This window comes from Ruegeria sp. AD9 (assembly GCF_056542305.1).
This window is the reverse complement of sequence record NZ_JBQFZP010000005.1, coordinates 166,815-224,485: the sequence shown is the minus strand read 5'-3', so window position 1 is coordinate 224,485 and position 57,671 is coordinate 166,815. Positions and strand designations below refer to the sequence as shown.

The 57,671-nt window shown below is 58.2% G+C and carries 51 protein-coding genes (1 of these 51 only partly in view); 32 read left to right on the top strand and 19 right to left on the bottom strand.

What is annotated here, in order from left to right:
* The 7 genes from rpsA to ACR0AM_RS10025 form a co-directional block, all read left to right on the top strand.
* On the top strand, positions 1-715 hold the 3' end of the coding sequence (gene rpsA, locus ACR0AM_RS10055; RefSeq protein WP_480473784.1) for a 30S ribosomal protein S1. Its footprint begins 962 nt before the window's first position; the window shows 715 of its 1,677 coding nt (coding positions 963-1,677); the start codon falls outside the window, past its left edge; it ends in the stop codon at positions 713-715.
* A 270-nt stretch (positions 716-985) separates the two neighbouring features.
* Positions 986-1,270 (top strand): integration host factor subunit beta, encoded by a 285-nt coding sequence (gene ihfB, locus ACR0AM_RS10050; protein ID WP_480622801.1) that lies wholly within the window; start codon positions 986-988, stop codon positions 1,268-1,270.
* A 7-nt stretch (positions 1,271-1,277) separates the two neighbouring features.
* Positions 1,278-1,628, top strand: a complete 351-nt coding sequence (locus ACR0AM_RS10045; RefSeq protein WP_209505811.1) for a lipopolysaccharide assembly protein LapA domain-containing protein — start codon at positions 1,278-1,280, stop codon at positions 1,626-1,628.
* Between the two features lie 5 nt (positions 1,629-1,633).
* Complete coding sequence (locus ACR0AM_RS10040) at positions 1,634-2,278, top strand: phosphoribosylanthranilate isomerase (protein ID WP_480622800.1); 645 nt, start codon at positions 1,634-1,636, stop codon at positions 2,276-2,278.
* A 98-nt stretch (positions 2,279-2,376) separates the two neighbouring features.
* Positions 2,377-3,624, top strand: coding sequence for a tryptophan synthase subunit beta (trpB, locus tag ACR0AM_RS10035; RefSeq protein WP_480494847.1), 1,248 nt, complete (start codon positions 2,377-2,379; stop codon positions 3,622-3,624).
* Between the two features lie 697 nt (positions 3,625-4,321).
* Complete coding sequence (locus ACR0AM_RS10030; protein ID WP_480622799.1) at positions 4,322-4,717, top strand: hypothetical protein; 396 nt, start codon at positions 4,322-4,324, stop codon at positions 4,715-4,717.
* Between the two features lie 57 nt (positions 4,718-4,774).
* Positions 4,775-5,977 (top strand): autotransporter domain-containing protein, encoded by a 1,203-nt coding sequence (locus tag ACR0AM_RS10025; RefSeq protein ID WP_480622798.1) that lies wholly within the window; start codon positions 4,775-4,777, stop codon positions 5,975-5,977.
* A 28-nt stretch (positions 5,978-6,005) separates the two neighbouring features.
* On the opposite strand, the gene ACR0AM_RS10020 is transcribed toward ACR0AM_RS10025, so the two are convergent.
* From ACR0AM_RS10020 to ACR0AM_RS09990, 7 genes are all read right to left on the bottom strand, one after another.
* Positions 6,006-6,380 carry a DUF2237 family protein gene (locus tag ACR0AM_RS10020; RefSeq protein ID WP_480494843.1) on the bottom strand — a complete coding sequence of 125 codons (375 nt, stop codon included), beginning with the start codon at positions 6,378-6,380 and terminating at the stop codon, positions 6,006-6,008.
* 9 nt (positions 6,381-6,389) lie between these two features.
* Positions 6,390-7,553 carry a serine hydrolase domain-containing protein gene (locus ACR0AM_RS10015; protein ID WP_480605069.1) on the bottom strand — a complete coding sequence of 388 codons (1,164 nt, stop codon included), beginning with the start codon at positions 7,551-7,553 and terminating at the stop codon, positions 6,390-6,392.
* A gap of 83 nt (positions 7,554-7,636) precedes the next feature.
* A complete protein-coding gene (gene pth, locus ACR0AM_RS10010) occupies positions 7,637-8,317 on the bottom strand; it encodes an aminoacyl-tRNA hydrolase (RefSeq protein WP_480476815.1) in 681 nt (226 codons plus the stop codon).
* 143 nt (positions 8,318-8,460) lie between these two features.
* Positions 8,461-9,108, bottom strand: a complete 648-nt coding sequence (locus ACR0AM_RS10005) for a 50S ribosomal protein L25/general stress protein Ctc (RefSeq protein WP_480622797.1) — start codon at positions 9,106-9,108, stop codon at positions 8,461-8,463.
* 247 nt (positions 9,109-9,355) lie between these two features.
* The gene (locus ACR0AM_RS10000) at positions 9,356-10,522 is read right to left on the bottom strand and encodes an alpha-hydroxy acid oxidase (RefSeq protein WP_480546307.1); all 1,167 of its coding nucleotides are present in this window, start codon (positions 10,520-10,522) and stop codon (positions 9,356-9,358) included.
* A gap of 145 nt (positions 10,523-10,667) precedes the next feature.
* Positions 10,668-11,459, bottom strand: coding sequence for a tryptophan synthase subunit alpha (trpA, locus tag ACR0AM_RS09995; RefSeq protein ID WP_480622796.1), 792 nt, complete (start codon positions 11,457-11,459; stop codon positions 10,668-10,670).
* A 79-nt stretch (positions 11,460-11,538) separates the two neighbouring features.
* Positions 11,539-12,027: an acyloxyacyl hydrolase gene (locus tag ACR0AM_RS09990; RefSeq protein WP_480622795.1), complete on the bottom strand. Its 489-nt coding sequence runs from the start codon at positions 12,025-12,027 to the stop codon at positions 11,539-11,541.
* A 200-nt stretch (positions 12,028-12,227) separates the two neighbouring features.
* Between ACR0AM_RS09990 and ychF the strand changes: the two genes are divergently transcribed.
* The 6 genes from ychF (at position 12,228) to ACR0AM_RS09960 (ending at position 20,290) form a co-directional block, all read left to right on the top strand.
* Complete coding sequence (gene ychF, locus ACR0AM_RS09985; protein WP_480605063.1) at positions 12,228-13,325, top strand: redox-regulated ATPase YchF; 1,098 nt, start codon at positions 12,228-12,230, stop codon at positions 13,323-13,325.
* A 65-nt stretch (positions 13,326-13,390) separates the two neighbouring features.
* A complete protein-coding gene (locus ACR0AM_RS09980; RefSeq protein WP_480494834.1) occupies positions 13,391-14,272 on the top strand; it encodes a LysR family transcriptional regulator in 882 nt (293 codons plus the stop codon).
* Positions 14,273-14,357: 85 nt separating this feature from the next.
* Positions 14,358-16,061 carry an NAD(P)H-dependent oxidoreductase subunit E gene (locus ACR0AM_RS09975; RefSeq protein ID WP_480622794.1) on the top strand — a complete coding sequence of 568 codons (1,704 nt, stop codon included), beginning with the start codon at positions 14,358-14,360 and terminating at the stop codon, positions 16,059-16,061.
* A gap of 13 nt (positions 16,062-16,074) precedes the next feature.
* Complete coding sequence (gene fdhF / locus ACR0AM_RS09970; protein ID WP_480622793.1) at positions 16,075-18,858, top strand: formate dehydrogenase subunit alpha; 2,784 nt, start codon at positions 16,075-16,077, stop codon at positions 18,856-18,858.
* Positions 18,859-18,969: 111 nt separating this feature from the next.
* A complete protein-coding gene (locus tag ACR0AM_RS09965) occupies positions 18,970-19,758 on the top strand; it encodes a cyclase family protein (RefSeq protein WP_480622792.1) in 789 nt (262 codons plus the stop codon).
* 10 nt (positions 19,759-19,768) lie between these two features.
* Positions 19,769-20,290: a thioesterase family protein gene (locus ACR0AM_RS09960; RefSeq protein WP_480622791.1), complete on the top strand. Its 522-nt coding sequence runs from the start codon at positions 19,769-19,771 to the stop codon at positions 20,288-20,290.
* A gap of 21 nt (positions 20,291-20,311) precedes the next feature.
* Here ACR0AM_RS09960 and ACR0AM_RS09955 read toward each other — a convergent pair whose 3' ends face one another.
* Both ACR0AM_RS09955 and ACR0AM_RS09950 read right to left on the bottom strand, forming a co-directional pair.
* Positions 20,312-24,400 carry a translocation/assembly module TamB domain-containing protein gene (locus tag ACR0AM_RS09955; protein ID WP_480622790.1) on the bottom strand — a complete coding sequence of 1,363 codons (4,089 nt, stop codon included), beginning with the start codon at positions 24,398-24,400 and terminating at the stop codon, positions 20,312-20,314.
* The gene (locus ACR0AM_RS09950) at positions 24,397-26,202 is read right to left on the bottom strand and encodes an autotransporter assembly complex protein TamA (RefSeq protein ID WP_480622789.1); all 1,806 of its coding nucleotides are present in this window, start codon (positions 26,200-26,202) and stop codon (positions 24,397-24,399) included. The genes ACR0AM_RS09955 and ACR0AM_RS09950 overlap by 4 nt, the downstream gene beginning before the upstream one ends.
* A 329-nt stretch (positions 26,203-26,531) precedes the next feature.
* Between ACR0AM_RS09950 and ACR0AM_RS09945 the strand changes: the two genes are divergently transcribed.
* Complete coding sequence (locus ACR0AM_RS09945) at positions 26,532-27,467, top strand: LysR family transcriptional regulator (RefSeq protein ID WP_209598213.1); 936 nt, start codon at positions 26,532-26,534, stop codon at positions 27,465-27,467.
* A gap of 36 nt (positions 27,468-27,503) precedes the next feature.
* On the opposite strand, the gene ACR0AM_RS09940 is transcribed toward ACR0AM_RS09945, so the two are convergent.
* The 3 genes from ACR0AM_RS09940 to ACR0AM_RS09930 form a co-directional block, all read right to left on the bottom strand.
* Entirely contained in the window at positions 27,504-28,490 is a 987-nt protein-coding gene (locus ACR0AM_RS09940) for a type I glyceraldehyde-3-phosphate dehydrogenase (RefSeq protein ID WP_480622788.1), read from the bottom strand.
* Positions 28,491-28,543: 53 nt separating this feature from the next.
* Positions 28,544-28,867 (bottom strand): hypothetical protein, encoded by a 324-nt coding sequence (locus ACR0AM_RS09935; RefSeq protein ID WP_267366558.1) that lies wholly within the window; start codon positions 28,865-28,867, stop codon positions 28,544-28,546.
* A gap of 111 nt (positions 28,868-28,978) precedes the next feature.
* Positions 28,979-29,812 (bottom strand): bifunctional allantoicase/(S)-ureidoglycine aminohydrolase, encoded by an 834-nt coding sequence (locus ACR0AM_RS09930; protein ID WP_480622787.1) that lies wholly within the window; start codon positions 29,810-29,812, stop codon positions 28,979-28,981.
* Between the two features lie 176 nt (positions 29,813-29,988).
* On the opposite strand from ACR0AM_RS09930, the gene ACR0AM_RS09925 reads away from it, so the two are divergent.
* Complete coding sequence (locus tag ACR0AM_RS09925) at positions 29,989-30,345, top strand: hypothetical protein (protein ID WP_480518776.1); 357 nt, start codon at positions 29,989-29,991, stop codon at positions 30,343-30,345.
* 15 nt (positions 30,346-30,360) lie between these two features.
* Here ACR0AM_RS09925 and ACR0AM_RS09920 read toward each other — a convergent pair whose 3' ends face one another.
* Positions 30,361-31,296, bottom strand: a complete 936-nt coding sequence (locus ACR0AM_RS09920; RefSeq protein ID WP_480554513.1) for a 2-hydroxyacid dehydrogenase — start codon at positions 31,294-31,296, stop codon at positions 30,361-30,363.
* Positions 31,297-31,528: 232 nt separating this feature from the next.
* On the opposite strand from ACR0AM_RS09920, the gene ACR0AM_RS09915 reads away from it, so the two are divergent.
* From ACR0AM_RS09915 to ACR0AM_RS09905, 3 genes are read left to right on the top strand one after another with little or no spacing between them, the layout of a single operon-like run.
* Positions 31,529-32,332: a thioesterase family protein gene (locus ACR0AM_RS09915; protein ID WP_480622786.1), complete on the top strand. Its 804-nt coding sequence runs from the start codon at positions 31,529-31,531 to the stop codon at positions 32,330-32,332.
* Positions 32,333-32,376: 44 nt separating this feature from the next.
* Positions 32,377-33,051: a DUF1007 family protein gene (locus ACR0AM_RS09910; RefSeq protein WP_480622785.1), complete on the top strand. Its 675-nt coding sequence runs from the start codon at positions 32,377-32,379 to the stop codon at positions 33,049-33,051.
* A complete protein-coding gene (locus ACR0AM_RS09905) occupies positions 33,036-33,950 on the top strand; it encodes a nickel/cobalt transporter (RefSeq protein ID WP_480622784.1) in 915 nt (304 codons plus the stop codon). The genes ACR0AM_RS09910 and ACR0AM_RS09905 overlap by 16 nt, the downstream gene beginning before the upstream one ends.
* Before the next feature lies 1 nt (position 33,951).
* Here ACR0AM_RS09905 and truA read toward each other — a convergent pair whose 3' ends face one another.
* A complete protein-coding gene (gene truA, locus ACR0AM_RS09900; protein ID WP_480518784.1) occupies positions 33,952-34,719 on the bottom strand; it encodes a tRNA pseudouridine(38-40) synthase TruA in 768 nt (255 codons plus the stop codon).
* A gap of 107 nt (positions 34,720-34,826) precedes the next feature.
* On the opposite strand from truA, the gene ACR0AM_RS09895 reads away from it, so the two are divergent.
* The 8 genes from ACR0AM_RS09895 to ileS all read left to right on the top strand — a co-directional run bounded on the left by ACR0AM_RS09895 (position 34,827) and on the right by ileS (position 46,185).
* Positions 34,827-36,242 carry a YcjX family GTP-binding protein gene (locus ACR0AM_RS09895; RefSeq protein ID WP_480622783.1) on the top strand — a complete coding sequence of 472 codons (1,416 nt, stop codon included), beginning with the start codon at positions 34,827-34,829 and terminating at the stop codon, positions 36,240-36,242.
* A complete protein-coding gene (locus ACR0AM_RS09890) occupies positions 36,239-36,694 on the top strand; it encodes an N-acetyltransferase family protein (protein ID WP_480473754.1) in 456 nt (151 codons plus the stop codon). Before ACR0AM_RS09895 ends, ACR0AM_RS09890 begins: the two co-directional genes overlap by 4 nt.
* Positions 36,687-37,676 carry a YcjF family protein gene (locus ACR0AM_RS09885; RefSeq protein WP_480622782.1) on the top strand — a complete coding sequence of 330 codons (990 nt, stop codon included), beginning with the start codon at positions 36,687-36,689 and terminating at the stop codon, positions 37,674-37,676. Before ACR0AM_RS09890 ends, ACR0AM_RS09885 begins: the two co-directional genes overlap by 8 nt.
* Positions 37,677-37,736: 60 nt before the next feature.
* Positions 37,737-38,447, top strand: coding sequence for a VIT1/CCC1 transporter family protein (locus ACR0AM_RS09880; RefSeq protein WP_480494812.1), 711 nt, complete (start codon positions 37,737-37,739; stop codon positions 38,445-38,447).
* A 76-nt stretch (positions 38,448-38,523) separates the two neighbouring features.
* Positions 38,524-39,840, top strand: a complete 1,317-nt coding sequence (locus ACR0AM_RS09875; RefSeq protein WP_480622781.1) for an SDR family oxidoreductase — start codon at positions 38,524-38,526, stop codon at positions 39,838-39,840.
* On the top strand, positions 39,840-40,319 hold the full coding sequence (locus tag ACR0AM_RS09870) for a DUF2269 family protein (protein ID WP_480622846.1): 480 nt from the start codon (positions 39,840-39,842) through the stop codon (positions 40,317-40,319). Before ACR0AM_RS09875 ends, ACR0AM_RS09870 begins: the two co-directional genes overlap by 1 nt.
* An 80-nt stretch (positions 40,320-40,399) precedes the next feature.
* Positions 40,400-43,108 (top strand): DUF2339 domain-containing protein, encoded by a 2,709-nt coding sequence (locus ACR0AM_RS09865; RefSeq protein WP_480622780.1) that lies wholly within the window; start codon positions 40,400-40,402, stop codon positions 43,106-43,108.
* Positions 43,109-43,272: 164 nt separating this feature from the next.
* Positions 43,273-46,185, top strand: a complete 2,913-nt coding sequence (gene ileS / locus ACR0AM_RS09860) for an isoleucine--tRNA ligase (RefSeq protein ID WP_480622779.1) — start codon at positions 43,273-43,275, stop codon at positions 46,183-46,185.
* Between the two features lie 42 nt (positions 46,186-46,227).
* Here the strand turns inward: ileS and ACR0AM_RS09855 are convergent, their stop codons facing one another.
* Positions 46,228-48,198 carry a hypothetical protein gene (locus ACR0AM_RS09855; RefSeq protein ID WP_480622778.1) on the bottom strand — a complete coding sequence of 657 codons (1,971 nt, stop codon included), beginning with the start codon at positions 48,196-48,198 and terminating at the stop codon, positions 46,228-46,230.
* 133 nt (positions 48,199-48,331) lie between these two features.
* On the opposite strand from ACR0AM_RS09855, the gene ACR0AM_RS09850 reads away from it, so the two are divergent.
* Positions 48,332-48,787, top strand: a complete 456-nt coding sequence (locus tag ACR0AM_RS09850) for a methylated-DNA--[protein]-cysteine S-methyltransferase (RefSeq protein ID WP_480473747.1) — start codon at positions 48,332-48,334, stop codon at positions 48,785-48,787.
* 76 nt (positions 48,788-48,863) lie between these two features.
* Positions 48,864-49,331 carry a hypothetical protein gene (locus ACR0AM_RS09845; RefSeq protein ID WP_480494804.1) on the top strand — a complete coding sequence of 156 codons (468 nt, stop codon included), beginning with the start codon at positions 48,864-48,866 and terminating at the stop codon, positions 49,329-49,331.
* Positions 49,332-49,353: 22 nt separating this feature from the next.
* Here the strand turns inward: ACR0AM_RS09845 and ACR0AM_RS09840 are convergent, their stop codons facing one another.
* From ACR0AM_RS09840 to fsa, 4 genes are all read right to left on the bottom strand, one after another.
* Positions 49,354-50,049, bottom strand: coding sequence for a CDP-alcohol phosphatidyltransferase family protein (locus ACR0AM_RS09840; RefSeq protein ID WP_480494802.1), 696 nt, complete (start codon positions 50,047-50,049; stop codon positions 49,354-49,356).
* A gap of 69 nt (positions 50,050-50,118) precedes the next feature.
* Positions 50,119-51,039 carry a tyrosine recombinase XerC gene (locus tag ACR0AM_RS09835; protein ID WP_480622777.1) on the bottom strand — a complete coding sequence of 307 codons (921 nt, stop codon included), beginning with the start codon at positions 51,037-51,039 and terminating at the stop codon, positions 50,119-50,121.
* Positions 51,036-51,743 carry a DUF484 family protein gene (locus ACR0AM_RS09830; protein ID WP_480622776.1) on the bottom strand — a complete coding sequence of 236 codons (708 nt, stop codon included), beginning with the start codon at positions 51,741-51,743 and terminating at the stop codon, positions 51,036-51,038. The genes ACR0AM_RS09835 and ACR0AM_RS09830 overlap by 4 nt, the downstream gene beginning before the upstream one ends.
* A 197-nt stretch (positions 51,744-51,940) precedes the next feature.
* Positions 51,941-52,594, bottom strand: a complete 654-nt coding sequence (fsa, locus tag ACR0AM_RS09825) for a fructose-6-phosphate aldolase (protein WP_480622775.1) — start codon at positions 52,592-52,594, stop codon at positions 51,941-51,943.
* An 88-nt stretch (positions 52,595-52,682) separates the two neighbouring features.
* On the opposite strand from fsa, the gene ACR0AM_RS09820 reads away from it, so the two are divergent.
* From ACR0AM_RS09820 to ACR0AM_RS09805, 4 genes are all read left to right on the top strand, one after another.
* Positions 52,683-54,878 (top strand): primosomal protein N', encoded by a 2,196-nt coding sequence (locus tag ACR0AM_RS09820; protein ID WP_480622774.1) that lies wholly within the window; start codon positions 52,683-52,685, stop codon positions 54,876-54,878.
* A 79-nt stretch (positions 54,879-54,957) separates the two neighbouring features.
* On the top strand, positions 54,958-56,190 hold the full coding sequence (locus ACR0AM_RS09815; protein WP_480622773.1) for an MFS transporter: 1,233 nt from the start codon (positions 54,958-54,960) through the stop codon (positions 56,188-56,190).
* Positions 56,191-56,256: 66 nt separating this feature from the next.
* A complete protein-coding gene (locus ACR0AM_RS09810; protein ID WP_267364117.1) occupies positions 56,257-57,135 on the top strand; it encodes a 50S ribosomal protein L11 methyltransferase in 879 nt (292 codons plus the stop codon).
* Positions 57,136-57,236: 101 nt separating this feature from the next.
* Entirely contained in the window at positions 57,237-57,581 is a 345-nt protein-coding gene (locus ACR0AM_RS09805) for a hypothetical protein (RefSeq protein WP_480518806.1), read from the top strand.
* The last annotated feature ends 90 nt before the right edge of the window (positions 57,582-57,671 follow it).

The following is a 57,671-nucleotide window of genomic DNA, read 5'->3' as shown; positions in this document are numbered from 1 at the left end:
CCCCGGCAAGATCGTCTCGACCAGCCAGGAAGTCGACGTCATGGTTCTGGAAATCGACGGCGCCAAACGCCGCGTGTCTCTGGGCCTGAAACAGACTCAGCGCAACCCATGGGAAGTGTTTGCAGAAACACACCCCGAGGGCACCGAGGTCGAAGGCGAAGTCAAGAACATCACCGAATTTGGTTTGTTCATTGGCCTCGAGGGCGACATCGACGGCATGGTTCACCTGTCGGACCTGTCCTGGGACGAACGTGGCGAGGATGCAATCCAGAACTACCGCAAAGGCGACATGGTTTCGGCCGTTGTCTCGGAAGTGGATGTCGAAAAAGAACGTATCTCGCTGTCGATCAAAGCTCTGGGTGGTGACAAGTTCGCAGAAGCCGTTGGCGGCGTGAAGCGTGGCTCGGTCATCACTGTCGAAGTGACCGCAATCGAAGATGGCGGCATCGAGGTCGAGTACGAAGGCATGAAGTCGTTCATCCGCCGTTCCGATCTGTCGCGTGACCGTTCCGAACAGCGCCCCGAGCGTTTTTCGGTCGGTGACAAGGTTGATGTCCGCGTAACCAACGTTGACAGCAAGACCCGCCGTCTGGGCCTGTCGATCAAGGCACGCGAGATCGCAGAAGAGAAAGAAGCCGTGGAACAGTACGGTTCTTCCGACTCGGGCGCGTCGCTGGGCGACATTCTGGGTGCAGCGCTGAAGTCGGGCGACTAAGCCCGGGGCGCATCCCAAGTATGATTTACGGCCTCGCATGGAAGTGCGGGGCCGTTTTTGTTGCGAATCAACATGTTCCAAACACACTGCTAAAACTCGATAATGTTCGCGCTTGAAGTGTGTAAATCGGCCTGTCGGGCAAAATTTCGCGTGAGAATATGGCAAAATAAGGCCTCAACACGCAGAGTATCCGTTCCCCCGTTCTGGGTTTTTTCCTATACTGTCAAAACAGTAGACCTGTCACACCGGCTGCCTGGGAGGGTATCTCGAATGATCCGTTCAGAACTGATTCAGAAAATCGCTGACGAAAACCCGCATCTCTATCAGCGTGATGTCGAGCGGATTGTGAACACCGTGTTCGAAGGAGTCACCGATGCCATGGCGCGCGGCGACCGGGTCGAACTGCGTGGCTTTGGCGCGTTTTCGGTGAAAAAGCGGGATGCCCGCGTAGGGCGCAACCCCCGTACCGGTGAAACCGTTCAGGTCGAGGAAAAATGTGTACCATTTTTCAAAACTGGCAAGTTGCTCAGGGATCGTTTGAACGGTAAAGCCTGACCTCATGATGCGTTACCTTCGATATGCTTTTCTTGGGACTCTCGGGATCGTTCTGATTTCCGTGTCCTTGGCGAATGTTCAGTCTGTTGAACTGAAACTGATGCCCGATGCTCTGGCCGAGCTTCTGGGCTTTAACGTCAGTACCTCTTTACCGCTTTTTCTGGTCGTTCTCGGTGGCGTTGTCGCCGGTTTGATCATCGGTTTCATGTGGGAATGGCTGCGGGAACATAAACACCGCCGCGATGCGACCGTGAAAAAGGGCGAGGTCCGCAAGCTTGAACGCGAAGTCAAGAAGCTCAAGAAAAAGCAGAACGAGGGTAAGGATGATATTCTGGCCCTACTCGACGAGGCCAGCTGAGGCTTATGTCTACCGATGTATCCGTTAAAATCTGCGGTTTGACCGCATCAGAACATGTGCGTGCTGCGATTGAAGCCGGCGCGCGCTATGTCGGGTTCAACTTTTTTCCCAAATCGCCCCGTTACGCACCAATACCGCAAGCCGCGGCCTTGGCCGCCGAAGTACCAGTCGGCGTTGCCAAGGTCGCTCTGGCCGTGAATTTCTCGGACGCGCAGCTTGATGAGATTGTCGCTGGGGTTCCGCTGGATATGTTGCAGCTTCACGGCGGAGAGTGCCCCGAGCGTGTGGCAGAGGTCAAGCAGCGCTATGGCTTGCCCGTCATCAAGGCGATCGGTGTGGCGGAGGCCGAGGACTTGGCAGCGATTGATCTGTATTCCGAAGTTGCAGACCAGCTTCTGATCGATGCAAAGCCGCCGAAGAATTCGGAACTTCCCGGAGGCAACGGTCTTCCTTTTGACTGGCGGCTGCTGGCAGGTCGCAAATACTGGCGCAGGCCGTGGATGTTGTCCGGTGGTCTCAACCCGGACAATGTCGCTGAGGCGATCCGCATGACTGGTGCGCGGCAAGTCGATGTGGCGTCGGGTGTTGAAAGCGCGCCGGGCGTAAAGGACGCGGGACTGATACAGGCATTTATTGACGCGACACGCTGATTTTGTTTGCCTCCGCAAGGGGGCAATATGGTGCGTTTTGCCATGGCAAATCCCGCGACGACCACCTATGACAGTCAGGTACGACGAGGGAGACACCCATGGCCAACGATCTTTTCAATTCCTTCATGTCCGGCCCTGACGAGCAAGGGCGCTTTGGCATATTCGGCGGGCGTTTTGTCAGCGAAACGCTGATGCCGCTGATCCTGTCACTGGAAGAGGAATATGACAAAGCCAAGGATGATCCGACTTTCTGGGCCGAGATGGATGATCTGTGGGCCAACTATGTGGGCCGCCCCTCGCCTCTGTATTTTGCGGAACGCCTGACCGAGCATCTGGGCGGGGCGAAGATCTATCTGAAACGCGATGAGCTGAACCACACCGGCGCACACAAGATCAACAACGTGCTGGGCCAGATCATTCTGGCGCGACGCATGGGCAAGACCCGGATCATTGCCGAGACGGGGGCAGGGCAGCACGGTGTCGCGACAGCCACGGTCTGTGCGAAATTTGGTCTGAAATGCATCGTTTATATGGGTGCCCATGACGTGCAACGTCAGGCCCCGAACGTGTTTCGTATGCGCTTGCTGGGGGCCGAGGTGATCCCGGTCACTTCGGGTCGTGGTACGCTGAAGGACGCGATGAATGACGCGCTGCGCGACTGGGTGACCAATGTGCGCGATACGTTCTACTGCATCGGAACAGTGGCCGGTCCGCACCCATACCCGGCGATGGTGCGTGATTTCCAGTCGATCATTGGCAAGGAAGCGAAAGAGCAGATGATGAAGGCCGAAGGCCGCCTGCCGGATACGATCATTGCGGCTATCGGTGGCGGCTCGAACGCGATGGGCCTGTTCTATCCTTTCCTTGATGACAAGGCCGTCAACATCATCGGTGTTGAGGCTGGCGGTAAAGGTGTAAACGAAAAGATGGAGCATTGTGCCTCGCTGACAGGCGGTCGTCCGGGTGTGCTGCATGGCAACCGGACCTATCTGTTGCAGGATGATGACGGGCAGATTCTGGAAGGCTATTCGATCTCGGCCGGTCTGGACTATCCGGGTATCGGCCCCGAGCATTCCTGGTTGCATGAGGTCGGTCGCGCGACTTACGTCTCGATTACCGACAAGGAAGCGCTTGAGGCATTCCAGCTGTGCTGTGCCACCGAGGGTATCATTCCGGCGCTGGAACCCAGTCACGCCTTGGCGCATGTCATGAAGATCGCGCCCGAGTTGCCCAAGGACCATCTGATCTGCATGAACATGTGTGGACGCGGTGACAAAGATGTTCAGACCGTCGCAAAATATCTGAACTTCGATATGTCAGACACCGAAGGCCGCACTGCAGGGTGATTTCAACCGGGACCGCACCGGGGCTATATGCCCCGGTTGACAATCTTGATCGAACAAGCAGCGGGGAAAACCCTTCGGTCCACCCGTGATTGTAATGCCCCTTTGAAATGGCTTTCGAATCTGATTGCTGTTTTGCCGGGCGCAGCCGGATGTTGTTCCTGCCCTGGCATGGCCTCCGTTTTTTCACGCGTGCTCGCCCTCGCAAGCGATCCTTTTGGACCCGGTGGAGCCCGTGCATAGAATCGTCCACAAGCGATATCACCCTGTTCAACTTGTGCCTGAAGGTTTCCAAATGGTGGTCAGTGTAGCAACTGGAGCCATACTGTTGTAAAACTGCTGAACTGTCAGCGATTATGTCCCTTCTGTCTTTGCAGACGAATTTCCAGCGCAGCCTGTCTCACGGTTCTTTCTCCACGCGACGACACAGTAAAAATTGGGTGTTTCAAGCTGTCTGCGAGTTGGTTCAGGTCAAAACCCGGTTGTTCCAACAACACTGAGTAGTCCGCACGTCCCAGTTGAATCTCGCAGCGTTCTATACAGCGTCTTCCAATTGAATTAACTTCTCATTAACCGGCGATTTGCCGCCGGTTCTGGGGATGTCTCTGCGAAGACGGGGCAAGGATGACGCTGCTTGGGATGTGATTTTGACCCCGGGCACTCTGGTGTTTGGCACCCACGCGGTGCTGTAGGAGGTAATATGGTTTGGTCCGCAATCACGAGGCTGTCATGTCTCTGTCTTCTGGTTTCCGCGCTTTTGATGGGAAGCGTCAAAGAGGGTCTGGCATTTGGCAACCCGTCCTTTCCGTCCCAGACAGTCGCAACACCTAACGGCGGGCAGATTTTCTTTTCCAATCTCCAAGGCACTGCGACAGCGTTTATGTCTTTGGGCGTTTCGGGAGAAGGCCCCGGAGGATCGTTCTATTTCAACAATGGTGTTTTGACTCAACCTTCGATAACGCCGGCAGGATTGGCCAATCTGGGGTATATTGGCGCGACGATACTCAGCCAGAACGGAGCGGACTCCACTTACGCCACTGATGGCTATCTTGGGGTCATGTTCACCGCGCGCGAAACCGTCGGAGGGCCGCTTTAACTTTATGAAATCGCGCTGTCCGGCGTCACGAATACCCAGATTATCAACACGCGGACTTTGGCCGACACGACGCAGCCGACGGCCTCAATCGGTGCACTGACAACAATCGGCAACGGTACGTTCCAAGCGGTGATCACACTTAGTGAACCCAGTACAGATTTCACAGTGGGCGACTTGTCGGTTACCAATGCTTCAGCCACCCTGACAGGGTCCGGAACCAATTATGTCGCAACGTTGACTGCGCAAATTAACGGTACAATTGAGCTGTTTATTCCCGCTGGCGTTTTTTCTGATGCCGCCGGGAACCTGAATCTTGCATCCAACAGGGTCAGCACACAACAGGGCGTAACGGATACACAGCGACTGGTGCAGGCCTTTCAGAACGCCCGGGCCAACAGCCTTGTGACCAATCAGCCAGAGCTGACGCAGTTTCTTCAGCAATCGGGATCAGGTGTGTTGGACTCATCAGTGACGCAAGGATCGGGGTATCTGAAATTTGCAAGTGATCCAACTCAACCGGTCTGGTTCAATCTGTCCGGTAACTGGAGCTCGCAAAACGATTACGACAGTTCTTATGCCTTGGCCGTGGTGGGGGCGCATGGCTGGGTGAACTCGAACCTTCTGATCGGCGCCATGTTGCAGATCGACTATGCCGAAACCGAAAACGGCCCGGCCAGCGTGGATGGCACAGGGTGGCTGGTCGGGCCTTATGTCGTCGCAAAACTACCTAGCCAGCCGGTGTTTTTCGAGGGGCGCGTTCTGTACGGTCAGGCCGATAACGATATTTCCCCGCTGGGCACCTATACCGACAGTTTCGATAGCGAGCGCTGGCTGATCCAGTCGCGCGTAACCGGAGAGATGAAGCGCGGGAACCTGACGCTTATGCCGTTGCTGGACATCAGCTATGCCAGCGACAATCAGGAGACTTATACTGATAGTCTGGGCAACCTGATTCCGCAGCAGGATTTCAGCCTGACCACCGCACGGTTGGGCATGGATTTCAGCCATCCAATCCAAGTGTCGCGCGGTCAGATGATGCTGACCGGTGGTCTATCTGGTATTTGGAGCACAACATCCGGCACAGGCACTGTTCCTGGCGTGACACCGATAGGGGATACGGCACGTGCACGCGCTGATCTGGGTTTTGACTACCGACTGGAAAACGACAGCCTTCTGGCCGCAAATCTGTTCTATGATGGTATCGGTGAAAGCGGATTTGAAAACTACAGTGTCAGCCTGATCTGGCAAATGGCATTCTGAATCCGCCGTGTGCTATTTTGGGAGTCCGTCAGGTCTTCGCCTTGTTTTGGAGCAGAATGTCGAGCGGTACGATTTCAAGCGCGCGTTGATGTGTCGCCTCCAGATGAACCTGTGGCGCACATCCTTCGTCATGAGCTTGCAAAAACCGGCTTGCACATAAACACCAGCTGTCACCTGGGCGAAGGCCGGGAAAGCCGAATTCGGGCCGTGCCGTGCTCAGATCATTACCCACATATTTTGAGAACGCCAGAAATTCGGCTGTCATCACGGCGCAGACTGTGTGACTACCCTGATCCTCGGGGCAGGTATTGCACGCGCCATCCCGGAAAAACCCTGTCAAAGGGTCGCGTGAGCAAGGGGCCAAAAAGCCACCCAGTACATTTACACTGTCTTGTTTCTGCATAATGGCATCTTACAGACTTTCCGCAATCTTGCGGAACATTTCGATGTTAAGATCATTTACGCCGGGTTCACGGAACAGCCTGTCTGCACCAGTTGTCACAATCAGAACGCCCCTGGGCTGGTTGAAATAGATGTACTGACCATAGACACCGCGGGCCAGAAACTCTCCTTCATGTGCGCCGCGGGGAATCCACCATTGATACCCGTACCCGATCTCTCCTTGTGCGGTCGGTGCGCTGGGTTGGGTGGCTTCGAAAATCCATTCGGCAGGAACCAGTTGCTTTCCGTTCGCGATGCCGTCCTGAAGGATCATTTGTCCGAACCGGGCGAAATCACGCGTGGTGAAGTTGAGGCCACCCAAAACAAAAGCGACCCCTGCACCATCAGTGATGTAGTATCCGTCCCGCTCCAGCCCCAACGGTTGAAGTATCTTTTCTGTCAGAAGGTCTGCCACGTTCCGCCCGGTCGCACCGCGTATCACCATGCCCAGAACATGGGTGTCGATCGACACGTATTGCCAGGTTTCACCCGGCGTCGCAAAGCTGTCCCGCAGCGAGGCTGCGAAATCGTCCAACTCACCACCCAGCGCAACCACACGCCCCATCCGATTGATGTCGGAATTTGGGTCGAGATAATCTTCATCAAACGTCACGCCGCTTGCCATGTTCAGCACGTTGCGGATCGATGCAGCCTCATACGCGCTGCCCTTCAGTTTGGGCGCATATTTGACAACCGGGTCATCCAACGACCCGATTGCACCCTCTTGCAGCAGGATACCGAAAAGCGCCGAAAGATAGCTTTTGGCGACCGACCAGGAAATCCTCCGGTCATCAGACCCGGTTCCAAGATAATATTCCTCGAACCTGATTTTGCCGTCCTGCATAACCAGCAACGACGTGACCGCGCGTTCATCGATCCAACTGTCGGTTCCCTCCGGCAGCTCGAACCCTTCGCCATAAGGCAGGTCCCAGGTAGGTGCGTCGCCACGCGGCAGGTTCACGGTTAGAAAAGCTTCGTCCATGTGCGAGAAATTGTGAACGATCTTCTCTTCAGAAAATAAAGAGTTTACGGCTAAAAGGCGCTGCAACTCTTCGCGTTTCCACAGACCGACGGCAGTGGCGGCCAGAACCAGCGCCAGCACGATGCGCAGCACCCACTTCAAGATGGATTTCATCGCATTGCCTCCCTAGTTGAGCGGTATTGGAACGCGGGAGATCACATTCCGCAACCTCTACGTAACGGAAAGAGGCCGACGTGCTACCTGAATTTGTCCAAAAGCTTCTGCATCGCCGATCGGTCGTCGTCCGCGGCGTCGGGTGCGGCTATAGAAGGTGTGTCGGTTTTTGGGGCAGCGGTCTTTGATGATCGCGGCGGGGCAGTTCGCAATGCAACCGCATTCATGAACTTGCCGCCCTCGTCCTGTGCCAGGTAGGGTGCTCCGTCCGAAACACCCCGAAGAACGTCGTCCAGCCATTCGGCTTCGGATTTTGCAAAGTCGTTCAGGACATATCCCGACACCATTTCCTTGCGGCCCGGATGCCCGATCCCAAGGCGCACGCGATCATAAGCCGCCCCGATATGCTCATGGATCGAGCGCAGACCGTTGTGCCCGGCGTGCCCGCCCCCTGCCTTGACACGCAGCTTGCCCGGAGCAAGGTCCAGCTCGTCATGGAACACAACAACGTCGGTGGAGTCGAGCTTGTAAAACCGCATCGCCTCGCCGACGGATTGACCCGAACGGTTCATGTAGGTTTGCGGTTTCAACAGCAGGACTTTCTCGGTGCCAAGTCGACCTTCCGAAATCTCGCCCTGAAACTTCGATTTCCAGGGGCCAAACCCGTGATCCTCTGCGATCCGGTCCAGGGCCATGAACCCGATATTGTGCCGGTTCCGGGCATATTTCTGGCCCGGGTTTCCCAATCCAACAAACAGCTTCATGTTTCCGTTTTGCCTCTGTAGCTCCAAAGCCATTTCATGCCCGGAAATTGCCAGGAAATCCAGTCAGGCCTGATGACTGAACCCGCAAAAAAAAACGGGGCTCACCCGAGCCCCGCTTCAAAGTCGGAAACATTGTTCCAGACTTATTCTTCTTCTTTTCTGACAACTTCGACTTCATCGGCTGCAACTTCACCATCTTCATCGTCGTCGCTGGTGGACAGACCAGTCGGCGCCGAGATGTTGGCAATCACAAAGTCACGATCGATGGTCGGTTTGGTGCCCTCAGGCAGTTCAACCGACGAAATGGTCACGACGTCATTGATGTTCAGACCGGTCAGATCAACAGTGATCTTTTCAGGAATGTCACCGGCGGTGCAGATCAGTTCGACTTCCGGGCGGACAACGGTCAGAACGCCACCCTTTTTGATGCCTGGGGCCACCCCTTCATTGATGAACTCAACGGGGATGAACAACGCGATCTTGGTGGTCCGGCGCAGGCGCATCAGGTCCAGATGGGTCGGCAGGTCTTTGACGACATCACGCTGAACGTCGCGGCAGATGACGCGCACGTCATCGTGGCCTTCAATTTTCAGGTTCCACAAAGTCGACTTGAACCGGCCCGCTTTCAGGCGCTTGAACAGGACGTTGAACGGGATCTGGATTGGCAACGGATCTTTGTCACCACCAAATACGATGCCCGGAACCATGCCGTCGCGGCGTGCCTGACGAGCGGCGCCCTTGCCTGTCCCCGTCCGTTCCAGAGCTACGAGATCAGGAATCTCACCAGCCATGATATATTCTCCAATGTTAGGGCGGGCATCCTCCAAGGCTGTATACCCGCGTGAAGCCGCGTCCTTAGCTTGATTCACCCGATTTGGAAAGAGGTAATCTTGCCATGCGTTCAGCTGGGTTCCACCGCCTATCCCGGAGTGTCGATCTGGCGGACGGATGAAGGATCCCCAGCTTCATCTGGCCAAAAATATCCCGGGGGAGGCGCCCGGAACGGGCGTCGGGGGCAGAGCCCCCCTGTTTGACCGGTTACGCTTGCCAGCGGCCCCCGAAGTTTTCAGGTATCAGTAGATTGTGACGCCCCAACGCGGCCACGTTTTTCTCACCACAAAGCGCCATTGTAGTGTCAAGCTCCCTCTGGATCAGCTCAAGCGCCGTGGTGACACCTTTCTGACCCATGGCACCCAGACCATACACAAACGCGCGGCCAACATAGGTCCCTTTGGCCCCAAGCGCCAAGGCTTTGAGCACGTCTTGCCCGGACCGGATGCCGCTGTCCAGATGCACCTCGATATCGCCACCGACCGCATCCATGATCTCGGGCAGGACACGAATTGAGCTTAGCGCGCCGTCAAGCTGACGCCCACCATGGTTTGACACGACAATTGCATCGGCACCCAGCTTGGCGGCCATCCTTGCGTCCTCTGCATCAAGGATGCCCTTGAGGATCACTTTCCCGCCCCATTGCTCCATCAGTTTTTCAACCTTGGACCAGTCAAGGCTGGGGTCGAACTGTTCTGCGGTCCAGGCCCCCAATGACGATGCGTCCGAAATACCATGCACATGCCCCACGATGTTGCCGAACTCGCGCCGCTGGGCCCGCAGCATTTCAATGCCCCATACCCATTTGGTCATCAGGTTGGCGATGGTTTTTGCCGTCAGTTTGGGCGGGGCCGACAGACCGTTTTTCAGGTCCTTGTGCCGTTGGCCCAGAATTTGCAGGTCGAGCGTGATCACCAGTGCGGAACATCTGGCATCTTTTGCCCGCTGGATCAGGCGGTTGATGTAGTCCGTGTCTTTCATTGTATAAAGCTGGAACCAGAATGGCTTGTCGGTATACCCGGCCACATCTTCGATCGAGTTGATGGACATGGTGGACAGCGTAAAGGGTACACCAAATTCCTCGGCGGCTTTGGCGGCCTTCATCTCTCCGTCTGCATGTTGCATCCCCGTCAACCCGACCGGGGCAAGCGCCACGGGCATTGAAACGTCTTCGCCGATCATTTGCGAAGTTGTCGACCGACCGGACATGTCGACCGCAACCCTTTGGCGCAGGCGAATTTTTTCGAAGTCGGTGCTGTTGTCGCGAAAGGTCTGTTCTGTCCAGCTGCCGCTTTCGGCGTAGTCATAGAACATACGAGGCACGCGGCGTTCATATATGCGTTTGAGGTCTTCGATATTGGTGATCACAGGCATGAAAACAGGGCTCCGCTCACTTTGGTTAGTTTTCCTTACCAATTCATTCCCAAGGCTGCAATGTCTTGACGTCACAGTGAAGGGTCACAAAAAACCCGCCGCGGTATCCGCGACGGGTCATCATTCTCGCATGTTGGCTGCGAAATCAGGCGCTGTGCGCGCCATCCGAAAGAGATTTCACAAAGGTCAGCACGTCGGCCACAGGTTTACCTGCGCCGATCTGGCTGACGATCGCTGACCCGACCACCGCGCCATCCGACACCGAGGCAATATTGCGCGATTTTTCGGGCGTGTTGATCCCGAACCCCACGATCACCGGCAGATCGGTCGCGGCCTTGATGCGGGCAACCTCGGGGCCAACATCGGTTGCTTCTGCCTCGGCTGCGCCAGTGATCCCGGTGATCGAGACATAATAAACAAAGCCAGAAGTGTTTTGCAGAACACGTGGCAGGCGTTTGTCATCCGTAGTCGGGGTCGCCAGGCGAATAAAATTCAGACCTGCCGCTTGCGCGGGCAGGCAGAGTTCTGCGTCCTCCTCGGGGGGAAGGTCCACCACGATCAAACCGTCAATCCCTGCCGCTTTTGCATCGGCCAGAAACGCGTCAACACCCCGGCTGTAGATTGGGTTGTAATACCCCATCAGGACAATGGGGGTTGTATCGTCCGTTTCCCGAAACACTCGTGCCAGATCCAATGTGCGTTGCAAGGTCATGCCCCGCTCAAGCGCACGTTGGCCTGCGGCCTGAATAGTAGGGCCGTCGGCCATCGGGTCGGTAAAGGGCAGGCCCAGCTCGATAACATCCACGCCAGCACCAGGCAGGCCTTTGACCACTTCAAGCGAAGTGTCATAGTCGGGATCCCCGGCCATGACATAGGCGACAAAGGCCTTCTTGCCTTCAGCTTTCAGGGCGGCGAACTTGGCGTCGATACGGGTCATCGGATGTCCTTGCACTCGGGTTTCGACCTGATGTGCAGAAACTTTGACCGAAAATCAATCCCGCCCAAACAGGAATGGATCAGAAGCCCAGATGATAGCGTACCAGCAGGGCATTCACGCCCGGGTTCTCGTCATTTGTGCTGGCGTTGGATTTATGGGTAAGTGCGACAGACACGCTATTGCCATTGTTCAGGTTATAGCCAAGTCCCAAAAGGCTGCGAATCTGGAAATCGCCCCCCAAATCATTCAGGTCGTTGCTGGCGTTATAATACCCAGGCATCACGCTGCCTTCCACGAACCAGCGATCGCTTAGCGCATACTGCCCAACCAGGCCCGCGCCGATATGCGTGTCCCCATCCTCATCTACAGTTAGGGCCGCGCCCCAACCGGCGCGAAACCGCGTGGCCTGATGAAATGGTGCATGGTGGTATTCAATCGAGACCAGGCCCTGATCTTCGGATGTGTCTTCAGAATAGTCCGCGTATCCGGCACCAAAAACTACGGTCTGGGCCTGGGCTGACGCGCAGGCCGTTGCCGCCAGTACGGTTGCAAGAAAAAAGTGCTTCATCTGTGTCCGCCAACAAAAAGTGATCGTGCGCTATTAACTGGTATTCGTAGCCGTCGTTTTTCAATTTCGGCAAGAACACGTTTTCCAAACAATTTTGTGATGTGGCGAAATGGACTCTGCCAAAGAGCCGCCAGCAATCCCTTGCGCAATCAGGCGGACCTGCATAGAAGCTGCGATCGTATTCTATGCAGGAGGCCGTGATGGGCTTTAAAATGGGAATCGTGGGTCTGCCGAATGTCGGCAAGTCGACCCTGTTCAATGCGCTGACCAAAACCGCAGCTGCGCAGGCCGCGAACTTCCCGTTCTGCACCATCGAGCCAAATGTCGGGGATGTTGCGGTTCCCGACGCCCGCCTCGACAAGCTGGCGGCGATTGCATCCTCAAAACAGATCATCCCAACGCGGATGACTTTTGTGGATATCGCGGGTCTGGTGAAAGGCGCGTCAAAGGGCGAAGGGCTGGGCAACCAGTTTCTGGCGAACATTCGGGAAACGGATGCGATTGCCCATGTGCTGCGCTGTTTCGAAGACGGCGACGTGACACATGTAGACGGGCGCGTTGATCCGGTTGCGGACGCTGACACGATCGAAACCGAACTGATGCTGGCCGATTTGGAAAGCATCGAAAAGCGTCGGGCCAATCTGGTGCGCAAGCTGAAGGGCAACGACAAAGAAGCGCAACAGCAGGATCGCCTGCTGGCCCAGGCGCAGGCCATGCTGGAAAGCGGCAAGCCCGCACGTCTGGTCGAAGTCAGCGACGAAGACGCCAAGGCGTGGACGATGTTGCAACTTCTGACCACCAAACCGGTTCTGTACGTCTGCAACGTGTCCGAGGAAGACGCCGCAAAAGGCAACGAATTCTCTGCCCGCGTGGCCGATATGGCTGCTGCTCAGGGCAATGCCCATGTCATCATCAGCGCCAAGATCGAAGAAGAAATCAGCCTGCTGGATGAGGACGAAGCCCAGATGTTCCTTGAGGAAATGGGACTGGAAGAGCCCGGCCTCGACCGTCTGATCCGCGCCGGTTACGATCTGCTGAAGCTGGAAACCTATTTCACCGTCGGCCCGAAAGAGGCCCGCGCCTGGACCATCCGCACCGGCACCGCTGCACCGCAAGCAGCAGGTGTGATCCATGGCGATTTCGAAAAGGGCTTCATCCGTGCCGAGACCATCGCCTATGACGACTATGTCGCTGCCAATGGTGAACAGGGCGCGAAAGAGGCGGGTAAGATGCGGGCGGAGGGTAAGGGCTATATCGTCAAGGACGGCGATGTGATGCACTTTTTGTTTAATACCTGATCAATTGGGCTGTTCCTGTCGGGTGAGCGGGGTATCCTGCCCTAACCGCAGCATTGGAGCTTTCCTTGATCGAAATCCGCGACCTGCAACTGCTCAGCGCTTTGGCGCGGCATCGGCATTTTGCCAAGGCGGCCGAGGAGTGCGGGATTTCACAGCCTGCGTTTTCTATGCGCATCCGCAATCTTGAGGATCGGTTGGGTGTCTCCATCGTCCGCCGCGCCAACCGCTTTCAAGGGCTGACCGAAGAGGGCGAGATGATCGTCCAGCGGGCGCGGCGCATTCTGGACGACACCAAGGCGCTGGAACAGCAGGTGCTTGCTGCCAAGGGCGAGATTACGGGCACACTGATCCTCGGCGTGATCCCGACCGCAATCGCCTTCACGGGGCGGTTGGTCAAAAGGCTGCGTGACGCGCATCCTCGTATCGTCACACGCATTGAAACCATGTCCGCCACCGCAATTCAACATCGGCTGGACGAAGGCAGCCTAGATGCCGGGGTAACCTATGGTGACAGTATCGGCACCGATTTCCGGCAGGTTCACCCTCTTTACGAGGAAACCTATGTGTTGTTGGTGCCCACGCATTTGACGGACCAGACCGGCCCGATTCCGTGGGCGCAGGTCGCAGAATTTCCGCTCAGCCTATTGGAGCCGCAGATGCAGAACCGGCGAATTCTGGACCGGGTGTTTGCCGAACAGGGGCTGCACCCTGACATCGTGGCCGAAACCAGCGGTTTCACGGCTTCGATGGTCATGGTGCGTGAAGGGCTGGCAGCGACGGTTGTCCCTCGGGTTTTGGTGCGCGCGCTGGGCGATTTGAAGGGAACGAAAGTGTTGCCGCTGATTGAACCTGTTGTCAGCAAACCGATTTGTCTGGCAACCCTCAGCCGGGATCCCGAGCTGCCAACCGTCAAGGCTTTGCGGGATGTGGTGACCTCTTTGCGGTGATAAGGCGTCGTTATCGTGCGATTGCGAAAAGCGATTTGACGATATGTTTGCCTGATGAGAGACGGAACCTCAATCGGAGGGCATCATGGCACCATTAGATACCAAGCCATCAGGCACACCCAAGGGCGTCTGGAAGTCAGGTAAAGGCAAGGGGCGGCACACACCCAAGGGCCGTCAGTTCACGGATGAGGCGCAGGCTGAAATCACACGCCTGCTGGGTGATCGCCCGCGTCGCCGCGACCTGCTTATCGAGTTTTTGCATTTGATTCAGGACGAACACGGTCATATCAGCGCCGACCATATTGCGGCGCTTGCCGTGGAAATGCGGATCGGTCAGGCCGAGGTCTATGAAACCGCGACTTTCTATGCCCATTTCGATGTGGTGAAAGAAGGTGAGACGCCTCCTCCGGCATTGACCATCCGGGTTTGTGATTCCCTCTCCTGCGAAATGGCCGGTGCCCAGCAGTTGCAGAAGGCGCTGGAAGACGGTTTGGACCCTGCCGAAGTTCGCGTTGTTCGCGCGCCCTGCATGGGGCGTTGCGATACCGCTCCGGTATTGGAGATCGGCCACAACCACATCGACCATGCGACCCCCGAAAAGGTGCAGTCGGCGATTGCGGCAGGGGACACCCATGCGCATCTGCCCGACTATGAGACCTTCGAGGCCTATGAGGCCAACGGCGGCTACGCCAAGCTGAAAGATCTGCGCAACGGCGGGAACTGGGAAGAAGTCCAGGAAACTGTTCTGGCCTCGGGCCTGCGTGGTCTGGGCGGCGCTGGCTTCCCGTCGGGCAAGAAATGGGGCTTTGTTCGCATGAACGACGGCCCGCGCTATCTGGCCGTGAACGGCGATGAGGGTGAACCCGGCACATTCAAAGACCGCTATTACCTGGAGCGCACGCCGCATGTCTTCTTGGAAGGTATGTTGATCGCGGCATGGGCGGTTGAGGCCGAGACCTGCTTCATCTACATGCGCGACGAATACCCGGCAGTACTGGAAATTCTGCGTCGTGAGATTGCGGCATTGGAAGATGCCGGTATCGTCGCAAAGGGTTACATCGACCTGCGACGGGGTGCCGGTGCCTATATCTGCGGCGAAGAATCCGCGATGATCGAATCGATTGAGGGCAAGAAGGGCCTGCCGCGCCATCGTCCTCCGTTCGTGGCGCAGGTTGGGGTCTTTAACCGTCCAACCTTGGTGCACAATGTCGAGACGCTTTATTGGGTCTCAAAAATTTGCCGCGAAGGGCCGCAGATTCTGAACTCTGTTGAAAAGAACGGCCGCAAGGGCCTGCGCAGTTATTCGGTCTCGGGGCGTGTGGCGAAGCCGGGCGTTCACCTACTGCCCGCAGGTTCGACCATTCTTGATGTGATTGATGCCGCCGGCGGCATGGCTGATGGCCATGTGTTCAAGGCGTATCAACCGGGCGGGCCGTCGTCAGGTCTTCTCCCCTCGGGCATTGACGACGTCCCGCTCGATTTCGACACGCTTCAGCCGCTTGGCACTTTCATCGGGTCTGCCGCCGTTGTGGTTCTGTCCGATCAGGACACCGCCCGCGATGCTGCGCTGAACATGCTGCGGTTCTTCGAGGATGAAAGCTGTGGCCAGTGCACCCCCTGCCGGGCAGGCTGCGAAAAGGCGGTCAAGCTGATGCAAGCCGACAAGTGGGATACCGATCTGTTGGAAGATTTGTGCCAGGTGATGGCCGATGCCTCGATCTGCGGTCTGGGGCAGGCGGCCCCGAACCCCATCCGTCTGGTCATGAAACATTTCGCTGACGAAATCTGAGGGAGACAGAGCCATGCTTGACGCAAGCCCAACCAAGACCGTCACCTTCAACCTGAACGGCGATGACGTCACCGTGCCCGAGGGCACCACGATCTGGGAAGCGGCCAATGGCCGGGGCCTGGTGATCCCGCATCTGTGCCACAAGCCTGCACCGGGATACCGCCCCGATGGCAACTGCCGCGCCTGCATGGTCGAGGTGGAGGGCGAGCGTACTTTGGTCGCCTCGTGCATCCGCCCGGCGGCCGATGGGATGGTGGTCAAGACCGACACCGACCGCGCCGAAAAATCGCGTGCCATGGTGATGGAATTGCTCGTGGCTGACCAGCCCGAGCAGCCGCATGACGTATCCAGCCATTTCTGGGATATGGCCAAGTTGAACGATGTCAGCAACAGCCGCTTTCCTGCGAAAGAGGCCGAGAAAATCCCGCTGCTGGATGACAGCCATGTGGCGATGCGTGTCAATCTGGATGCGTGTATCAACTGCAATCTTTGTGTTCGGGCCTGCCGCGAAGTGCAGGTGAACGACGTGATTGGCATGGCCGGTCGTGGTCATACGGCGCAGGTGGTGTTTGACCAGAATGACCCGATGGGTACCTCCTCCTGTGTTGCTTGCGGTGAATGTGTTCAGGCCTGCCCCACCGGTGCGCTGATGCCTGCGACCGTGCTGGACGACCAGCAGCAGGGAGACAGCAAGGATTACGATAGCGAGACCGAAAGCGTCTGCCCGTTCTGCGGTGTGGGCTGCAAGGTGTCGCTGAAGGTCAAGGACGGCAAGGTGAAGTATGTCGAGGGCATCAACGGCCCCGCAAACGAAGGTCGTTTGTGCGTCAAAGGTCGCTTTGGCTTTGACTACATCCACCACCCACACCGCCTGACCAAACCGCTGATCCGGCGCGAGGATGCGCCCGCCAAGGGGCTGAACGTCGATCCGGGCGATCTGTCGACCCATTTCCGTGAAGCGACCTGGGAAGAGGCGATGGATCTGGCCGCGACCAAGCTGATGGCCCTGCGTGCCAAAGACCCACGCTCGGTTGCAGGCTTCGGTTCGGCCAAGTGTACCAACGAAGAGGCGTATCTGTTCCAGAAGTTCATCCGTCAGGGCTTCAAGCACAACAATGTCGATCACTGCACCCGTTTGTGCCACGCCTCATCCGTTGCGGCGCTGATCGAGAATGTGGGTTCGGGCGCGGTGACGGCGACCTTCAACGAGATCGAGAACGCCGATGTGGCGATCATCATCGGTTCAAATCCGATCGAGAACCACCCTGTCGCGGCGACCTATTTCAAGCAGTTCGCCAAGCGTGGCGGCAAGCTGATCGTGATGGACCCCCGCGGCGTTGGTATGCGCAAGTTCGCCGACGAAATGCTGCAGTTCCGCCCCGGCGCGGATGTCTCGATGCTGAACGCGATCATGAACGTGATCGTCGAGGAAGAGCTGTATGACAGCCAGTACATCCATCGCTGGACCGAGAACTGGGAGGCCGAGAAAGAGCACCTGCGCGCCTTCACGCCCGAAGCGATGGCACCGATCTGTGGTATTGAACCGGATCAACTGCGCCGGGTCGCCCGCACCTTTGCGCAGGCCAAAGCGGGCCTGATCTTCTGGGGCATGGGCGTCAGCCAACATATTCACGGCACCGACAACTCGCGCTGTCTGATTTCGCTGGCTCTGATGACCGGCAATGTCGGTAAACCCGGCGCAGGCCTGCACCCTTTGCGAGGGCAAAACAACGTGCAGGGCGCATCGGATGCGGGCCTGATCCCGATGTTCCTGCCGGACTATCAGTCGGTGACTGACGACGGTGTTCGGGCCAAGTTCAATGATGTCTGGCATTCGGATGACTTTTCGAACGAGAAGGGTCTGACGGTGACCGAGATTATCGATCAGGCATATGCGGGCAACATCAAGGGCATGTATATTCAGGGTGAAAACCCGGCCATGTCCGATCCGGATGTGAACCACGCCCGCGCGGCACTGGCCAAACTGGATCTGATGATCGTGCAGGACATCTTCCTGACCGAGACGGCGAACTATGCCGATATCATCCTGCCTGCCTCCGCGCTCTATGAAAAGAACGGCACGGTGTCGAACACCAACCGTCAGGTACAGCGTGTACGGCCTGCCGTTACTCCTCCGGGTGAGGCGCGCGAAGATTGGAAGATCACGGTTGAGCTGGCACAGCGCATCGGGCTGAATTGGGACTACACCGATGTGTCGCAGGTCTTTGCCGAGATGAAACTGACCATGGCGTCGCTTGACAACATCACGTGGGAGCGTCTGGAGACCGAGACGATTACCTACCCGTCACTCAGCGAAACCGATCCGGGTCAGGCCATCGTGTTCGGGGATGGTTTCCCCCGTTCGGGCGGCAAGGCGAAGTTCACTCCCGCCAGCGTCATTCCGCCGGATGAGGCCCCGGACGAGGAATACCCGATGATCGCCACCACTGGCCGTCAGCTGGAACATTGGCACACCGGCTCGATGACCCGCCGGTCCAATGTTCTGGACGCGGTGGAGCCGGAGGCGAACTGTTCGATGAATCCACGTACGCTCAAGCTTATGGGAATCGAGCCGGGCGATATGATCCGCCTGACCACACGTCGTGGTTCGATTGAGATCATGGTTCGCGCGGACCGGGCGATTGCCGAGGATATGGTGTTCATCCCGTTTGCCTATGTTGAGGCGGCGGCGAACATCCTGACCAATTCGGCCATCGACCCCTATGGCAAGATCCCCGAGTTCAAGTTCTCGGCCATTCGCGTCGAAAAGATCGAAAGCGCAGTTGCGGCTGAGTAAAACCAACACATATCAAGCAAAGAAGGCGGCCTGATGGGTCGCCTTTTTCTTTTCTTGACAGGCGCTTGCGCTCGACCAACCCTGTCGTAGATGTTGGTGGAGGAATTTCTTATGGCACGCCGTTTCGTCGATCTGTCCGTTCCGTTGGAATCCGGGATCGTGTCTGACCCGCCAATCATGTTGCCGCAAATTGAATATCTGACCCATGATCAGACGGCAGAACAGGTCATGTCTTTCTTTCCGGGTCTGGAACGGCAAGACCTGCCGAACGGTGAAGGATGGGCAATCGAACGGTTGCAGATCGCGACCCACAACGGCACGCATCTGGATGCGCCGTATCACCATCATTCCACGATGAACAAAGGTGAACGGGCAATAACTATCGACGAAGTGCCGCTGGAATGGTGCATGAACCCCGGCGTCAAGCTGGACTTTCGACACTTCGAGGATGGGTATGTCGTTACCGCGGCAGATGTCGAAGCTGAATTGAAGCGCATCGGCCACGACCTTTGCCCGCTGGATATCGTCGTGGTCAACACTGCTGCAGGGACACGTTATGGCGCGCCGGATTATCTGGCCAAAGGATGTGGAATGGGGCGCGAGGCGACGCTTTTTCTGACTGAACGTGGCGTGCGTGTCACCGGCACCGACGCATGGAGCTGGGATGCCCCGTTTCCGCTCACCGCTCAGGAATACGCTGAGACCCGAGATCCATCTATAATCTGGGAAGGCCACCGCGCGTCGATGGACATCGGGTATTGCCACTTGGAAAAGCTGACCAATCTGGAAGATTTGCCGCCCTCAGGGTTCGAGATTTCCTGTTTCCCCTTCAAGATTAAAGGGGCCTCTGCCGGATTTGTCCGGGCAGTTGCAATATTTGACGAACAAGACGCGCAGTAAAGGGGGCCAGATGCAGCCGACTACGACACCTCCTGGCGGGCATGATGGCCCGTACGCTGCGCCGGTGGAAATTCGCGGCTTTGAAGTACGGCCCGAATGGATCGACTATAACGGCCATATGAATGTCGGGTATTACGGTGTCGCCTTTGACATGGCGTTGGAAAAGCTGATGGTTGACCATCTCGGGCTGGGCGAGGTGCAGGTCAAGGCGTTGGGGCAGGGGCCTTACATCCTGCAGTCTCATCTGCATTTCGTGCGGGAGGTCAAAGACGCTTCATCGTTTTATTTCAGGTTCCGTATGCTGGATGCTGACAGCAAGAGAGGACATTATTTCGCACAGATGCTTTTGGCAGAAACTGACGAGATTTGCGCGACGCAAGAGGCGCTTTTCATGAATGTCAGCCACAGCTCCGGGCGCTCCGAGCCCTATCCGGATTGGGCAGCGGCGCGTCTTGCGCAAATGGTGGATGACCATAAGTCTCTGGAACCGGCTTCGCAGATCGGCCAACCGATAGGAATTCGCCGGGAATAATTTTGGAGGTCGGAAGCGATCCTAATAGTCCTTTGAAAAGAACACTCCGATGCCCGTTTCGCCGCGACCGTCAACCGTGCCCTTGACCGAGAAATTGTCGGTGACATCAAGGTTCAGGTTCACCTCGGTATCGCCTTCGGTATTGACGGTAAAGTCGGTATAGAGGTTTTCACCCAGATAGGCCCCGGCACCCAATCGGCCCGCGCCACCGTCTGACGCACCAACATCAATCGTATCAACACCGGTAGAGTCGCGTAATCCCTTGGTCGCGTCCCCTCCAGCACCGCTGAGTTGCGCCAGCGACGCGGCCATCTGCGCAATCAGGAAGGGTGAGATTTCCGAGAACCTGTTCCCAAAGAGCAGCATCGCCAGTGCCTCTTCCGCCGGGCGTTCGGGATCGGAAAACACGCTGACCTCGGGTGAATCCAGCGGCCCTGCGATTTCGATGGTCGCGGTGCCGTCCGAGGTGCTGGCAGAGGATTCAAACTCGATATAAGGCGTCAAGTCACCCTGTAGGGTCACGATGCCTTTGGTCAGGGCCAGCCTGCGGCCCAGAATATCGAAATTACCGCGGATCAATTCAATCTGACCTGATGGGACCACCGAGGTCGTGGTGCCACCAATGGATATCCGGCCACCCAGTTCGGCATTTACACCGCGCCCCCTTACGAACACGGCTTTGGGTGCCAGCAAGTTGACGTCCAGTGCTATTCTGGACGTGCGTTGCCCCTTGTCTTTGGTGGTTACAAGACCTGCACGCTCGCGCGTGATGAAACTGGCACCGCTTTCGTTGACATGCTGTATTTCGGGGATCGGTGCGGCACCTACAGCCCCCGAAGCCGCAGCGAGGTTGATATTGGTCTCACCAAAGGTGATCTGCCCAGCCAGCGAACTGTTCCCGGCTAGAGCGCCGGTCATCGCAATCTGACCGTTCAAAGTCGTCTCGTATAAAAGCCGATCGGTCAGGACGAGGCTGTTGATTGTTGTCGTGATCTGCGCATTGAACGGGGGCGTCAGATCGACAGGTCCATTGACGGTAAAGCCACCACCGGCCCGCACCCCGCCGTTCAGCGTGATGGTTGCACGGCTTTGCGCCAGATCCACCTGTCCGTTGATCCCGGTGATGGTCTGGCCTGCGCCGGGAAGTGCAAGGGATGTTCCCGAAGTGGTAATCGATCCGCTTAGGGACGCCAGATCAGCCGGGCCTTTGAGGGCTAGATCAAAACGCGCGGACCCCTCAATCTTGTTAGGCGTGATGAAGACGTTTGCTATCCCCAGGTTTACGCCACCCTTCGCTGAAATATCTGCATTGCTGCTGGTTTCATCAAAGGTGCCTGCAACCGTGCTGACGATGTCTGCGGGACCTTGCGCCTTGGCGTCGATGGTCCAAACGCCACTGTCCCGCTTGGCATTGCCCGCAGCGGTAAGGGTGCCGGGAAACTCTGGCACAAACCTTTCGATGCGGTTGAACTTGGCATCGAAGTCCAGATCAGCGGATCCATTTGTGTCCACCGTACCGGACACTTTGGCATAGGAACTCTCTGGCCCAAGCAAGTGTGCGGTTCCTTCGAGCCCGGACCGTGTCGGAGCGACGTTGCCGTCCAGTTTCAGAGGCCCAGAGAGTGTTTTCGACAGCCGCCCCAGATCATCCAGCGCTGCGGAAAAGGTCAATCCGCCGGCATCGCGGTCCAGTTTGCCGGATGCATCCGCAGAAAGGGCGGTGCCGATCAGCTGGAATGTGCGAATATTCAGACCGGCCTCGTCATTCACCGCATCCACCGTCAGGTTCGTTCGCCCCTGGATCAGGTTGTCAACTGCATTGATGCCGGATTTGATGTCATCAGCAGCCAAGTTGCCTTTGACGTCAAATGCCTTGCTGCCAACCGTACCTTTGCCTGCAACGTCCGCGATGATCGAACCTGCAAGATCTCTCCGGGCAAGAGTTGAAAAGGGTGACAGGTCAGGGATGTTCAGACTGACCTGCCCGTCCACGGCCAAAGCATCCGTCGGATCGTCAATTGTTGCTGCGGCGCTTGCCACAAGGGCTGAACCTTTGATCACCGCGTCGCGGATTTCAATCTGCTTCTGGCTCAGCGCGCCGTCGAACGTGATCTCGGTCCGGCCGACCAGCAGCGGGTCAATTTCGGGTAGGCCCGTTTTGACATCCCGGCTCATCACGCTGGCTGTGCCATCAAATTCGAGCGTCTGAACGGTGCCTTTGCCGTCCAGTTTTGCCTGTACCGCACCGCCAAGCTCACGTTTGGCGAGGCCCGAGAACACGGAAAGGTCCTGTGCGTTGACTGTTGCTTGCCCATCAATCGTCACGTTGCCGTCAGGGGTGGTAACCGTGCCATCCGCCTGCGCGCGCAGAGTGTCGCCGATCAGCGTAAAATCCCGGATCGCTACGCCATCCGCTCCGCGTTTGGCGTCCAGCGTGATTGTTGTGTTGCCCCGGATCACCGGGTCAATGTCATCGCGCCCTGTGGAAAGACCGCGCCCTTCGACCTCCAGCTTGCCATCGAAACTGCCTTCAAGCGGCGAACCCTGGCCCGTGAGCCGGGCAGAGGCCTGACCGCCCAGTTCCAACTGCGCCAGGCCCGAAAACCGTGCCAGATCGGTCGCCTGCAATGTCGCGGTTCCATCGACGGCCAAACCACTGGACAAGCCGCTGATCTCGGCATCAACGCCCAGTTCATAGTCCGAGCCGACCATCTCGACCTCGGACAGGTTCAGGGTCTGATCCCTGCCATACTGGAACGTACCGTCCAGCGTAATGCGGTCTCCAATGGCTGCGTTCAGGGCATCGTCAGTCAGGTCGATACCGTCCAAAGCAGCTTGCAAATCACCGTCGATCCGCAAAACGTCACCCTGTTCCAAAGTTCCCTGCGCCGTAATTTGCGCGCGTTGCAGGTTCAGGGTATCGGATTTTACCGCGTTAGCGGTCAGACTTAGATCCCAGAGATTGCCGTTTTTCTCATCAAACAACGCAGAGACCTGCGCTGCTTCGATCGATGTGTCGCCACCTGACAACGGAAGGACGACGCTTTGCCCCTCGGGCGGTGTAATGCGTCCTTGCAGGGCCGCCAGTTGCAGCCGACCTCCCGGCGCCAGTTGCAGCGCCCCTTTCAGGTTCAGTGCCTGAGAACTGAGTTCCAGATCACTGATATCCAACGCGCCTTCAGGTAGGGTCCGTCCATCCACGATCAACTGCGTTTTGGGGCCGAAGAACGTATCCATTTTCTCAGCGACAAAGGGCGTCAGGTCACCGCCCAGATCTGCGGTAAAGGCGATGCCCTCCTCCGCGCTAGCCACGGCTGTTGGGGCAGAACGTAACCGAACCTGTCCGGTCACCCGTGGCTGCCCATCACTGCTCAGGCTGATTTCGGCCGTAAAATCCGTCACCGGCCCGGACCCTTTCGCGGTCAATCCGATCGGGGGGCTGTCCGGCATTTTCAAAGCGGTCGAGATCAGACCCCCCGCAGCTTCGGTGACCTGAAGGTCAAGATCAATCTGGCTGTCAGTGTTCCGAAAACCCGCAGCTAAGGAGATTTCATCACCGGCCCGATCCAGTCGGGTGATGTCCAGTTTGGTGTCCAGCGTCCCGTCGGCCAGCGACAGGTTGCCATTGACGGCCAGTTCCGCCGCAACGCCGATCAAAGGTTTGCCCAAGGCCAGCTCGCCAATGTGGATTTCGCCGATTTCGATGGCCACGGGCAGTTCAGGCAGTTGAAAAGCTTGGGTCTCGGCAGAAGCGGACGGTGTGTCCTTGGTCGTGGTGCCCGGCGCACGGGCGACGTCGATTTCCTGTGCGGTCAGCGCGTTGACCGAGAACCGCCCACGAATCAGCGCCAACCGGTTCCAATCCAGTTCCGCTCCCCGGATGGTCAGCCAGACCCCTTCATCATCGGCCACCGTGATCTCGGTAATGGTGGCGCGTGAACTCAGCGCGCCTTGCAGACCTTTGACGGTAACATTCTGATCGTCGCCAGACAGCGTGTCTTGTAGGAACCGCTCGATCATACTGCCGCCTTCGTCCTCCTGCGCGGGGCCGGCCACTGGCACAAGCATCAGCGTGCCAATCAGCAGAAGGTATGAAAGGTGCCGCCTCAAAACGCTTGCCCGATCCCGATATAGAATTGCAGACCGTTGCCGCTGGAGCCGCTTACCGGGAAGGCCAGGTCAAACCGGAGGGGTCCGAAGCCGCCCAAATCATATCTTACGCCGATACCGGCACCTGCATGATCTTCCGCGCTACTTCCTATAAAGGAAGAGGTATCGACGACACCGTAGTCGTAAAACCCAACCAACGACAGAGAATCTGTCACCTTGCCCCGGATCTCGCCTGAAAGTCCAAGGAACGATTTGCCGCCTGCGACACCGGTCCCGACCGGGATGCCAAGGCTTTCATAGGGTTGCCCGCGCACGGTTCCCGCACCACCGGAAAAAAACAGAAAGTCGGGTGTAACGCCATCTGCTGGCGGGCCAATGACTGATCCAAGTTGCGCCCGCGCTGCCAGCACAACCCTGCCGCCAGTTCCAAGGCTGGTATAGATCCGGCCGTCGACAAACAGGCGAATACCCGTATCGGTGCCGGAAAAGCCAATGAAAGGCATGACTTCGGAATCCAGATAATAGCCGCGCGTGGCGCTGACTTTATTGTCGCGCTCATCCCATTCCGAGCGGAAGGGCAGGATAAAGTATCTGAACTTGCGGCCACTTCCATAGGCGTCGTCAGCATCTGACCACTGTAACCCAGCCGAGGCTTCGGCATAGAGCGTGTCCGAGAATGTGCGGCGCGCACCATATGCCACAGACGCAACCGATACATTGTAGTTTTCGGTGTTGCGGCGCTCCAGCAACACGTTCCAGAATGTATTGTCGTCCGGACCCAGACGATCGGGCTGATCCAGACGCAATCCGATCCGCCCATCAAGATCTTCGGAACCACCGATATTTCGTATCGCGGCCTCAAAACGCAGGCGTTCCGCGCGTTTGAACATGTTTCGATGTGTCCAGGTCGCGGTCACGTCGAGGCCGTCGCGCGAGGCCAGCTCGAGCCCAAAGGTCAGCTGACGCTTTGGTAGGTCTTCGAATGTGGCGTCGAAATCCAGTGTCCCGTCGGGGTTTGCTGTCTCATGTTCCTGCAAAGAGACGACGTTGAACGTGCCGGTTCGGCGCAAACGCGTTCCAACCTTCTGGATTTTTTCTGGTGAGTAAACTTCCCCGCTTGGGAAACCGGCGATTTTTTCGATGGACCGGTGGCGCACATCCGTGTCGCCCTTAATGAACATTCTGCCAAACGTCAGCCTGCGCCCCGGGTCCAGGTCAATCTGAGCATCCAGACGGGCCTGTGCGTGACGGGCGATAATGATCTGATCCTCGATTTTGGCTTTTGCGTGGCCTGCATTCCGCCAACCCTGCACACCGTCCGAGCCTGCTTTTTGAATGACCCCTGTTGTTGCTAGATTGCCGGGGGCGAAACCTTCGGGCAGCACGGTGCCAGACGCCAGGGGCTGAATAATGGCCGTGCCGAATTTGAAGCTTGGCCCGGTTTCAACGGTAATTGCGGCCCTGTTGATCTGGGCTGGCACAGTCAAAGAGCTCAACTCAGCGGCTTCCTGCCCGTCAAGCTTAATGCTGACAACCGGGCTGAAATACCCTTCGTCATACAAGATCTGCACAAGCGTGCGGTAATCCGACAAAGCGGCAGACAGGATCTCAAGTGGCGTATCCAGACCCCGCTCTTCCGCTGTTGTCACCGATGATGTCTTTTTCAGACGTTCAACAAGTTCCTTTGAAGCGCCCGGCGCCGTCAGAGAGGTTTCCAGCGCCATCAGAGCGGTCGGCGTCAGTGCCATGACAATGGCACTCAGCCAGCACTTCAAACGGCCTTGCGGCATGCGCCCTTGCATGAATAGCCCCAACTGTCCCAGTTCCAGATCTCAGCTACCGTGTGATGCACGGTCTTATAGTGTCAGGTTAGAACATCTGAATGCCGTTGGGAAAAGGGATAAACGCGGGATCGGGTAATTTTGGTCAAATTGTCCCGGTTTGTGCCGACACATCGTATTGCGCATCTAGATTGGCAGACTGGAATTGCCGCGTTGCAGGCGATAGTCAACCGTATGCAACAAATGTCCGGGCCGGCCTTTGGTCTTGGCCCAGTGCAATTCACTAGGCAAACGGGCGGTTCTTCGATATTCCCAGTATATTGTCAACGGGTATCAAAAAAACCGAAAAAATGTCCTATCTCGACAACATCCGAACCTTTGTCAGGGTTTACGATCTGGGCAGCATGTCTGCGGCCGGGCGGGATCTTAGGATTTCGCCAGCGGTGACATCGGCGCGAATATCGCAGCTTGAGGACCATCTGGGTGTACGTCTGTTCCAGCGCACCACACGCAACCTGTCCCCGACAGAGCAGGGAAAGGCATTCTATCCCGGTGCGGTGGCGGTTCTGGATGCGGTGGACGAGGCCGAGGCTCAGGTCACACATCTGACCGAGGCACCGCGCGGGTCGTTGTTCGTGGCGTCTCCACTGGGGGTGGGGAGGCGATTGCTGGCTCCACATGTGCCCGAGTTTCTTGCGGAATACCCCGAGATTGATGTCCGGTTGCGCCTGACGGATCGCTCGGTTGATCTGACGACGGAAGGTCTGGATCTGGCGTTTTTCATTGGCCAGCCCGAGGACAGCACGTTGCGTATTCGCAAGATTGCCGACTGCCAGCGTGTACTGTGCACTGCGCCAGACTATGTGGCGCGGCGCGGTATGCCTAAGACCGGGGCTGACCTGATTGCCGACAAGCATGAATGCCTGAATCTGCGCTTTCCGGGTGCGACCGAGTTTCAGTGGATGCTGGTCACACCCGATGGTCCGAAACGATTTGCCGTATCCGGGCGGTTCGAATGTGATGATGGGGATGTTCTGACGGATTGGGCGTTGTCCGGTCAAGGCATTGCAATGAAGCCGGTTTTCGAGGTGGCCGAGCATCTGAAATCCGGCCGCCTCGTACCGGTTGCGACGGAAACTCCGCCTGTTTCAGTTCAGATGGCCTGCCTATACACGCATCGGCGCCATCAGGATCCAAAGGCACGCCTGTTCATGGATTTCATGATTGAACGGATCAGTAAGGTGGTCCGTGTTACAGAATACCCTGTCGCGGGGCCTAAACCATAGGCTCCGACCCGACGCTGAGTACGAAGGTAAGTCCGGTCACGGCGCGGCCATCAGGCGGGCCACGTCCAGCATGCGGGCCGAAAAGCCCCATTCGTTGTCGTACCAGCCGAAAACGCGCACCTGATTTTCACCGACCATGCGGGTTTCCGGCCCGGCGATGACCAGCGATTCCGGGCGCGCCCGCAAATCGGACGAGACCAGCGGCATATCTGTCCAACCCAAAACCGGTGAAGCGACAACAGCCTGACGCAAAGCATGATTAAAATCCTCGGCCCTCATGCCGCGTTCCAACGTGACCACGAGGTCGACCGCCGAAACGCTGGCTGTCGGGACGCGAACTGCGGCGCCCGAGATGCGCCCGGCCAGATGTGGAAGGACCACGTCGATCAGGTGTGTGGCGCTGGACGTTGTCGGAACCATGGACAGCGCACCGGCCCGCGACCGGGCAAGGTCGCCGCGCGGGGCGTCAACCATGGGCTGGCTGTTGGTATAGCAATGGATAGTTGTCATATGGCCTGACAAAACACCGCCAATGTGGTCCAGCACTTTGACCAGTGGTGCCAGCCCATTTGTTGTGCAGGAGGCGTTCGATACGATCCGGGCGCTGCCCAACTGATCTTCGTTCGCCCCCAAAACGACGGTTAAGTCGGCCGCAGGTGAAGGGCCCGAGATCAGGACCTTGCTGGCGCCCGCAGATAACCCGCGACGCGCCACGTCGGATGTGCGCGCGACCCCAGTACAATCCAGCATTACGTCTACGCCAGACAAGTCAACGCGTGTCAGATCGGCACTGTGGGTCATAGGAACAGAGCGTCCATCCACGATCAGCGTAGCATCGCCCTGTGACACATCGCCGGGATAGGGGCCGAAGGTGCTGTCGTATTTGAACAGGTAAGCACAGGTCTCCAGCGGCGCGATGTCATTGATCAGCACCAGCTCGATATCCGACCCTTCGGGCAGGGCCAGAACCTGCCGCAGGATCGTGCGGCCAATGCGGCCGAATCCGTTTATCGCGAGTTTCATGCGCAAGCTATGGCAGGGCGTCGGGTCGATCTCAATGCCTGATCAGCAACAGCTTACTTGCACCTGACCTGAGAAAAGAACTGACCCGAGATATTCTGGTACATGCTGTTGAAGATCACCTTGCAGCCCGTCGCTTGTTGAATGGCAGCAATAGCTTGCGTTGTCCGAAGGCGTGGGGGCGGGCCGAATGGGTTCAGGTTGTTGTTGTCGCGTGTGGCGCGATAAATGACCGGTTCGTCTGCGACCTGTGTCACAGCCCAGTTGCGGCTCATGACGAAGACGGATTTGGTCTCTTCCCCCGCAATGGCGGGTGCGGTGTGCAGGATTGCAGAGGTAGAGAGTGTGGCAACGGCTATCAGGGCAAGGCGCAGTTTCATGGACAAATCTCCAATGCTCAAAACAAGAAGTTACCTGGATTTCAGCAAATTCCGACCCTTGTGTGAAGCCCCGGGGCAAAAGATCACTGCGATTCCCAGCCAGCCCAGCGTTTAGCGGCGCGACAGGGACAGGGGCATATGCCGGTTGACGTCCTTGTAAAGCAGATACCTGAACCGGCCCGGCCCCCCTGCGTAACAGGCTTGCGGGCAAAAGGCGCGCAGCCACATGTAATCTCCGGCCTCAACTTCGACCCAGTCCTGATTGAGGCGATAAACCGCTTTCCCTTCCAGAACATAAAGCCCGTGTTCCATCACATGGGTTTCGGCGAAGGGAATGACCCCGCCTGGTTCGAAATTGACGATGTTCACATGCATGTCATGGCGCAGGTCCTGCGGGTCTGCGAACCGCGTGGTGGACCATCGGCCTTCGGTGCCCGGCATTTCGACAGGCGTCACATCGCGTTCGTTGGTGATGATCGGGTCTGGCGCGGACAACCCGGGAACGGACTCATAGGCTTTGCGGACCCAGTGGAACCGGGCTGCCGTCTGGCCAGTGTTCCGCAATGTCCAGTCGCTGCCGGCGGGGATATAGGCGTATCCGCCTGTCTCCAACACATGGTTTTCCGAGTTCAGCGTCAAAGTGACTGTTCCTTCGACGACAAAAAGCACTGCCTGTGCTTGCGCGTCTGTCTCTGGCTGATCGCTGCCGCCGCCGGGCCGCACTTCCATGATGTATTGCGAGAACGTTTCGGCAAATCCGCTGAGCGGGCGTGAAAGAACCCACAGGCGTGTTCCTTCCCAGAACGGCAGATAGCTGGTGACGATGTCGCGCATCGTACCTTTGGGAATGACCACATACGCGTCGGTGAACATGGCGCGGTCGGTCAGCAACTGGTTCTGGCCGGGATGGCCGCCGGTCGGGGCGAAGTAGGTCGGATGGGTCATTTGTGTGCCTCGGGATCGTTTGAATGGCACTATGGGCACAAAGGCGCGGCGCTATTAGGTCCTGACGCGCGATAGGTTTGTTCGGGATATTTTGAAGGTCGGCGCCCCGGGGCTTGGCCCTGCTGAAACAGAGGTATATCCTTGGTCACAAATGATTTCAGTTCTGTGAGGCCCCTATGAAAGCCCAGTTGTTACCCATCATTGCCGCGTGTGGCGCCCTTTTGATGACCGGTTCCGCCGACGCCAAGTCACTCTCCCGAATCATAGCTGAGATGGGGCTGTCCCCGGCAGACTTTGAAGTGGTTAGTGAAACCTCGAATGCGCTTTTGAACAATGGCACGCCCTCTGTAGGGCAGGAACGGTCCTGGCAAAACGACGAGACCGGCTCAAAAGGAACGATCCGGGTGCAAAACGTTCAGGGCAACTGCGTCGGCCTTCAGCATGTCATCCAGCCGGAAGGCAGCGATCAAAGCCGAGAAATCAGAACCCGCCGGTGTAATGACGGTAACGGAAACTGGATCCTGACACCCTGATCTCTGACTTGGCTATCAGTACCCGAGGTCCCGGCTGACTTCGTGCAGCAGGGGATCGCCGGATTTGAGCCTGTGGTAGTTCTCGGCCACATCCGACAGTGCATCGCCCAGATACCAGCCCGAGACGTGCGGTGTGATCGTCACAGCGGGGTGCCGCCACAAGGGGCTGTCCTTCGGCAGCGGTTCCTGTGATGTGACGTCCAACACCGCATGGCCCGGAGAACCGTTATCCAGCGCCGCGATCAGTGCCGCCTCGTCAATCAGGTTTCCGCGTCCGGCGTTCAGCAACTGACTGCCCGGCTTCATCGCGGCCAGCGTCTGTGCGTCAAACAGACCCACGGTTTGCGGCGTCGAAGGCAGGATGGCACAGACGTGATCACATTGCCCCAATAGCCGTGGCAGCGCGTCTTGCCCATGCTGGCAGGTGACACCATCGATGGATTTTGGTGAGCGGCTCCAGCCCATGACCTGAAACCCGACGGCACGTAACATGCGGGCAGTGCGGGCCCCGATATGGCCCAGACCCAGAACGCCCACAACCGTATCAGGTGTGAAAACGGGCGCGCGCGGCAACCACTCGGCGCGACTCTGGGATGCCTCGTGAAAGACCATGTGGCGCTGAGCGCGCAGAATATAGGCGAGAAACCATTCGGCAATGCCCTGCGCAGGCGCGTCTGGCTTCAATCGCGCCACACGGATATGCGGAGGCAGGTCCGGATGGCCAACTATGGTCTCAACCCCGGCCCCCAGCTTCTGAACCAGTTTCAGGTTGGGCAGCTTCGTCGGGTGATTGCTTTGCATGCTGACTACCGCCAGCATCGTAATGTCGTTGGGGTCGCCCAGCGTTTCGGGTGTGCGGATGTCGGCACCAGGCGCCAGGGCCTGTAAAGTGGCGGCGATTTCCTCATCCCCAATCCAGTCCGACAGCCCGGTTTCAATCAACAACGCCATATGCGAACCCCACTTGGATTTGATGTGGTGACGTCCCGTCACAGCGGTGGACAGGATCAGGTCTGTTAAGCCATCCTCGTGCCTAAAAGTACAGCCCGGTTTCAAAACCCGAAAAGGACAGTTTCGTGAAGATACCACTCACCGCGCACCGGGGAAACCACGTTACATCGCAATCGGTTACCGGTATGAGTGAGCCGAGGCACACAACGCAGCGAATGACCAGAGGGGACTGATGGCAGGGCTCGACTTCACGGATCAGACCTATTTTCATCAGCGCGAGGATGGGGCGTTTGTAGGACATGATCCTGCACGCGGTCCGTGGTCTGCCGATCATTGCCACGCAGGGCCGGTCAGCGGGTTGATAGTGCGGGCAGCGGAAACTGAGGTTGGCCCCGAAAAGATGCTGACCCGCCTGACAGTTGACCTGTTGCGCCCTCTGCCCTTGGCCGGGTTGCGGGTTGCCGCAGAAACCACGCGCCATACCAAGACGCTGGCGACCACACGGGTTACGGTGCACGACCTGGATGACACACTCTGCGCCACGGCCACCACCATGCATCTGGCGCGACGCGATCTGGGCGCGGTGGCAAACGTCGAAATCAGTGCGCCACAGTTGGAAGACGCAGTAGAAGGTCCTTTTCCAATCGGCGAGATTCGTCATGATTTTAAGGGGTTTGCCCACTACAGTGACATCCTTTATCCCAAAGACGGCAAACAGGGGGCCGGACCGAAAACGGTCTGGATGCGCACCCCAAAGCTGTTGAGCAGCGAAGATCAGTCGCCCATTCAGGCACTGTGCCCGTTGGCGGATTGCGGCAATGGAATCTCGTGGAATGCTCCGACGTCGGAGATGGGGTTCATGAACACCGATCTGACCGTGAATATCCACCGCGAACCGGTGTCAGATTGGCTGGCGTCCCGTTCGGTTTCACACTGGCAACCTACGGGCATCGGCATGTCTCAGTCGGTGCTTTTTGACACGCAGGGTCCTGTAGGGACGGCCCTGCAAACACTGGTGCTGTTCCCGCCAGTCTGAAGGTCGGCTGGTTTTCGCAGGCGTGTGTAAAGGCCGTTGTCGCCGTGTCCCTTCAGACCTATCTTGCGCATATGCGCTGGCTGTTCACTGTCATGACCTGTTGCCTGCCGATCCCGGCCCTGTCGCACCCGCATGTCTTTATCGACACCGGGCTGGAATTCATCGTGGATGAGGCCGGTCACCTGACCCATATCCGGGTGACTTGGGCATATGACGAATTCTACTCTCTGCTTGTTCTGGAAGACATGAATTTGGATCAGGATGCCGACGGCATTTTGACGAAAAGCGAAGAAAAACGTCTGAGCGGGTTCGATATGCAATGGGTCGAGGGGTATAACGGCGACCTCGTGCTCACCAAAGACGGAGCGCTGGTTGCTCTGTCCGGTCCATTAGAGCCCAGTGCGACAACGGAAGATGGGCGGGTCGTGACCACCCACATGCGCGCGGTCGAAGGCGACGCGATACTTGCCACAGGGCTTTCCGCCAAGGCATTTGATGAGTCCTTCTATACGGCCTACGAGATTACGCGCCCTGTAACCGTGACGGGCCTGGCTTTATGCCGGGTGGATCGTAACGATCCCGACATAGACGGGCAGCTTGCACAGATGCAGGCGTTTCTGTTGACACTGGACGCGGATTACGACCTGGAGGAAAACGATACTCCATTGGTTGGTGAGAACTTTGCGACTGAGATCCTCGTTTCATGTCCCGTTTCCTGATTGTTCCGGTCGCTCTGGCCTTTGGTTTGCTGCTTTGGTTCTGGGGCAGTGGTGGGTTTGACAGCCTGGCAAGTTGGGCAGCCGGAGAGCAGCGGGACTTTCAGAACCAGATCGCGCGGTCCTTGCGTGCCGCGCGCGCGGAACAGCCTCAGGCGGTGGCCACGCTTCTGACTGTCTGTTTCGCCTACGGGTTCTTTCATGCCGTGGGTCCGGGCCACGGGAAGGTTTTGATTGGGGGCTACGGTTTGGGTCGGCGTGTTGCCTTCTGGCGGTTGTCGGCGATTAGCGTATTGTCCAGTTTTGGACAGGCGGTGATGGCGGTTGTGCTGGTCTACGCGGGGGTGCTGGTCTTTCAGATGTCCCGCGAAAGCCTTGTTGGGACGACCGAACAGGTGATGGCTCCGATCAGCTACGGAGCCATTGCGTTGATTGGGCTTTGGTTGGTTGTACGGGCTGTGCGCAATTTCGCACGACAACGAAAAAAGCATGTCCCTAACGATCACACCCATCAGCACCATCATGATGACGGAGACTGCGCGGAGTGCGGTCATCGTCATGGTCCAACCGCGGACGAGGTTGCGAATGTCGGCACATTGCGCGAAGCCCTGATCCTGATCGCAGGCATAGCTGCACGGCCTTGTACCGGTGCCTTGTTTGTACTGATCCTGACGTGGCAAATGGGCATCGCCATGGTGGGGATCGCGGGAGCTTTTGCCATGGCGCTTGGCACGGCGACTGTCACTACGCTGGTCGGGTGGACGTCTTTTGGTCTGCGCGGCGGGCTGCTGGCTTCGGCTTCGGCCACGCGCTTTGCGTCGATTTTGGCACCCAGCATCGAACTGGTGGCAGGACTTACAATTGCGGTGATTGCAGGCGGGTTGCTTCTGCGCGCGGTTTAGATCAGTCGAACACCGGTTCCGGGTATCCGACCCGCGCCAGATAAAGCCCCTGCGGCGGACATACCGGCCCGCAGGCAGCGCGGTCGGTGGCTTCCAAAGCCTCACGCACGTTGTCCGGGGTCCACGCTCCCGCCCCGACACGTTCCAGAGTGCCAACGAAACTGCGCACCTGATTGTGCAGGAACGACCGGGCGCGCACGTGGAAATGAACCTCGGGGCCGGAAAAGCCCTCGACCCGTTCAACGCGCAGTTCATCAAGGGTTTTGACCGGGCTGGCCGCCTGACAGATGGAGGACCGAAAGGTGGTGAAATCATGCCGGCCCAGCAGCATGTTTGCCCCTTCCTGCATGGCGTCAACATCCAACTGGTGGCTAATCTGCCAGACCTGTCCCCGGTCGTGGGTTGCAGGCGCACGGCGCATCAGGATGCGGAACAGATATTGCCGTTCAACCGCTGAAAACCGCGCGTGCCAATCCTCGGCCACTGGGGCGGCCTTAACGATAGCCACTGGGAGAGGCTTGAGATGATAGTTCAGCGCCTCAGACAGGCGAAACGGGTCCCATTCCATTGCCATGTCGCAATGGGCAACCTGCCCCAGAGCGTGAACACCGGCGTCTGTGCGCCCTGCTGCGGCAATTGTGTGGCCGCCCGGCTGAATTCGGGAAAGCGCCTGTTCGATGGCACCTTGCACGGATGGTTGATCCTTTTGCCGCTGCCATCCGGCAAACGGCTCCCCCTGGTATTCAACTTTCAACGCATATCTGGGCATGTGCCGCTGGTACAGCGCAGCGCAGGATCGGGCAAGGGGGCGAAAGCGCTGGTATGTGCCGCGACCGCTACCTATCTTGGGTAAAAGGAAAATTGCGGGGCGGCGGATTGGTCATCTCTTCACTGGCAGACAGTCTTGCGCGTGGCGTCGAAAGTATCGGCGACAGCGTGTCCGAGACATTTTTCGAGCCGGTCATCCGTTTGGGTGTCACCGGGCTGGCACGATCCGGCAAAACAGTATTCATCACTTCGTTGGTTGCCAATCTGTTGGATCGGGGCCGTATGACCGGGCTTGTTGCGCAGCAGGAGGGGCGGATCAATGCCGCCTTTCTGCAACCCCAGCCGGATGACACTGTGCCCCGGTTCGATTATGAATCGCACCTGTCTGCCCTGACGGGACCGATACCGCACTGGCCAGACAGCACGCGTGCGGTGTCTGAATTGCGTTTGTCCTTCAAGGCCCGTCCCGCCGGGCTGCTTGCCGGGTTGCAAGGGCCGCGCACGGTCCATTTGGATATCGTCGATTACCCCGGCGAATGGCTGCTGGATCTGGCCTTGCTGGACAAATCTTACGCAGACTGGTCTCAGGAAACTCTGGCACGGATCGAGACCCGTGCGGAGGCTGCCGCGTATCTGGCGCTGGTCCAAAATACAGACCCGTCGGTAGGGCACGACGAACCTGCCGCACAAGCTCTGGCCGCGTCGTTCACCGCCTATCTCAACGCAGCGCGCGATGCCGGGTTTTACGACTGTACGCCGGGACGTTTCCTTCTGCCGGGCGATCTGGCGGGATCTCCGGTGCTGACCTTTGCACCGCTGGCATTCACTGGCCCGTCGCGGCGCAGGACCCTTCAGCGCGAGATGGAACGGCGGTTTGAAGCTTATAAATCTCAGGTCGTGAAACCGTTTTTTCGGGATCACTTCTCGCGGATTGATCGGCAGGTGGTTCTGGTTGACGCGCTGAGCGCAATTCACAAGGGTCCTCAGGCCGTTGAAGATATGCGCCGCGCGATGGCCGATATCCTGTCGGCTTTTCGTCCGGGCCGGAACGCATGGCTGAGCCAGCTTTTGCTGGGCAAAAAGGTCGAACGCATCCTGTTTGCAGCGACAAAAGCGGACCACCTGCACCACACGCAACATCCCCGCCTGACCGCGATTATCGAGGCTTTGACGCGCGAGGCGCGCGATCGCGCGAATTTCGCCGGGGCCCGGACCGCGGCCCTGTCTCTAGCATCGCTGCGTGCAACGACCGAAGAGATACGCAGCCACGACGGAACCGATCTGCCATGCGTGCGTGGTACTTTGTTGGACAGCGGCAAACAGGCCGCTTTCTATCCCGGAGACTTGCCCGAGGATCCGGCGCATCTGTTGGGTCCGGCGCGAAATGGAGCGGAGAGTTGGTTGAACGAAGACTATGGGTTCATGGCCTTTGCCCCGGCAAAACTAACCCTGAAACCCGGTGACGGCCCTCCGCATATCCGACTGGATCGTGCGGCGCAGTTTCTGATCGGAGACAGATTGTGATCGCGACACTGCGCCCCGCACGCACCACAGATGCCGGTACAATCGGTACGATCCTGCACGGCTTCGCCTTGGAAAACGACTGGATGCCCAAACTGCACAGCTGTGCTGAAACCATCGCCTTTTGCGGCCGGATGATTGATCAGGATTGGGTCACTGTGGCCGAGGCAGAGACAGGTGTGGTCGGGTTTCTGGCGCTGAATGGTGGTGAAATCCATTCACTTTATCTGGATGCGCAAGCTCGGGGGCAGGGGATTGGTCAGCAATTGCTGGGTCACGCGAAATCAAGCCAGCGGCGGCTGGGCTTATACGCGTTTCAGGATAATTCCCGTGCCTGTCGGTTCTATGAGCGAAACGGCTTTGCCGAGGTGGCGCGCAGCGATGGGGCAGAAAACGATGAAAACCTGCCGGACATAAGGTTTGTCTGGCACAGCAGGGATGCGACAAATGGCTAAAGGTCCGGTTCTGATCGATCTTGACGATGATGAACCCGCTGCTGATGTCGCGCAGGCAAAACCGGTGCCGGATACTGTGCCGCCTCAGGGGCAGGCGATGCAAAGCGCGGCCCGACTGGCGGTCCGCAAACCCTCGGCCCTTGCGCGCTGGTTCTGGGGGCTTGCGCTTTCCGTAGTCGGGGCGGCCATATCGGTGGCCGCCTGGGATTTTGCAACCTCTCTGGTGGCGCGGACGCCCGTTCTGGGTTGGATCGTTGCCGGACTGTTGGCTGCATTGGTTCTGGTGGTGGTGATCATCGCGCTGCGCGAGCTCGCGGCTATGGGGCGGTTGTCCCGTGTTGATGGGATGCGCCGTGCTGCAGATACTGCACTGGCTGATGAAAACCTGGCTCAGGCGCGGGCCGTCACACACCGGATTATCGCATTCTACAAAGGGCGCGAGGATACCCGCTGGGGTCGTGAGCGATTGTCCGAGCGTATGGGAGAACAGTTCGATGCCGAGGCGCTTATAGTCCTTGCCGAGGATGAGCTGTTGGCCCCGCTCGACGCCGCCGCCAGCCGTGAGGTTGAGGCCGCGGCACGGCAGGTTGCCACCGTGACCGCTCTGGTCCCTCTGGCACTGGCGGATGTTGTAACGGCACTGGCTGCGTCCCTGCGGATGATCCGTCGCATTGCGGAAATCTACGGGGGGCGGGCTGGCACGTTGGGAAGCTGGCGTCTGACCCGTGCCGTCTTTGTGCATCTGGTCGCAACTGGGGCGGTGGCCGTTGGTGACGATCTGCTGGAACCTGTTCTTGGCGGATCCGTTCTCAGCAAGTTGTCCCGACGGTTCGGAGAAGGTTTGGTCAACGGTGCGCTCAGCGCCCGAGTGGGCGTGGCCGCGATGGAAGTCTGCCGCCCGTTACCATTCTCAAAACGCCACAAACCCTCCACGCGGGGCATCATCAAGCGAGCCTTGCAGGGTCTATTCTCCAAGGGTTGATCCAGAGCAAAGCGTTAGAACACTCCCTTCGGCACTCTGCCTGTGAAAAAGGAGCTAGCCATGACGGATCACGGTCACAGTCCGCAGGAAATCGCCGACCGGATCAATGCTCCGCCCGGGCGTGGCGTGTTGCGCGACGTTGTGTATGGCGGCATTGACGGTTCCGTCACCACGTTTGCCATTGTCGCCGGTGTCGCGGGGGCGGGTCTTTCCCCGTTTGTCATTGTGGCGCTTGGTCTGGCAAACGTTCTGGCGGACGGGTTTTCCATGGCCGCAGGTAACTATTCAGGCACCAAGGCCGAACTGGACAACATACGGCGCATTCGGGCGATCGAGGAACGCCACATCGCACTCTACCCCGACGGCGAGCGCGAGGAGGTCCGTGAAATTCTGTCACAAAAAGGGTTGTCAGGGGAAATTCTGAACGAAGCCACCGCCGCGATCACGTCGAGCCACGAACATTGGGTCAACCTGATGATCGAGGGTGAATATGGGCTGGGCAGTGTAGACCCGCATCCGATGAAAGCCGCGTTGGCCACGTTTTTCGCGTTCCTTGTGGCCGGGATGATCCCGCTGCTGCCGTTTTTAGCGTCGGTGGAGAACGCTTTTGAGATGTCGATCTGGATGACGTTGGGGGTTTTCTTTGCGATTGGAGCATTCAAAAGCCGGTGGTCGTTGGCGGCTTGGTGGCGATCAGGTATCGAAACGCTGTTGATCGGTGGTTCGGCGGCACTGATCGCGTATCTCGTCGGGTCTCTGTTCCATCCATAAATGTCGCAGCTCGGTAGTCGCGACTGGTCAAAGCTTCCCGGATAGGTAGAGTGGCGCAAAACGGGTGCAAAGGCTAATGGCAGATCACGAGCTTTCTGGAAAGAACGTTTTGGTTCTGGGTGCTTATGGCTTCATCGGCGCCGCCGTCACGCGGGCAGTGTCAGCCGCAGGTGCCACGGTTCAGGGCATGGGGCGCAATCCTGAGCAAGGGGCAAAGGTCCTGCCGGGGGTGTCGCTGAAACAGGGCGATTTGCGCGATCTGTTGCACAAGGAAGACTGGCAGGACCTGCTGGCCAACGTCGATGTCGTGGTGAATTGCGCGGGGGTTTTGCAGGATAACGCGCAGGACAACCTTGAAGCGGTGCACCATTCAGCAATCACAGCCCTTGCAGAGGCCTGCGCTAAAGGTGGCATCAGCGTTGTTCAGATCTCGGCAATCCGGGCAGAGCCGGACGCGAGCACGCATTTCCTGCGCAGCAAGGCGCGCGGAGATGCCGCTTTACGTTCATCGGGCGTAACACTTTGGATCCTGAAGCCGGGGCTAGTTATCGGGCAAACGGATTATGGGGGAACGGCGTTGCTGAGAATGCTGGCTGCCGTGCCTTTTGTTCAACCGCTGGCTTACCCCGATACACCCGTTCAATGCATCGGGATGCCCGACCTGTGTGACGTCGTGATTGCCGCCGTTGCCGGTCGCCTACCGCAGGGTAATTACGATCTGGTCGAGGATATCCCGCTTAGTTTGTCTGACGTGGTGCGCTGCACGCGGCAGTGGCTAGGGTTTCCTGCCGCGCGCTTTCATTTGGTCCTGCCGCCTGTCCTGACAAAAGCCGTTGCGTCCATGGCGGACTGTCTGGCCCGGTTGGGTTGGCGGTCTCCGCTGCGCAGCACGGCGATGACGGTCATGGCGGATGGCGTGGTTGGCGACCCCGGCCACTATCGTGCAGCGGCCGGGCGCGGGATTGCCGCCTTGCCTGATGTCTACGCCAAGCTGCCTTGCGCGCGCGAGCATCGGTTGACCGCTCGGATGACGCTGTTGATGCCGCTGATCGTTGCAACACTCAGCCTGTTCTGGTTGCTGTCGGGCCTGTTTGGTTTGGCGGGTTTATCCACGGCTTCTGGCATGCTGGTCGAAGCAGGGTGGTCATCCGCCATGGCGGTGACCAGCGTTGTGTTCTGGTCCCTGATCGACATAGCGCTGGGTCTGGCCATCCTGTGGCGCCGATGGGCGGCGCGGGCCTGCGTGGCGCAGTTAACCGTGGCCGTGTTCTACCTGATCGCCGCTTCGATCACGATGCCGGACTTGTGGTTGGACCCGCTGGGGCCGCTGGTGAAAATCCTGCCCGCGATGATCCTGTCGCTTGTGGCGCTGCCCTTGTTTGAGAGCCGATGATGGACCCTGAACTGATTTTGCGATGGCTGCACGTCATCGGTGCATGTGTGCTGCTGGGAACTGGGGCAGGGATCGCCTTTTTCATGCTGATCGCGCACCGGACAAACGACCCGCGCGTCATCGCCCATACGACGGGTACGGTGGTTCTGGGTGACCTTCTGTTCACCACGACCGCTGTCATCCTGCAACCGGTGACCGGAGCGCTGCTTGCCTGGCAGATCGGGTGGTCTTTGGGTGAAGGATGGATTGTGTTGTCTCTGGTACTTTATGTTTTGACGGGCCTGTTCTGGTTGCCGGTGGTTTGGGTCCAAATCCGGTTGCGGGACCACGCGCGAACGGCGGCAGAGCAGGGAACGCAACTGCCACCGGAGTATTACCGCTTGTTTCGGTTCTGGTTCGCCTGCGGGGTTCCGGCGTTTCTGGCGGTTTTGACCATCCTTTGGCTGATGATCGCCCGCCCGGCGATTTCTGTGCTTTAGACTTTCTCACGGCTTTCCTGACTGTTGCTGACCGACAGCACAAGATAGCTTGGCCGAAATTACGGATCGGAGCGACTCGGTTGGAAACGCTGCTTGTTCTTATTGGCCTGGTTGTTCTGGCCATCCCGGTGACATTGATTGCCCTTCTGGTCGGGCATTCCCGATTGCGTCGCCGGGTCGAACAACTGGAAGCGCAGATCAATGCGTTGGTGTCGCGTGATGCACCGGCATCGCTGCAACCGGAACAAGATGCACCTTCACCGCAACCTGTGGCAGAGGAACAGGTTCAAAGCCCAGGGCCGTGGGCCGCGCCAAAGCGACAGGAAGACGAAAGCGCCGAAGATGTAGACACCGACGCCGCTACGCCTGCAATTGTATTTCGCCATGACCGGTTTGCCGCGCTGGGCGCGTGGCTGCGTGAGAACTGGTTTTACGCTGTCTCGGCCCTGTCGCTGGCATTGGCCGGTATTTTCCTCGTGCAATATGGCGTTGAGAACGGATTGTTACCTCCGGTGGCCCGCGTTTTCGCCGCGCTTGGTTTTGGTTCGGCTTTGATTGTCGGGGGCGAGGTTCTGCGCCGCAGGTTCGGGGATGACGAAGCGGTGGCCACTGCCTATTTGCCATCGGTCTTTTCCGGGGCCGGTCTTGTCACCTTGTTCGGGGCTATCCTGTCTGCGCGGCAGCTCTATGGCCTGATCGGGGCCGAGACAGCTTTGGCAGGTATGATTGTCATCGCGCTTGTTGGTCTTGTTCTGGGGTGGTTCCACGGCCCGCTGCTGGCTGCGGTTGGACTGATCGGAGCCTATGCCGCACCCTTTTTGGTTGGGGGCGCATCTGACGATCCTTCGTGGCTCTATGCCTATTTTCTTTTGGTAGCCGTTTTGGGGCTGGGTATCGACACGGTGCGGCGCTGGGCATGGATTTCTGTTCTGACGTTGGTCGGCGTTTATGCGGCAAACCTGCTTTTGATAAGTGGCGCACCGAATACGGAACCAGGGTATCTGGTTGCGACAACAGTGCTGGCGCTTCTGGCAACGGCCATTCCGGTGCGGCGCGTTTGGCCGAATCATGCAGGGCGCATGATGTCTCAGGTAATCAGCACCCCCGGAACCCGCCCGTGGCCCGAGTTTCCAACTCGGCTCGCAGCCGGAGCGATTGCGGCCAGCACTGCAATCCTGTCCTGGCATTGGGCAGACTCAGCGGCTGAATTCTGGTTGGGTGTCTGCCTGCTGTCCGCCCTGCTTCTGGCGCTGCTATTGTGGGCCAAGGATGCGCCTGCGTTACAGGATCTGACCGTGCTACCTGCGGCGGGCCTTGTGTTTTTTGTTGCCTCTCACGGTCTGGAATACGGCGCAGTTCTGCGCAGCTTCGCTGACACTTATGCCGAGACGCCCGAGGCCGACTTTCCGATGGCAGCCACCGCGCTGGTTGCTTTGGGCGCGTTTATGTCAATTTTGATGGCATGGCGGTCATTCAGGGCAAACCAGTATCGTGCAATCTGGGCCGGGGGCGCTGTAGTTCTTGCACCCGCGCTGGCCATCGCTTTGGAAATGGGCTGGCATCCTGCCACGGTTATCGGTGCGCACGCCTGGGCCCTGCACGCAATTGTCCTGGCAGTTCTTATGGTGGTTCTGGCCGGGCGTTTTGGTCGCGCCGATGGCGATGACCGGATGCGGGCCGCTCTGGCCACGTTGTCGGCGTTGTCTTGTCTGGTCTTTGCTTGCGTCATCGTGCTCAGCTCGGCCGCGCTGACGATTGCGCTGGTGGCCAGTGTCGTCGCAGCAGCAGCCTTGGATCGCAGGTTCACCTTGCCGCAGATGAGTTGGTTTATCTGGGCCGGTGTCTTTACCGTCACCGTGCGCTTGGTACTTGATCCGGGTCTGGACTGGGCTAACGTGGCCCCGCTTCCCGAAATGGCGATGGTCTATGGCGCGGCCACGTTGGGTTTCGTGGCTGGCTGGTGGCTGTTGCGTCCCTTGCTGCGGCCGGTTGCAGCACTGCTGCTGGAAAGCGCGGCATGGGCGACGGGCGGCATTCTGCTGTCCCTGTTGCTACTGCGGTGGCTTGAAGGTTTCGGTGAAGGCGGGGCCGACAACAGCCATTGGGGTCTGGGCCTTCTGGCGGTCATCTGGCTGCTGCTGGCCTTTGCTCAGGTTCAGAGGTTTGGGCTGGGCGGCAAGCTGAATTATGCCCGGTACGCGTTGGCGGCGTTCTTTGCCGGTCATGGCTTGTTCCGTCTGACCTTGGCGTTGACCGAACAAAACCCGTTGTTGAACCCCAACGCCGACCCGGTGCTTGGCCCACCGTTTCTGAACACCCTTGTCCTTGCTTATCTGGTGCCTGCACTGACCATTGGATTCTCGGCCTGGCGGATCAGGGACATGCCAAAGCAGATCAGGCTGGCAAGCTACGCCATTGCGGGCGCGTTGATTGCCGTGTGGTTTGGGTTGACCATCCGCCATGTCTGGCAGGGAGCAGCAGGCATGTTTGAAGGCAACGGCGTCACGCAGCCCGAGCTTTATACATATACCCTTGTTCTGCTGCTGGTCGGGGCGGTGCTGTTCTACCAATCTCTGGCACGTGGTTCGGATGCGATGCGCAAGGCGGGGCTGGTGGTGATCGGGCTGGCGGTGGCCAAGGTCTTCCTGATCGATATTGCCGGTCTGGGTGGGTTGATCCGGGTGTTTTCACTGCTGGCGCTGGGGCTTGGGCTCGCTGGTCTGGCATGGCTGAATCGCTGGGCCAAGCTGCGCCATTCGCCGCATGGGCCGGAACCTCTGGACCATTGAAGGCAGGCGTCTTATAAGCGCGGCCATGTATGACCGGACGGCCATCATTATTCGAATTATATCCCCGGCGCTCTGACCCTCTGAGACGCCGGGCAAAGGTGTTTGAGAACTCGCACCGACCGCTTCGATCCAAGTACGACCAGATCATCCAAAGGACGCTCAAAATGTGCGCCGACACGATTCAAACGCCTGACTATAAAGACACGCTGAACCTGCCAAAAACCGATTTTCCCATGCGCGCGGGCCTGCCTGCACGCGAACCCGCATGGTTGGAGCGGTGGGAGACCATCGGTGTCTATGACCGCTTGCGCGAGAAAACGGGCCGCAAACCCTTTACTCTGCACGACGGCCCCCCCTATGCGAACGGCCACCTGCATATCGGCCACGCACTGAACAAGACGATCAAGGACATGATCGTGCGCTCCCATCAGATGATGGGCTTTGACGCGCGTTACGTGCCCGGTTGGGACTGCCACGGCCTGCCGATCGAATGGAAGATCGAAGAACAGTACCGCAAGAAGGGCAAGAACAAGGACGAGGTGAACATCGTCGACTTCCGTCAGGAATGCCGCAAGTTCGCCGAAGGCTGGATCGACATCCAGCGGGAAGAGTTCAAACGTCTGGGCATCACCGGCAACTGGCCTGATCCCTACATCACCATGGACTTCCATGCCGAGGCCGTGATTGCCGACGAATTCATGAAATTCCTGTTGAACGGCACGCTGTATCAGGGCTCGAAACCCGTGATGTGGTCGCCCATCGAGAAGACAGCGCTGGCCGAGGCCGAGGTCGAGTATCACGACAAGGAAAGCTTTACCATCTGGGTGAAGTTCAAGGTCGTGAACGCGGGTAATCTGGATGGTGCATTCGTCGTGATCTGGACGACGACACCTTGGACCATGCCGTCGAACAAGGCAGTCGTTTATGGCAAAGACATCTCTTACGGCCTGTACGAAGTCACCGGCGCGCCTGAGGAATGCTGGGCTAATGTGGGTGACAGGTTCCTGCTGGCTGACAATCTGGCCGCAGATGTGTTGGGTCGTGCCCGTTTGAACGACGATCAGTGGACCCGCGTACGTGATGTCGCCACTGACGAGCTTGAAGGTGTTCAACTGACCCACCCGCTGGCCGGGGCCGAAGGTGGCAATGGCGAATGGGACGATATCCGCGACTTCCGTGCCGCCGACTTCGTGACCGATACCGAAGGCACCGGTTTCGTTCATTGCGCGCCGTCCCACGGGATGGAGGAATTCGAACTCTACCGCGATCTGGGCATGTTGGAGCAGGTCATCACCTACAATGTGATGGATGATGGTTCGTTCCGTGCCGATCTGCCGTTCTTTGGTGGCAAATATATCCTGTCGCGCAAGGGTGGTGAGGGTGACGCGAACAAGGCTGTCATCGACAAGCTGGCCGAGGTCGGCGGGCTGCTGGCGCGAGGCAAGATCAAGCACAGCTATCCGCATTCGTGGCGCTCGAAAGCGCCGATCATCTATCGCAACACGCCGCAGTGGTTTGCATCCGTTGACCGCAAGCTGGACGACGGCATGGGTGAGATGGGGGACACCATCCGCGAACGTGCGCTGCGCTCAATCGACGAACTGGTCAAGTGGACGCCGCAGACCGGCCGTAACCGCCTCTATTCGATGATCGAAGCGCGCCCGGACTGGGTTCTCTCGCGCCAACGCGCGTGGGGCGTACCGCTGACCTGCTTCACCAAGAAAGGTGCCTTGCCCACCGATGCGGATTACCTGCTGCGCAACGCAGACCTCAACGCGCGTATCAAGGCGGCGTTCGAGAAAGACGGCGCGGATATCTGGTACACCGACGGGTTCAAAGAGAAAATCCTAGACGGCATCGCCAACCCCGATGACTACGATCAGGTGTTTGACGTGCTGGATGTGTGGTTCGACTCGGGCTCGACCCACGCCTTTGTTCTGCGCGACCGCGAAGATGGGACCGAGGACGGCATCGCCGATGTCTATATGGAAGGCACCGACCAGCACCGTGGTTGGTTCCATTCGTCCATGCTGCAGGCCTGCGGCACCAAAGGCCGTGCGCCTTACCGCAACGTCGTGACTCATGGATTCACGCTGGACGCCAAGGGCAACAAGATGTCCAAATCGCTGGGCAACACGATTGTGCCGGAAGAGGTCGTCAAGCAATACGGCGCCGATATCCTGCGCCTTTGGGTGGCTCAGACCGACTACACGGCCGATCAGCGTATCGGGCCGGAGATCCTGAAAGGCACCGCCGACAGCTATCGCCGTCTTCGCAACACTATGCGGTTCATGCTGGGCTCGCTGGCGGATTTCACCGAGGCCGACCGCGTTGCGCCCGAAGATATGCCGCGTCTGGAACGCTGGGTGCTCAGCCGGCTGGCCGATCTGGATGAGCAGGTTCGCAAAGGTTATGCGTCTTTCGATTTCCAGGGCGTATTCAGCGCGGTCTTTACCTTTGCCACGGTGGACCTGTCGTCCTTCTACTTCGACGTTCGCAAGGATGCACTTTATTGTGACGGCGACACGCCGCGCCGTCGTGCCGCGCGAACTGTGTTGGATATTCTGTTCCATCGCCTGACCACATGGCTGGCGCCGGTTCTGGTTTTCACCATGGAAGAGGTCTGGTTGGAGCGCTTTCCGGGCGACGATAGCTCGGTCCATTTGGTCGACTTCCCGGAAACGCCTGCGGATTGGCGTTTTGCCGAACTGGAAGAGGCTGTTACCAAAGTGCGCCGTGTACGCCGTGCAGTGACGGCCGCGCTTGAGATCCAGCGTCAGGACAAGGTGATCGGCTCCAGCCTCGAAGCAGCTCCGATTGTGCATGTTGAGGACAGTGAAACCCTTGATCTGCTGGTGACCTTTGACGTGGACGATTTGTGCATCACGTCAGGCCTGACTGTGACTGGCGACCCGGCCCCGGCCGAAGCGTTCCGCGTACCCGAAATCGAAGGCGTTGCCGTCGTGTTCGAGAAGGCCGAAGGCGAGAAATGTCAGCGCTGTTGGAAAATCCTTCCTGACGTGGGCCGCCACGCCCACGCCGGAGTTTGCCGACGCTGCGATGAAGCGCTAAGCTGATGGAAACCGCCCTCTCGATCTTTCGAGGGGGCGTTTTTCGTTTCACGTCTGCACGGACTGCGGTGTCGGATTAAACAGGTCAAAGCCAATGGCTGGGTCCTTCAGGGCCTTCCAGACCTGATAATCCGTGAAATATCCAGTGTGCCCACCAGGATCGACCGGGATGTTGCGATTTACGGATATCAGCCCGCCTTCAATCTCGGTCCCTACAAAGTCATCCTGCCGGAAGATGTTGAACCATGCGGCGTTCAGATTTTTGGGAACGACCGTGAACATTTCCGGAAAATAGCGCTGATAGATGTGGGTCACAGGACAGCCCATCGTGACCAGCGTCAGGGTGCGCCCGTCAATCAGCTTTTGCACGCGTGGATCGGCCAGCATCTGTGTAGCAATCACTGTGCCTTGTGAATGTGAGATCACCGTGATGTGGTCCGCGGCAAAGATATCCACCACGTAATGCAGCGCACGGTAAAACCGTTCATCAATCGCCTTGCGATCCGGATAATTGCGCAACCTGGTTTTAAGGTCCGCTTTCAGAAAGCACTTGTCGCGAATGGCATAGGTGACGATGTCTCTTGCCACGCCCAGCCCTGCCGCGACGAAATCGGAAAAGCGGTACATCAATGCTGTTGCACCCAGGACGATCAGGCCAATCTCGCCTTGTTTGCTTGCCAGTTTGTTCAAAGCCCGGCCAATCACGTTGCAATTGTCCGTTCCGATCTGACACAGGGGATCGACGTGCTGGCTCATCGCGATCTCTCGGATTGCGACTAGGGCCAGTGTGATTGCACCGAACAAAAAAACCCATTGTGCAAAACGATTGAGGATGGCGCGGCTGATCAGCCCGTCGCGGACATGCAGGTTTGCTTTCAACCTTCTGCGACCGGCAAACAGGCCAACACCGACAAACACAAGAAGGACAATTGCCGCAAAGGCAACGCTGAGCGTTTCGATGGAGTCACTGAGGAAATTGTCAAACAGACCGGTCAGTTTTCCATCCGAAAGCCCCGGAACCGTGTCGAGCATTTCCCGCAGCATAAGCCACAACCCGGATATAAAGAACATCCAGAACACCAACATCCCGGCACATATGCTGGGATACAGCCGTCTGTGTTCTTTCAGATTGTCTGCCTGAACCTTTTCATCAAGCCTGGTCGCAGAAAGCACGTACAAAATGATTGTCATGAAGATCAGTGAAGCCCAGAAGAACGCCAGCAGGTAGACCTGAAAAGCCACAAACTGCTCCAGCGTCGAAGGGCAGGCTGGGCTGCCCGGCAAGGGTGTGCAGGCCCGGATTTCCAGACCAAGCGGACCTATGATCAGGCAGATCAGCAGCAAGAACCCCATCCCGAAAATGCCGCGCCAGAATACGCGTCTCAGATAGGTCGGGGCTTTAAAGCTGCGCCTTAGTCCGTATGCGGCCCCTCCGGCGTAAAGCGTGAACAAGAGCCAGAACAGCAGGATCGTGCTTTGAAAGAAGATCCCGGGAACGCGATCGATCATCACGGCGAGCGCTCCGATCAGAAGATAGGCATTCAGGGTCGCGACTGCACCGAAGAAAACCCAGGTAAAAAGGTGAACCAGCCGCGCGGCCAAAGTGTTCCTGCCGTTGGCTTGGTCCGAGGCCACATCCGCGCGGCTATGCGTTTGTTCGGCATTGTCCATCGCCAGATAACCCAGTGCGAGAACAACCCAGATCAGGTCCAACGCTGTCTTAATGACACCTTTCGGGGCAGGTGAGCGATCTGCCCAGAAAACTTCGGCAAACATGGCCTCGTCCTGCGGTGCTGACGGTTTCGTCACCTTGCGCAGGTTGACCGGGAACAATGTCGCGCTTCGGGGGGTGCCGTCGAAGGTTGTCTCGGCCAGCTCGATCATCCCGCGCTGAACCTCAATCGGCGGTTCGGGATAGCCATCCAGCCAGGTTGTCGCGGCCCCGACGACCTGATCGACGGTCTCACCGGGTATTTGTTCGCCAATTCCATGAACCGTCAGGATCAAATGACGACCCATCTCATGCTCCAAAACTCTTTTTTACAATGCAAGTAGGCTAACATGATTACCGCAATTCACAAAATCCGCGCGTCGCGCAGCCCCTATGGCTTCCCCACTTGAACTTGGAGGATTGATCTGAAACCGTCATCCCATGGCGATGATTGCAGTTGAAACTCAGTTCGGAAGACTCGGGATCGAGGAAACCGATGGCGCCCTCACGCGGCTGGTCTGGGACGGCGAGGACGAGGGCGAGCCGACCGCTCTGCTGCGCGAGGCGGCGGCGCAGTTGATGGCCTATGACGCTGGTCGGCTTGACCGCTTCGATCTGCCCTACCGCATTCATGGATCGCAGTTTCAAAGGCAGGTCTGTGATCTCATGTATGCCATTCCCCTTGGGGAAACGCGCACCTACGGGGATATCGCCAAGGCGTTGGGGCAACCGGCGCAACCGGTCGGTCAGGCCTGCGGGGCAAACCCGATCCCCGTTATTATTCCCTGCCACCGAGTGCTGGCCGCCAATGGGCTAGGCGGGTTTTCCGGGTGCGGCGGGATCGAGACAAAGGTTGCACTGCTGCGGCATGAACGGGCGGCGGGTCTTTTGATCTGAGCCTCGAAATTCGGTTGCAATCCGGTTCTGGGAAGCACAACTTATATCAGTTGCTGAATTTGAAGGATCGCATTGAATGAGCACTGAAAATGATCGCGCAGCCCAGAAGAAGGCCATTATCGACCGGTTGATGTCGCTTGAGGCGGAGGAGCTTGCAACGGCGCAGGCCCATTACGATGCGTTTCTGAAGGATGCCCGACTGGACGACCGGGAAGGCCACGACAAGGATGACATAGCCGCATCGCGCGAAAATGCCGATCTGGCGGCTGCGTTTGACGCGCCTGTCCATGCGCATCATGCCAAGATCGATGTGATCGAGAATACCGATTTTGGGCTGACAGATACAGTCAAGCCGGGATCGGTGATCAGGTTCAACAACCGCAGCTTTGTCGTCTGTGTTTCGACGACCCGGTTTGAGGTGGGTGGAGATACATATATGGGGATTTCGACGCAAAGCCCGATCTATCTGGCCATGGCCGGTCTGCGAGCGGGTGACGTCTTTACCCATAACGGTACTGAATTTGAGGTTCAGGACGTTCTTTAAACCCGGTCCGGCAGCGCTCGTGTCAGGTACGGCGCTGCGGAATGACCTGTTGTGCGATACCCGCAAATGTCAGGTACAGGCTGGCGATGACCAGACCCCAGTGTGCCCAGCTTTCGGGATGAAAATCGACCCACGCGGCCCAGCCCGCAAAGAACGTCCATGCAAGGGCGACCGGCAAGGTCAGACTGCGCCAGCGTTCGGTGCGCACGGGGTGAACGAACTTCAAAGGTAGAAACATCGCAAGCGACAGCAGTGTGACCAGCAGCAGGATGATCCAGAAATTGGGTTCAAGCGCGAAGATCACGACAACGAACATGTTCCAGCATCCAGGAAAGCCGGAAAAGGAATTGTCCTTGGTTTTCATGCGAGTGTCCGCGAAATACATCGCGCTGGCGAAGGTGATGACAATGATTGCGAACCAGCCAGTCCACCCATCCATCAATCCGGATTTGAACAGCGCAAAGGCTGGAATGAACACATAGGTCAGATAATCGATGATCAGATCCAGCAAGACACCGTCAAACTCGGGCGCGTTCTTTTTGACGTGATAGTGCCGCGCCAGCGGACCGTCGATGCCATCAACAACGAAAGATACAACCAGCCAAAGGTACATTAGGCTCCATTTCTCTTCCACAGCGGCCAGCATGGCCAGCATTGCGAAAACAGCACCTGTGGCAGTGAAGAGATGTACGGCAAGAGCTTTGAATCTGAGTGTCATGTTAGGGTCATGACCGATGCACGCCAGAGATGCAAACCAAAAGCCCGAGGTTTCTGTTCGATGTATCGGTCACGCCTTGGGGTGCGCACGGTTGTAGACCTCCATAAGCCGCGCGGTATCCACTGCGGTATAGGTCTGTGTGGTTGACAATGAGGCGTGCCCCAACAGTTCCTGTATGGCCCGCAGATCTCCTCCGGCGGACAGCAGATGGGTGGCAAAGCTGTGCCGCATGGCATGAGGTGTGGCGGTTGATGGCAGCCCCAGTTGCATCCGTGCCTTAGCCATGACGCCCTGAATTGCGCGCGGGTTCAGAGGGCCGCCACGGACGCCCCGGAACAAGGCTGCGTCCTTCGCTTGCGGGTGGGGGCAAAGCTGAAGATATCGGTCAACCGCGTCTCGGGCAGCTGGAAGAACCGGGACGACCCGCTCCTTGCCGCCCTTCCCGACAATGCGCAACGTCTCGGGCAAGGGCGCGTCTGCACCGGTCAGAGACAAGGCCTCGGATATCCGCAGGCCGCATCCATAAAGCAGGGTGACAACCGCAACATCACGGGCCGCAACCCAGTCGGACACAGATTGCAGCTCGACCGTGTCAATCATGGCGCGCGCGGCGTCTTCGGCCAGAGGGCGGGGCAGTTTCTTGATGAATTTGGGCGCGCGGGTCGACAGAACGGCGGTGGGTTCAAACCCCTCTCGCTCGGCCAGCCAACGATAGAAGCTTTTGACAGCAGAAAGCTTGCGCGCCAGGGATCGCGCGCCAATATCCCCGTTGCGCTGATCCGCCATCCAGGCGCGCATGTCCGAGACGGTGATCCGTTCCAGCGCCTTCAACCCTTGTCGTTCCCCGTGATGAAGGGTCATGAAAGACAAAAACTCGGTGACATCGCCGCGATAGGCGGTCTGGGTGTTCTGGGACCGCCCCGCCAGCGCGCCCAGAGTGTCCAGCCAGTGCTGGAGCGCGTCGCGGCAGGCGGGTGAGATCAGGTTCACGACAGCCAGTGGCGCATCGAGCGTTCGAATACGCCGGAAAAGAAGGTTAAAAGATCGGTGCCGAGCTGCGGTGTGAAATGCCGCGGATCACGGGCCCCCATGACGATCATGCCCGGCAGGCGACCCGGACCGAGGTCCAGCTTCAGGCAGGCTTCTGAGTGCAACTGATCCGCCAGCGCGCCGAAAACACGTCGGTTCGGCTGATGAGTTTCGCGCAAGGTCACGTCGCGGACAGGGCCGCCGCGACCGTTCGTCAGGTATTGGTTGATAAAGCCGGGCTCTGCGATCGTCAGAACGCCCCCAAGCCTGTCGATGGCAGGATCGTTCTGAGCCACGGTGGTTTCCAGAACCAGCGTGATATGGTCAACCCGCAGGATATTTGCGACATCGGCGCCAAGGGCACGCAGGAAATCCTCGAATTCGACGGGTTCCAGCAAGCGCAAAATCGCGCGGTGTACCTGATTGGTGCCTGCAAGGTTTTCATAGGCCGCAGCGATGACCGAGCGGTGGGTATCTTCCAACCGGTCCAGCCGCGCCTCGAGCCGCTGCATGGCAATGCCGCGCAGATCGATCACATTATCACCCCGGGCGCGTTCGTTCGCGGCCACAAGGGCTTGCATCAGGTCCTTGTCGTCCAGAACGACGTCGGGCTCGGCCAGAATTGCCGCGCGGAGATTATCCTCGAGTTTGGGATTGCTGCTCATGTCCTGTCCGGTCTTTTTTTGTTGGGCGGCTTATAGCATGCCGAACCGGATTTGCCTTGGGAAAAATGCACGCAAGAGTGGATTTCCCAGGATGCTGTGGCGGATAGGCTCCCGCCTGCCACGCCCGATCGCAGATCAGGCTTTGGGCCGTTGGGCCGGGCACGGCGCCTGATAGCGCCGCGCGGTTGCACACCAGATCAGAGGATTTTCTGACCGGTTTTGGCCCAGTCTGCCAGAAAGGTTTCCAGACCTTTGTCAGTCAGCGGGTGATCGGCCAGTTTCTTGATCACGGCTGGTGGCGCGGTGATGACGTCGGCACCAATGCGGGCACTTTCGGTAACGTGGTTCACGGTGCGGATTGAAGCGGCCAGAATTTCGGTTTCGAATCCGTAATTGTCATAGACCTGACGGATGTCGGCGATCAGATCCATGCCATCCAGGTTGATATCGTCCAGACGACCGATGAAGGGCGAGATGAAGGTCGCACCCGCTTTTGCAGCCAGGATCGCCTGATTGGTCGAAAAGCACAGGGTGACGTTGACCATCTGTCCTTCATCGCTGAGCGTCTTGCAGGTTTTCAGACCGGCCCATGTCAGCGGAACCTTCACTGCGATATTCGGGGCAATCTTGGCGAGCTTGCGGCCTTCGGCGATCATGTCGTCAGCTTCGGTGGCGACAACCTCGGCGGAAACGGGACCGTCGACCAGATCGCAGATCTCTTTGGTCACTTCCAGAATGTCGCGGCCCGATTTCAGGATCAGCGAGGGGTTGGTGGTCACGCCGTCCACCATGCCCAGATTGTTCAGTTCAGCGATGGCGTCGATCTCTGCAGTGTCTACGAAGAATTTCATGAGGGCAGTCCTTTGATGGGTTGGCCTTGGTCGCGGATGGCTTTACCTCAAAGAGAGCCATGCTGGAACCCCCTGCAAAGGATATGCTGTGAGCGCTAACGGATTTTTCGACGAGGGAGAGCTGATTGCGGTGCTGACAACGCAACCGCTTGACCGGACGTTGGATTACAAAGCGCCCGAAGGAGGGTGCTTTCTGGGTGCGTTTGTCGAGGTGCCACTTGGTCCGCGCAAGGTGTTGGGCGTGGTCTGGGGGCCGGGGCAGGGCGGTTTCGATCTGAACAAGGCGCGATCGGTGATCCGTCTGCTGGAAGTTGCACCGATGCGCGAGGAAATGCGGGCATTCCTCGGCAAGGTTGCCGACTATACCCTGACACCGATGCCCGCGATGCTGCGGCTGGCGACCCGCGCGCCGGGGCTGGGTGACCCGCCGTCCATGCGCAAGATCTATCGTTTGGGAGCCACCCTGCCAGACCGGATGACCGACGCCAGAACCCGTGTACTTGACGTGTTGCGCGACTATGGCGGGTTGGCATTCACGTTAAAGGAACTGGCGGAACAGGCAGGGGTAACTTCGTCCGTTGTCAAAGGCTTGGTCAAGCAAGGCGCGGTTCGTGAAGAAGACAGCCCGCGCGACCTGCCGTATCCGCATCTTGATCCCGATTTGCCGGGAAAGGACCTGACCGAAGATCAGGCAAGTGCGGTTGCGCAGCTTCGCGCCGGGCAACGGACGGGGAATTACGGCACGACGCTGCTGAAAGGCGTGACGGGTTCCGGCAAGACAGAAGTCTATCTGGAGGCCGTGGCCGAAGCGCTGCGCATGGGGCGGCAGGCGCTTGTCCTTTTGCCTGAAATTGCGCTGACCGCAGAATTCCTGACACGGGTTGAGGCGCGGTTTGGCGCGCGCCCTGCCGAGTGGCATTCGGGCGCGACCATGACTGAACGCAGGCGAGTCTGGCGGATGGTCGGGCAGGGGGAAGCTCAACTGGTTGTTGGCGCGCGGTCAGCCCTGTTTCTGCCATATCGCGATCTGGGGCTGGTCGTGGTCGACGAGGAACACGACACCTCGTACAAGCAGGAAGACGGGGTGCATTACAGCGCGCGAGACATGGCGGTCCTGCGGTCTGCCATCTGCGGTGCGCGGGTGATTCTGGCCAGCGCAACCCCATCGCTGGAAAGCTGGGCGAATGCTGAGGCAGGTAAATATGATCGGGTCGACCTGACTTCGCGTTTCGGGGCGGCAGTGTTGCCCGAGATGAAGCCCATCGACATGCGGGCCGAACAGATGCAGGCCGGAACGTGGATATCTCCGACTTTGCGGCAAGCGGTGCAGCAGCGGATCGAAAAAGGCGAACAGTCGCTGCTGTTCATCAACCGCCGTGGCTATGCACCGGTTACCCTGTGCCGTGCGTGCGGAGAACAGATCGCCTGCGACCATTGCGACGCGCGCATGGTGGAACACAGGTTCCTGAAGCGTTTGATGTGCCACCAATGCGGTGAGACCAAGCCGATGCCCGAGATATGCCCTTCCTGCGGGGTCAAGGGCAAGCTGGCCCCGGTGGGGCCGGGGATTGAGCGTTTGGCCGAAGAGGCCGAAGCAACCTTCCCCGAGGCGAAAATCGCGATGCTGAGTTCCGATCTTTTTGGTTCAGCCCGGGCATTGAAAGCCAAGATTGAAGAGATCGCCGCCGGGGATGCCGACATTATCATCGGCACGCAATTGGTCGCCAAAGGGCACAACTTTCCCAAATTGACATTGGTTGGTGTGATCGACGCTGATCTTTCCCTTCACGGTGCGGACCTGCGCGCGGCTGAGCGTACGTTTCAATTGATGCGGCAAGTGGCTGGGCGTGCGGGACGGGCTGACAAGCCGGGGCAGGCGCTTTTGCAGACATTTCAACCGGAACACCCGGTGATCCGGGCCATCCTCTCGGGTGATGAGGAAGGGTTCTGGAAAGCCGAGGCAGCGGGTCGGCAGGCGGCAGGCGTGCCGCCTTATGGACGTATGGCGGGGATCGTGTTGTCGGGCCCCGAGGTCGGACCGGTCTTTGACATTGGCAACGCCATGGCGCGCAACGACAGCCCATTGCGCCAGATTGGCGCGCAGGTGTTTGGCCCCGCCCCAGCGCCGATTGCCCGTATTCGCGGACGTCACCGTGTCCGCCTGTTGGTTAAGGCCCCCAAGGGCGCACCAATCCAGGACGCCATCGCTCGTTGGATCGCCCCGCTGCGCCTGAAAGGCGATATCCGCCTGACCGTCGATATCGATCCACAAAGCTTTTACTGACTATTGCATTAACGCAGGGCCATTGTGCGCCGGTCGCTTCCCCCTCGCCAAAGTCGGGAAATGGGCGTAGAGGATTCTCATGCTGAAACCCATGCCCCTTGCCGAGGCGCAGAGCCTTCCGTTCTGGCGTCGTCCTGTCACGCTTCTGTTCGTGATGGCCTTGACCATGCCCATCGCGTTCAACGCGTGGAGCGCGCTGTTGAACAACTTCGTCATTGAGGCAGCGAATTTCGATGGGGCCGATATCGGCCTGCTGCACACGGTGCGCGAGATTCCGGGCTTTCTGGCGGTCGGCGTGATTGCCGTCATCATTTTCATTCGCGAGCAGGTGCTGGCCATGATCTCGCTGATGATGCTTGGGGTCGCAACGGCTTTGACGGCCTGGTTCCCAAGCCTTGGCGGATTGTTGTTCGTGACCTTGTTCAGTTCAATCGGGTTTCACTACTATGAGACTGTGAACCAGTCGCTTCAGCTGCAATGGCTTCCCAAGGATCGCGCACCGCAGGTATTGGGGTGGCTGGTCGCTATGGGCTCGGCAGCAACGATGGTGGTGTACGGGCTGATCGTTCTGACCTGGGAGCGGTTCGATCTGTCCTACAACTTTGTCTTCATGGCTGCTGGCGGTGCAACAGCTTTGCTGGCCCTGTTTTGCCTGTTCGCCTTCCCGCAATTCGATGCCCCCACGCCGCAAACCAAGAAACTGATCCTGCGCCGTCGATACTGGCTGTATTACGCTCTTCAATTCATGGCGGGTGCGCGGCGACAGATCTTTGTCGTCTTTGCCGGGTTCATGATGGTTGAGAAGTTCGGCTTTGAAGTGCATGAGCTGACCAGCCTGTATCTGATCAACCTGATGATCAACATGATGGTTGCTCCGTTGCTGGGTAAAGCGGTGGCCAAGTTCGGGGAACGGCGTACATTGATCTTTGAATATACCGGTCTGGCAATCGTGTTCGCAGCCTATGGTGGGATCTACTGGTTTGGCTGGGGCGTGCTGTTGGCGGCGACGCTCTATGTCATCGACCATGTTCTGTTCGCGCTGGCGCTTGCACTGAAAACCTATTTTCAGAAAATCGCCGATCCGGCGGATATTGCGCCAACTGCCGCAGTCGCGTTCACGATCAACCATATCGCCGCGGTTTTCTTGCCCGCGTTGCTGGGTTTGCTCTGGGTCGTGTCGCCAGGTGCCGTGTTTGGTCTTGCGGCGGCGATGGCGGTCGTTTCTCTGCTGTTGTCCCTGCTGGTTCCGCGCCACCCGGAACCGGGCAATGAGACCGTCCTGAGCAAATACGCGCCAGCCCCGGCGGAATAGGCCGCAAAGCTTGACGTTGGCTGCGCACCGTCCTACGCGCAGTGCCAACTGACACAGGAGTTCCGGATGCCCACATTCACTGCGCTGACCACGCTGACAGGTAAGAAAGCCGCCGAAGGTCTGGGCGAAGCGATGGAGCGTCTGGAGCCCGAACCAACCGGCGTCGGTGTGTTCGAGGTCGAAGACGGTTCGGGCCTGTGGGAAGTGGGCGGGTACTTTACCGAAGCCCCTGACGAGACCGCATTGGCCGTTCTGGCAGTTGCTTTTGAAGCCAAACCTTTTGTTGTGTCGGAAGTACCTGAAACCGATTGGGTGGCCCATGTGCGGCGAGAGCTTGCCCCGGTTGAGGCGGGCCGCTTTTTTGTCTATGGCAGCCACGATGCCGACAAGCTGCCCGACGGTCGCATTCCACTGCTGATCGAGGCGGCAATGGCCTTTGGTACCGGACATCACGGTACCACGCTGGGATGTTTGAAAGCTCTGGACCGGTTGTTGGATGAAGGGTTCAGTGCCTCGAAAGTAGCGGATATCGGTTGCGGCACGGCCGTTCTGGCCATGGCGGCAGCTCGGGTATGGGATGGCGATTTCATTGCCAGCGATATCGACGAGGTGGCCGTTGAAGTGGCCGAAGCCAACCTGAAGGCAAACGGTATGTCCGGCGCGGTTCAGTGTGTTGAAGCCGCAGGTTTCGATCATCCCGACCTCAAGGCGCACGCACCCTACGATCTGATTTTTGCCAATATCCTCAAAGGGCCTTTGGTAGCTTTATCACCCGAAATGGCAGCGAATCTCCGCCCAGGTGGGCACGCGATCCTGTCGGGAATCCTTAACGAACAGGCCGATGACGTGGTTTCCGTTTATTCACAAAACGGGTTCAATCAGACCTATCGGGCCGAGATTGGTGAGTGGACGACCCTAATTTTAACCAAACAGGGCGCGAATTAGGCCATTTGCAGGAGTTTTATAGGTTTTTGCCACGTTTTTGTCGCAATCTCTTTTTACCGTTTTCTGAATGAAGTCGAGGGGGGCGGTTTTTGGAGGCTGCCATGACGGGTAAACAACTGGAGTTCAATCAGCGCGTAAATCGCCTGAACAAGAAACACCAAAAGATGAGCCGTGGCTATCGTGCGACGATGCGCAAGGATGGCCTGGTTGTGATGAGGCCGCAGCGGGTGAGCTCGGCGGTGCCAGCAAAGGTGCTGTTGCTTACGCTTGTGGGTTTCTTCGCTTTCAAAGCATTTCTTTTGTCCCACCTTAGTCCCACCGGCTATCAATATCGGATCGACAGCCTGAACGAAGGCACACCAGTCGAAAAAGCCGGTGCCTGGGTGATGCAAATCGATCCTGTGTCGCAAGCCCTCGCCACTCAGCTGAACAAAGTTTTCTACTAATCCGCTCCCTCGGATTAAAAAAACACCGCGTACCCTTACGGTGCGCGGTGTTTTTGTGTGCCCCTCAAGGGAGGAGGAAGGGGCATATAA

Bases quoted from the DNA above. Each gene is read 5' to 3' on its own strand.
- ACR0AM_RS09965 (WP_480622792.1), top strand. From the start codon at position 18,970: ATGGCACGCCGTTTCGTCGATCTGTCCGTTCCGTTGGAATCCGGGATC.
- trpA (WP_480622796.1), bottom strand. From the start codon at position 11,459: ATGACCCGTATCGACGCCAAGTTCGCCGCCCTGAAAGCTGAAGGCAAG.
- fdhF (WP_480622793.1), top strand. From the start codon at position 16,075: ATGCTTGACGCAAGCCCAACCAAGACCGTCACCTTCAACCTGAACGGC.
- ACR0AM_RS09855 (WP_480622778.1), bottom strand. From the start codon at position 48,198: ATGGGTCGTCATTTGATCCTGACGGTTCATGGAATTGGCGAACAAATA.
- ACR0AM_RS09920 (WP_480554513.1), bottom strand. From the start codon at position 31,296: ATGGCGTTGTTGATTGAAACCGGGCTGTCGGACTGGATTGGGGATGAG.
- ACR0AM_RS09935 (WP_267366558.1), bottom strand. From the start codon at position 28,867: ATGAAACTGCGCCTTGCCCTGATAGCCGTTGCCACACTCTCTACCTCT.
- ACR0AM_RS09990 (WP_480622795.1), bottom strand. From the start codon at position 12,027: ATGAAGCACTTTTTTCTTGCAACCGTACTGGCGGCAACGGCCTGCGCG.
- ACR0AM_RS09930 (WP_480622787.1), bottom strand. From the start codon at position 29,812: ATGACCCATCCGACCTACTTCGCCCCGACCGGCGGCCATCCCGGCCAG.
- ACR0AM_RS09915 (WP_480622786.1), top strand. From the start codon at position 31,529: ATGGCAGGGCTCGACTTCACGGATCAGACCTATTTTCATCAGCGCGAG.
- trpB (WP_480494847.1), top strand. From the start codon at position 2,377: ATGGCCAACGATCTTTTCAATTCCTTCATGTCCGGCCCTGACGAGCAA.
- fsa (WP_480622775.1), bottom strand. From the start codon at position 52,594: ATGAAATTCTTCGTAGACACTGCAGAGATCGACGCCATCGCTGAACTG.
- ACR0AM_RS09885 (WP_480622782.1), top strand. From the start codon at position 36,687: ATGGCTAAAGGTCCGGTTCTGATCGATCTTGACGATGATGAACCCGCT.
- ACR0AM_RS09940 (WP_480622788.1), bottom strand. From the start codon at position 28,490: ATGAAACTCGCGATAAACGGATTCGGCCGCATTGGCCGCACGATCCTG.
- ychF (WP_480605063.1), top strand. From the start codon at position 12,228: ATGGGCTTTAAAATGGGAATCGTGGGTCTGCCGAATGTCGGCAAGTCG.
- ACR0AM_RS09805 (WP_480518806.1), top strand. From the start codon at position 57,237: ATGACGGGTAAACAACTGGAGTTCAATCAGCGCGTAAATCGCCTGAAC.
- truA (WP_480518784.1), bottom strand. From the start codon at position 34,719: ATGCCCAGATATGCGTTGAAAGTTGAATACCAGGGGGAGCCGTTTGCC.
- ihfB (WP_480622801.1), top strand. From the start codon at position 986: ATGATCCGTTCAGAACTGATTCAGAAAATCGCTGACGAAAACCCGCAT.
- ACR0AM_RS10030 (WP_480622799.1), top strand. From the start codon at position 4,322: ATGGTTTGGTCCGCAATCACGAGGCTGTCATGTCTCTGTCTTCTGGTT.
- ACR0AM_RS10000 (WP_480546307.1), bottom strand. From the start codon at position 10,522: ATGCCTGTGATCACCAATATCGAAGACCTCAAACGCATATATGAACGC.
- ACR0AM_RS09950 (WP_480622789.1), bottom strand. From the start codon at position 26,202: ATGCAAGGGCGCATGCCGCAAGGCCGTTTGAAGTGCTGGCTGAGTGCC.
- ACR0AM_RS10005 (WP_480622797.1), bottom strand. From the start codon at position 9,108: ATGGCTGGTGAGATTCCTGATCTCGTAGCTCTGGAACGGACGGGGACA.
- ACR0AM_RS09880 (WP_480494812.1), top strand. From the start codon at position 37,737: ATGACGGATCACGGTCACAGTCCGCAGGAAATCGCCGACCGGATCAAT.
- ACR0AM_RS09905 (WP_480622784.1), top strand. From the start codon at position 33,036: ATGTCCCGTTTCCTGATTGTTCCGGTCGCTCTGGCCTTTGGTTTGCTG.
- ACR0AM_RS09870 (WP_480622846.1), top strand. From the start codon at position 39,840: ATGGACCCTGAACTGATTTTGCGATGGCTGCACGTCATCGGTGCATGT.
- ACR0AM_RS10015 (WP_480605069.1), bottom strand. From the start codon at position 7,553: ATGAAATCCATCTTGAAGTGGGTGCTGCGCATCGTGCTGGCGCTGGTT.
- ACR0AM_RS09810 (WP_267364117.1), top strand. From the start codon at position 56,257: ATGCCCACATTCACTGCGCTGACCACGCTGACAGGTAAGAAAGCCGCC.
- ACR0AM_RS09960 (WP_480622791.1), top strand. From the start codon at position 19,769: ATGCAGCCGACTACGACACCTCCTGGCGGGCATGATGGCCCGTACGCT.
- ACR0AM_RS09830 (WP_480622776.1), bottom strand. From the start codon at position 51,743: ATGAGCAGCAATCCCAAACTCGAGGATAATCTCCGCGCGGCAATTCTG.
- ACR0AM_RS09850 (WP_480473747.1), top strand. From the start codon at position 48,332: ATGGCGATGATTGCAGTTGAAACTCAGTTCGGAAGACTCGGGATCGAG.
- ACR0AM_RS09840 (WP_480494802.1), bottom strand. From the start codon at position 50,049: ATGACACTCAGATTCAAAGCTCTTGCCGTACATCTCTTCACTGCCACA.
- ACR0AM_RS09975 (WP_480622794.1), top strand. From the start codon at position 14,358: ATGGCACCATTAGATACCAAGCCATCAGGCACACCCAAGGGCGTCTGG.
- ACR0AM_RS10020 (WP_480494843.1), bottom strand. From the start codon at position 6,380: ATGCAGAAACAAGACAGTGTAAATGTACTGGGTGGCTTTTTGGCCCCT.
- ACR0AM_RS09815 (WP_480622773.1), top strand. From the start codon at position 54,958: ATGCTGAAACCCATGCCCCTTGCCGAGGCGCAGAGCCTTCCGTTCTGG.
- ACR0AM_RS09925 (WP_480518776.1), top strand. From the start codon at position 29,989: ATGAAAGCCCAGTTGTTACCCATCATTGCCGCGTGTGGCGCCCTTTTG.
- ACR0AM_RS09945 (WP_209598213.1), top strand. From the start codon at position 26,532: ATGTCCTATCTCGACAACATCCGAACCTTTGTCAGGGTTTACGATCTG.
- ileS (WP_480622779.1), top strand. From the start codon at position 43,273: ATGTGCGCCGACACGATTCAAACGCCTGACTATAAAGACACGCTGAAC.
- pth (WP_480476815.1), bottom strand. From the start codon at position 8,317: ATGAAGCTGTTTGTTGGATTGGGAAACCCGGGCCAGAAATATGCCCGG.
- ACR0AM_RS10045 (WP_209505811.1), top strand. From the start codon at position 1,278: ATGCGTTACCTTCGATATGCTTTTCTTGGGACTCTCGGGATCGTTCTG.
- ACR0AM_RS10040 (WP_480622800.1), top strand. From the start codon at position 1,634: ATGTCTACCGATGTATCCGTTAAAATCTGCGGTTTGACCGCATCAGAA.
- ACR0AM_RS09845 (WP_480494804.1), top strand. From the start codon at position 48,864: ATGAGCACTGAAAATGATCGCGCAGCCCAGAAGAAGGCCATTATCGAC.
- ACR0AM_RS09875 (WP_480622781.1), top strand. From the start codon at position 38,524: ATGGCAGATCACGAGCTTTCTGGAAAGAACGTTTTGGTTCTGGGTGCT.